This is a genomic window from Bradyrhizobium sp. ISRA436, from assembly GCF_029910015.1.
GTDB lineage: Bacteria > Pseudomonadota > Alphaproteobacteria > Rhizobiales > Xanthobacteraceae > Bradyrhizobium.
This window is the reverse complement of sequence record NZ_CP094519.1, coordinates 3,459,959-3,514,884: the sequence shown is the minus strand read 5'-3', so window position 1 is coordinate 3,514,884 and position 54,926 is coordinate 3,459,959. Positions and strand designations below refer to the sequence as shown.

Below are 54,926 nucleotides of genomic sequence, written 5' to 3'. Positions count from 1 at the left end.
GATCTCCATATCCTCGCCGCGTCCGGTCGCACCCATTTCGGGGGCGCCACAGATCTCGGCGGAGAAGCGGACGCAGCGCGTGCACTGGATGCAGCGGTTCATCGAGGTCTTGACCAGCGCACCGAGATACTTGTCCTCGACCGCGCGCTTGTTCTCGGCGAAACGGCTGGTGTCGACGCCGTAGCCCATCGCCTGATCCTGCAGATCGCATTCGCCGCCCTGGTCGCAGATCGGGCAGTCCAGCGGATGGTTGATCAGCAGGAATTCCATCACGCCTTCACGCGCCTTCTTCACCATCGGCGAACGGGTCGAGATTTCCGGCGGCTCGCCCTTCGGGCCCGGACGGCAGTCGCGCACGGCCCAGGCGCAGCTCGCGACCGGCTTCGGACCACCCTTCACCTCGACGAGGCACATGCGGCAATTGCCGGCGATCGACAGCCGCTCGTGATAGCAGAAGCGCGGAATCTCGGCGCCCGCCGCCTCACACGCCTGCAGCAGCGTGTAGTCCGGGGCGACATCGATCTCTTTGCCATCGATGATGATCTTGGTCATGTCTTCAAGTCTTTCCCAGCTTCGCCGCCATCACTCCGCCGCCACCTGCACGGGATCGCGGACGCCGGCATCGTCGAGATCGGCCCTGTGCGAATACTGGTCGATGCGCTCCTCGATCTCGTGACGGAAATGCGCGATCAGGCCCTGGATCGGCCAGGCCGCGGCATCGCCGAGCGCGCAGATCGTGTGCCCCTCGACCTGCTTGGTCACCTCGAGCAGCATGTCGATCTCGCGCTTGTGGGCGCGGCCCTCGGCCATGCGCGTCAGCACGCGCCACATCCAGCCGGCGCCCTCGCGGCACGGCGTGCACTGGCCGCAGCTCTCGTGCTTGTAGAAATAGGAGATGCGGGCGATCGCCCGGATCAGGTCGGTCGACTTGTCCATCACGATCACGGCCGCGGTGCCGAGACCCGAGCGCAGCTTGCTCAAGGAGTCGAAATCCATCGGCGTGTCGATGATCTGCTCGGCCGGCACCATGCGCACCGACGAACCGCCGGGGATGACCGCCTTCAGGTTGCCCCAGCCGCCGCGAATGCCGCCGCAATGCTTGTCGATCAGCTCGCGGAACGGGATGCCCATCGCCTCTTCGACGTTGCAGGGCCGCTCGACATGGCCGGAGATGCAGAACAGCTTGGTGCCGACATTGTTGGGGCGGCCGATGCTGGCGAACCAGGCGGCGCCGCGGCGCAGGATGTCGGGCGCGACCGCGATCGATTCAACGTTGTTCACCGTGGTCGGGCAGCCATAGAGGCCGACATTGGCCGGGAATGGCGGCTTCAGGCGCGGCTGCCCTTTCTTGCCCTCGAGGCTCTCTAGCAGCGCGGTCTCCTCGCCGCAGATATAGGCGCCGGCGCCGTGGGCCACGTAGAGGTCGAACGGCCAGCCGTTGACGTTGTCCTTGCCGATCAGCTTGGCGTCGTAGGCCTGGTCGATCGCGGCCTGCAGCCGTTCACGCTCGCGGATAAACTCGCCGCGGACATAGATGTAGCAGGCATGCGCGCCCATCGCGTAGCTCGCGAGCAGGCAGCCTTCGACGAGCAGATGCGGATCGTGCCGCATGATCTCGCGGTCCTTGCAGGTGCCCGGCTCGGACTCGTCGGCATTGACCACGAGATAGCTCGGACGGCCGTCCTTGGATTCCTTCGGCATGAACGACCACTTCATGCCGGTCGGGAAGCCCGCTCCGCCGCGGCCGCGCAGGCCGGACGCCTTCATCTCGTTGATGATCCAGTCGCGGCCCTTGTCGATGATCGCCTTGGTGCCGTCCCAGGCGCCGCGACGGCGCGCGCCTTCGAGGCCCCAATCGTGGAGACCGTAGAGGTTCTTGAAGATGCGGTCCTTGTCGTCGAGCATGCTCAAAACTTTCCGAACATCACCGATTGGCTTGGGTATAGGCGAGCCCCGCGGCGCAACCGCCGAACACGAAGGCCCACAACAGGCTGGTCTCCAGCGAGGCGTTCAGCCCGTAGCGCTGCAGCAGGAAGATGAAGCACGCAGCCGCAGCCGTGTGCAGGGCGATGTAGCGCCAGCCCTTCATCGCACCGCCCCTCCCCATCCCGCTCGCTTGCATCAGGAAGCCGCGCATCAGGTGGTTTCCTTCAGCGTGGTCGGGCCGCCTGCCGGCGCCGAGAACTGACGGTCGATCTGCGGACCGGGTTTCGGCGGATTGCCCGCGGCAAAGCCGTCGAGCACCTTGCCGAAGCTCTCCTTGGTCAGGTCCTCGTAGGTGTCCTTCCAGATCTGCACCATCGGCGCGTTCACGCAGGCGCCGAGGCACTCGACCTCCTCCCACGAGAAGTTGCCGTCCTTCGAGAGATGGAACGGCTCGTGATTGATACGATGCTTGCACACCTCGATCAGGTCGCCGGCGCCGCGCAGCTGGCACGGGGTGGTGCCGCAGACCTGCACATGCGCCTTCTTGCCGACCGGCGAGAGCTGGAACATCGTGTAGAAGGTCGCGATCTCCAACATGCGGATATGCGGCATCTCGAGCAGGTCGGCGACGGCGCGGATCGCGGCTTCCGAGACCCAGCCGTCATGCTGCTCCTGCGCGCGCCACAGGATCGCGATCGCGGCCGAGGCCTGACGGCCCGGCGGATATTTCGTGATCTCCTTCTTGGCCCAGGCGAGATTCTCGTCCGTGAACGTGAAGCTCGCGGGCTGCAATTCCTTCGGGGCAAGGCGGCGGACGGACATCGTTCAGTCTCTCATTGCACGCGGCGTGCGGCTTTGGCGTTCAGCGCATCGATCCGGTCTTGCCAGAAGGCGCTTGCGGTGCCGAACACGTTGTAGCCGATGTTGGTGGAAACCTTGATGCGATCGAGAATCGAGAGCTCGTTCACGGTCTCAAGGCGACGGGTGCGGCGGTCGAACACGGTCAGCTTCAGGGGTGTCTGCTCGAGGATGTAGCGGGACACGGTGTGCTTGCGGTCGCTGCCGTGCTCCTCGCAGAGCAGCACGCTGTCGGCTTCCATCAGCCGCCGGCCGCCCTTCATCGCATCGATCTCGACGCCCTCGACGTCGAGCTTCACCAGATACTTGCCCTCGGGCAAGACCTTTTGGTCCCTGATCAGATCATCGAGCGCGATGACCGGCACTTCCTCGCCGTTGGCGCTGTCGCCGGCAATGCTGAAGGCCTCGTGCTTGGTGCCGGACAACCGCGCCGTGCCGCGGCCGGCGCCGATCGCGCACTTCATGGTCTCGAAGCGATTGCCGTTGACGCGCGCATTGTTGGTGAGCTTCGCATAGTTCTGCTCCGACGGCTCGATCGCGATCGCCTTATGGGCGCCGAACGGCCTGCTCGACGCCAGCACCGACCAGTAGCCGTAGTTCGCGCCGCAATCGAGCAACGTATAGTCCACGTCGGCGGAGTCCTCGAACAGCAACTCGAGCTCATCCTCATAGGTGTAGTCGCGGTTGAGCAGCTTGCTCCAGTAGCCGTCGCCATACGGAAACTCGAACACCGCATCCTCGTTGAGCTTTACCGCGATGTCGCGCTCCGGCAGCGTCTTGCGCAGCAGGTTGGCGCACGCGATGTAGCCCATATGCGAGAAATGCGAGGAGATCTTAGCGCCCGTCGCCAGCGCCAGCGCAGCCGTCCGCTCCCAGGCGTTGGCCCCTTCCAGGGCGCCCGAGGCACGGTCAAACTGAATGGGCCGCTGCGCCATCACCGATCGACCTCTCCAAACACGATATCGAGCGAGCCGAGAATCGCCGAGACGTCGGCAAGCAGATGGCCCCGGCAGACGTGATCCATCGCCTGCAGATGGGCGAAGCCCGGCGCGCGGATCTTGCACTTGTAGGGCTTGTTGGTGCCGTCGGCGACCAGATAGACGCCGAACTCGCCCTTCGGCGCTTCGACCGCAGCATAGACCTGGCCGGCCGGCACGTGCACGCCCTCGGTATAGAGCTTGAAGTGATGGATCAGCGCTTCCATCGAACGCTTCATCTCGCCCCGGCGCGGCGGCGCGATCTTGTTGTCCTCGACCACGACCGGCCCCTGCCCGTCGCGGGCTTTGAGCTTCTCGATGCACTGCTTCATGATGCGCACCGACTGGCGCATCTCTTCCATGCGGATCAGGTAGCGGTCATAGCAGTCGCCGTTCTTGCCGATCGGGATGTCGAAATCCATCTCGGCGTAGCACTCATAGGGCTGTGCCTTGCGCAGATCCCAGGCCGCGCCCGAGCCGCGCACCATCACGCCGGAGAAGCCCCACTCCCAGGCTTGCGTCAGCGGCACCACGCCGATGTCGACGTTGCGCTGCTTGAAGATACGGTTGCCGGTAAGCAGCGTATCGAGATCATCGACCACCTTGAGGAACGGATCGCACCACGCCTCGATATCGTCGATCAGCTTCGGCGGCAGGTCCTGGTGCACGCCGCCGACGCGGAAGAACGCCGCGTGCATGCGCGAGCCCGAGGCGCGCTCGTAAAACACCATCAGCTTCTCGCGCTCTTCGAAACCCCACAGCGGCGGGGTCAGCGCGCCGACGTCCATCGCCTGCGTGGTGACGTTGAGCAGATGGGAGAGGATGCGGCCGATCTCGCAATAGAGCACGCGGATCAGCTGGCCGCGGCGCGGCACCGTGATGCCGAGAAGCTTCTCCGCCGCGAGGCAGAACGCATGCTCCTGGTTCATCGGCGCGACGTAGTCGAGCCGGTCGAAATACGGAATCGCCTGCAGATAGGTCTTGTGCTCGATCAGCTTCTCGGTGCCGCGGTGAAGCAGGCCGATATGCGGATCGACGCGCTCGACGACCTCGCCATCCAATTCGAGCACAAGACGGAGCACGCCGTGTGCCGCAGGATGCTGCGGACCAAAGTTAATCGTGAAGTTACGAAGATTTTGCGGTTGCTCGTTCATGATCAGGCCTTCGGCTCCGCCTTCGCCTTCTCATCGCCCGGCAGCGGATAGTCCGCGCCTTCCCACGGCGAGAGGAAATCGAACTTGCGGAATTCCTGGTTGAGCCGGACCGGCTCGTACAGCACCCGCTTCTCCTGGTCGTCGTAGCGGACCTCGACGAAGCCGGTGAGCGGGAAATCCTTGCGCAGCGGATGGCCGTCGAAACCGTAGTCGGTCAGCAACCGGCGCATGTCCGGATGGCCGGCGAAGATCACGCCGTAGAGATCGTAGGTCTCGCGCTCGAACCAGTCGGCGCCCGGGAAGACGCCGATGATCGACGGCACCTGCGTGGTCTCGTCGGCCTCGGCGCGCAGCCGGATGCGGGCGTTCAGCGTCGGCGACAGCAGATGATAGACGACGTCGAAGCGCTTTTCGCGGCCGGGATAGTCGACCGCGGTCACGTCGGTGATGTTGACGAAGCGGCAGTTGGGATCGTCGCGCAAAAAGGTCACGACCTCCACAATCTTGCCCACCTCGACGTCGACAGTGAGTTGGTTGAACGCAACCGAGTGCGCCGTGGCGGCGCCCGGAAGCGCGCTCACGATCGTCTGCCCAAGGGCGTCGAGCTTGCCGTCGTCCATGACGTTAAACCTTAGCGTTCGATAGTGCCGATGCGGCGGATCTTCTTCTGCAGCAGCAGCACGCCGTAGAGCAGCGCCTCCGCCGTGGGCGGGCAGCCCGGCACGTAGATGTCGATCGGCACGATGCGATCGCAGCCACGCACCACCGAATAGGAATAGTGGTAGTAGCCGCCGCCATTGGCGCAGGAGCCCATCGAGATGACGTAGCGCGGCTCCGGCATCTGGTCGTACACCTTGCGCAACGCCGGCGCCATCTTGTTGGTCAAGGTGCCCGCGACGATCATCACGTCGGACTGCCGCGGCGAGGCGCGTGGCGCAAATCCGAAGCGCTCGACGTCGTAGCGCGGCATCGACACCTGCATCATCTCGACCGCGCAGCAAGCGAGACCGAAGGTCATCCACATCAACGAGCCGGTCCGCGCCCAGGTGATCAGGTCGTCGGCGGCAGCCACGAAGAAGCCCTTGTCGGACAGTTCATGATTGACCTCGAGGAAAAACGGGTCGTTGGCGCCGACCGGCTTGCCGGTCGACGGATCAAGAATGCCCTTCGGAGCCGGCGCGATCGCCGGCTGTAGCGCGGTGGGGCTCAATCCCATTCGAGCGCACCTTTCTTCCATTCATATGCAAACCCGACCGTCAGCACGGCCAGAAACACCATCATCGACCAGAAGCCGGTCGCACCCAGCTTTCCGAACGCCACGGCCCAGGGGAACAGGAACGCCACTTCGAGGTCGAAGATGATGAAGAGGATCGCCACCAGGTAGAAGCGGACGTCGAACTTCATGCGAGCGTCGTCGAAAGCGTTGAATCCGCATTCATAGGCGGACAGCTTTTCCGGATCCGGTTGCTGGAACGCGAGCAGGAAGGGCGCGATCAGGAGCGCCAAACCGATCAGGCTCGCTACCCCAACAAAGACCACAAGTGGGAGATAATTCTGCAGGATGCCGCTCATCGGCGAAGCCTTCTTGCTGCGGTTTCGGACGTGCCGCAGATTCGTTGATTGGAATTGTTCTTGAGGCTTTAGCGCAGCGCAACAGGGGGCGCAAGACAAGCAATTTTGACGCTTTTACCGCCCTCCCCGCAGGCTCCGGGCCCGATCCGGCGGTACGCTTGCCTCTTTGGGGTAACGCCGCGGCGGCGCTTTGGTGCCCTGCACTGTTCCCAGATCAGCCCCGCTCTTTCTCGGCAGCGAGCATCTCGGCGGCCGTCGCGGTCAGGCGATCGATATGACCGAGCAGACGCTCCAGATCTTCCGGGTTGAGCTGTTCCAGCAGGCGGCGGTTGCGCTCCTGCGCGCCGGCGACGATGGCGTCATGCGCGGCCAGCCCGGCCTTGGTCAGCGACACCAGCGTCTCGCGATTGTCCCGCGGATTGACCGCCTTGGCCACCAGCTTGCGCGCGACCAGCTCGGCAAGCGCCCGGCTGATCTGGCCCTTGTCCATGCCGACGGCTTCCGCGAGCCTGACCACGCTCATCGGCGGCCGCCGGCCGAGCGAGGCGACCAGGCCGAACTCGACCGAGGACAGCCCGGCGAGGCGCTTGTAGCGCAGCATGGCGCCGCGCTTGAGCAGGTTCGCTAGCACCATCAGCCGCGACGACATCATGGCGGTGATCGGCGCCAGTTCCGCGTCCACGACGATCTCCGGCGGTATCGCCCTTCCGGTCTTCAGTTTCTCGGTCATCGGCCAACCTCTGCCAACAAAGGCGCGCGCTGCCAACCTAACCGATATCGTTGACATTGTCATCGATCTATCGTTGACTTAGTCAACGCATAACGACCGCGGCCACCAGGCTAGCGGCAGGAGGAAACAGCATGACGATCACCCAGCGGGACCGCGACCTCGGCACGGCCTATGCCATGAAGCCGTCCACCACCCGGACCGAGCTCACCTCGGTCGTCCGCGGCACGCCGATGGGCGAACTGCTGCGCCGCTACTGGCACCCGATCGGTCTCTCCAGCGACGCCACCGATATCCCCAGAAAAGTGCGCGCGCTCGGCGAGGACCTCATCCTCTTTCGCGCCAAGCATGGCCGGGTCGGCCTGCTGCATGCCCGCTGCTGCCATCGCGGCACCACGCTCTATTACGGCAAGGTCGAGGAAGACGGCATCCGCTGCTGCTATCACGGCTGGAAATTCGACACCGAGGGCCACTGCCTCGAGCAGCCCTGCGAGCCCGACGGCGGCCGCTTCAAGGACAAGGTGCGCCAGCCCTGGTATCCGGTGCAGGAGCGCTACGGCCTGATCTTCGCCTATATGGGGCCATCCGAGAAAATGCCGGTGCTGCCGCGCTACGAATGTCTCGAGACCATGGACGACGGCGAGTTCGTCGAGGCCGACGATTCCTCGATCGGCGGCGGCGGCCCCGCGGTCATCCCCTGCAACTGGCTGCAGCATTTCGAGAACGTGGTCGATCCCTACCACGTGCCGGTGCTGCACGGCTCGTTCAGCGGGCCGCAGTTCACCACCATGATGGCCTCGATGCCGGAGGTGAAGTTCGAGATGTCGCCGCGCGGCGTCGCGGTGCGCTCGATCCGCAGGCAGGACGACGGCAAGGTGTTCTATCGCGTCACCGAGGCTGCCCTCCCCACGCTGCGCGTGGTGCCCAATCCGCGCGTCGCCCAGTTCGCCCGGGTGGAATCGATCGGCTGGACGCTGCCGATCGACGACACCTCGTTCCGCATTTATGTCGCGGGCCGGGTCAAGAACGCCGGCGACATCGGCCGGATGCGCTCGAAGTTCAACGGCAAGTTCTGGTGGGACATGACGGAAGCCGAGCACCAGCAATTCCCGGGTGATTACGAGGCACAGGTCGGCCAGGGCGCGCAGACGATCCATTCGGAGGAGCATTTCGGCCAGAGCGACCGCGGCATCCTGATGATCCGCCGCATGCTCTCTGACCAGCTCGAAGCGCTGGCGGCCGGCCGCGACCCGATCGGGGTGTCGTTCGACGCCGACGCCAGGCCGGTCGAATTCGAAGCGGGGAACTATATCCGCGAGGCCTAGGGCCCGCGCTCGAGCGAACAAAGCAGAAAAACATGTCGGGGGGAAAGCCATGGTCGAACTCGCACCGCGCGCGGCCGCGCAGGCACAGGAAGGCGCAAGGCCTACGGCCCGGCGCTATTACGTGCTCGGGCTGCTCACGATCATCTACGCCCTCAACTTCCTCGATCGCACGATTTTCAACGTGCTGATCGAGCCGATCAAGAAGGAGTTCACCCTCAGCGACACCACGATGGGCCTGCTCGCGGGCTTCGGCTTCGTGCTGTTCTATTCGCTGCTGGGCATTCCGATCGCGCGGATGGCGGACCGGCTGAACCGCCGCAACATCGTCGCCTGCGCCTTCGCGTTCTGGAGCGCGATGACCTATCTCTGCGGCATGGCCTCCAGCGTCACCACGCTGGCGCTCGCCCGGATCGGTGTCGGCATTGGCGAGTCGGCAGGCACGCCGGCGTCGCAGTCGATGATTGCCGATCTCTTCGACAAGAACGAGCGTCCGCGCGCGCTCGGCATCTATGCGATCGGCACCTATCTCGGCGTCTTCCTCGGCTATTTCATCGGCGGCTACATCAACCAGCACTATGGCTGGCGCACCGCGTTCTTTTCCGCCGGCCTCCCCGGGATCGCGCTCGCCGCGGTGCTGTGGCTGACCATCTCCGAGCCGAAGCGCGGCGCGATGGCCGAGACGTTCAAGGCCGAACCGATCGGCCCGACGCTGCGCTTCCTCGGCGCCCAGCCGAGCTTCGTGATCGTGCTAGTCGGCTTCTGCCTGACGACCTACACGAACTACGCTACGGCGGTATGGATCCCGCCGTTCCTGGCGCGCATCCATCACCTCTCGAGCGCCGAGATCGGCACCTATGCCGGCACCTTCAAGGGCCTCGCGGGGATGGCCGGCACGCTCGTCGGCGGCATCGTGGTCGCGCGCATCAGCTGCCGCGACGACCGCTGGAAACTATGGGCGCCCGCGATCATGTCCGGCCTCGCCGGCCCCGTCGTCGCACTGTGCATGCTGACGCTGAGCTTCCCACTGATGGTCGCGGCGCTGGCGCTGACCTCGTTCCTGGTCGGCTTCCATCTCGGTCCGATCTTTGCGATCGCCCAGACGGTCGCCAAACCCAGCATGCGCGCGCTGGCCTCGGCGATCGTGCTCCTGACCGCGACCTGCTTCGGCCAGAGCGTCGGCCCCCTTGCGGTCGGCATGATCAACGACGCGCTGAAGGGCACCTACGGCGTCGACGCGGTTCGCTACTCGCTGCTGTCGGCGGCGGTCACGACCGCGCTCGGCGCGCTCCTGTTCGTCTGGGCCGCGCGCTGGATCCGATCCGATATCAAGCGGGCGGCCTGACGGCCTCAATCTGCCATGAAGGCGAGCAGGTCGGACACCAGGCGCTCGCCATGCGTCAGCGCGCGATTACGCGTCAGGTAATCACACGCACGATGCATGAGCCCGTACGGCGTTGCGCCGTCAGGTCAGCTTGCCGGTATATTTCTCCAGCATCGCCCAGGCGTCCGCGCCGTAGGTTTTCTGCCACTGCGTGTAGAAGCCTGCTTTCACCAACGCGGCCCTGAACTGCACGTGATCGAGCTTGTTGAACGTCATGCCCTTGTTCGTCAGCTCGGCCTGCAGCGAGCGATCCATCTCGACGAGGTCGGCTCGCTCCTTCACCGCCGCCGCGTCGAAGGCCGCATTGACGATCTCGAGCAGATCGGGCGGCAGGCTCGCCATCGCGCGGCGGTTGCCGAGGATCCAGTAGCCGCTCCAGCAATGGTTCGAGAGAGCGCAATATTTCTGCACCTCGTAGAGCTTGCCGGTCGATACCTGCGCCAGCGGATTCTCCTGCCCTTCGACGATGTGTGTCTGCAGGGCCGAATAGAGCTCGCTGTAGCTGATGCTCGACGGCAGCGCGCCGAGGCCGGAGAACAGCGAGGTCAGCAGCGCGGTCACGGGCACGCGGATCTTGAAGCCCTTGAGATCGTCGACGCTGTAGAGTTGCCGGCTCGACGACGAGGTGATCTGGCGGAAGCCGTTGTCCCAGACTTTCTTCATCGGCGCCACGCCGGTCTTGGTGATCGCCTCGCGCACGAGGTCGCCGACCCCGCCGTCCATCGCCGCCCAGACCCGGTCATAGGACTGGAACGCAAAGCCGACGCTCGGCAGGCCCGACATCGGCACCAGCGTCGACAGCGTCATGCTCGGCGCAGCCAATAGCTCGATACCGCCGGCCCGGACCTGCGACAGCATCTCGGGGTCGCCGCCGAGCTGGCTGTTGGCGAACACCGTGATGTTGACCCGACCGGACGACTGCGCGCCGACCGCCTTCGCGGCTTCGGTCAGGCGGATAGTTAGCGGATGAGTTTCTGGAGTGTTGACGCCGAGCTTGAAATCGAACTCGGTGGCGGCAAGACCGGGTTTACCGAGCATTGCGGCCGCGATCGCCGCCGAGCCGGCTCCCAACAGACCCCTGCGGGTCATATTCATTGTTTTCATTATTGTTTTTCTCCCAAGCGCATCGCAGCGCCTAGGCCAGTTTCGGCTCTCCGGCAACGTCGCGCAAGCGGCGGGGAAACCAATCCACCGGCGCGACGAAACCATTTCGGGGAGGCCACGAAACGATCCGGAAACAGATGGCGCTTACGACTATCGCCAACAGGCGGCGCATAGACGCCCGGAGGCGACCATGAACCACTCGATCCAATCAGCGGACCGCGCGACCCACCTTAAGATTGTGGTCGTTGCCATCGTGGCCGGCATCGCGGTCGCGGCTTTGAGCATTTCGGCCCGGAACAACGCGGACTTCACCCAGACGGCGCAGACCCAAGTCATCAAGGCTGGCAAGCCGGTCGCGATCACCTCGTCGGGGACCTCGACCGTGCGCTGACATCGTCCAGGCTACTGCAGACAAAAAGGGCCGCCTGCTGGCGGCCTTTTTGTTTGCGCCCCCCTCGCCTGCGACGCACTCCGCGGTCACCGCCTCGCCTGCGCGCAGCATTAACGGCGATCTAACGCAGTCATTCGATTGCGATCCGCTCCGCGACCGCGGTCTTAAAAGTTGTCGGCTAAGGTCGGCGTCAATAGGGGCGCAGGCCAAAATGAATTTGCAGCAGCAGATCGCAACCACCGGATTCAAGATCATCTGCACCGATTGCGGCAGCCTGTCGATCAAGCTGACCGACCCGGTGCACGCGTCCGACGACACGCTGATCGAATGCCGTCAATGCAGCGCAATCCGCGGCACGATGGCGGACCTGCACGTCCTGGCGCGGCGCGGCCGCGACCTCTTCGAGTTCTAGCTCGGGAGCCGGTCGACGCTGCCGCAGCGTCACGCGGCATCCCGCCGCCTGGTTCGGACAGCCGAATCACTTGTTCGCCAATGCTGCGCGCAACACCGAGCAGACCGAAGCGCGCCATTCGGCGGAGGCCCGGCACCCCGGATAATTACGGAGCGTGAGCGAGAAATCCCCTCTCCAACCAATGAAAGCTGTGGTCTCGCGAGCGCGCCGTTCAGAAACACAGAAACAAAAGCTCGATTTTGCTTAACTTGCTCCGCCTGCACTTGCTGGCTAACTCTCGCTTGTTCTTTGGGGCGGAACGGGCCGATGAAACTGACGCGCGATGACCTGCTTGTCGGGGTCACAATCCTCGGATTTTGCGTCGTCAGCATCGTTTCGATGATGGCCTGCGGGCATGCCTTTCCGGCGATGCACTTATGGCGGTCCGACAGCATCACCGCGCAAGCCATGCTCGGCACGGCCGTAATGCTTGTCTTCGTCCCGGCGTTCGTCGCCGCGCGCTTCTGCTTCGGCTATATCGTGGCCTTCTTCCTGCTCTCTGCAGTGTTCGGCTTCGCCTGGCTGAGCTTCTTCACCGGGTTCGACTATGCCCACGCCGTGGCGCGTTGGGCCATGATCGCCGCGCTCGCCGCAGCGATGCTGCCTCTCATGTTCGTGGATCTTCAGATCTGGCGGCCCGAATTGTCGGAAGCGGCCATGAACCGGATCGCCGTCATTCTGTTCGGAACGTCTCTCGCTGTGTTGATGATTGACATCTCCTATGGTGCCCGCTTCGGCGATCCGTATGGGCCTGCCCGGAGCGCAATCACGCGACCGGCGCCGTTGAACTATCTCATCGGGATCATCATCGGAGCCATTCTGCCATATCTGTTTGCGCATTGTGCAACGCGCAGCCGATGGATAGTGGCAATCGGCGTGCTGTCGTTTGCGCTTTGCTTCTATCCGGTGGTCAACAACAAGACCGTGCTTCTGTTGCCGATCTGGCTGCCGTTTCTGTTCTGGCTGTTCGGCCACTTCAGCCCGCGGCTCGCCACCGTGCTTGCGCTTCTCGTACCGATGATCATCGGCCTTGCGGCCTTCCTGTTTCTTGCCGTCGACAAGAACTACCTGGTGTTCAGCGTGATCAACCTGCGCTTCGTCGCGATTCCGTCGTTGGCGCTTGATCACTATGCCGGCTTCTTCGCCCACCGCGAGCTGACCCACTTCTGTCAGATATCCATCCTGCGACACCTGGTCGGCTGCGCCTATGGCGAACTCGGACCGGAGTTCGCAGCGGTCTATCGGGACGGCAACTTCAACGCCTCCTTCCTTGCGACGGAAGGTATCGCGTCGGTCGGTCTGGTGTTGGCTCCGGTAGCGGCTTTCGTCTGCGGCCTGATCCTCTCCATCGGATCGGCGGTCTCGCGGCACCTGTCGCCGCGCTTCATCGCCGTTTCATCCGGCGTTGCGGTTCAGACGATCATGAACGTGCCGATGACAACCGGGCTTCTGACCGACGGAATTGCCCTGCTGTTCCTCTCTGGTGGCTGACACCGGAATGGCGCCCGGCGCTCGCCCGTAGCCCCGAGCCGGCCGTTCAGCCGGTCGACGTCGTCATTGCCGCTGCATCCGGATTTTTGCCGCAGCTCAGTACGCGGCCGTTCGAGCAGGCCGATCCGGTGAACGTCGAGTTGGCGAAGGAACCGAGGAGAACAACCGCGCGATCGGCACCGCGCAACGGCGCGCCACCGAGGGGATCGTGCTGCTAAGTCATTGAAAAAACTGGCGCGAGAGACGGGACTCGAACCCGCGGCCTCCGCCGTGACAGGGCGGCGCTCTAACCAACTGAGCTACTCCCGCGGATGCCGATCACAGGACTGATCCGCGCAGGACCGAGGGCATAAAGGCCCTCATCCCGTTAGTCAAGGACGTTGCAAATCTCCACACAAGGGAGCTGTTTTCCGCGTCGTCTGCGCGGATTGCGGCCTGTTTTCAGCCGAACCGGCGTAGTCAGCGAAGCCCCGAATCAAATAAGGCCTGATACATCTTGGTTTCCTGACGCCGATCCGGCTTCGCCCTTATCGGCACCGATGGTTTCAGGACTCTTCCGGACGCGTTTTCCTGGCGCGGACTGCGCGCCATTGGCGCGAAAGCATCATCCAGCAACGAGGAGGGCCACACATGGCGAAAAAAGCAGCGACCCCGGCGACGATCACGCTGAAGCACCTGGCGGCGGCCATCGCCGAGGAGCAGGAACTGTCCAAGAAGCAGGCCGAGGCGATCCTGACCGACATGGTCACCCGGATCACCAAGCACCTCAAGAAGGGCGAGCGGATCCGCATTGTTGGGCTCGGCATCCTCCAAGTCCGCAAGCGCGCCGCCCGCATGGGCCGCAACCCCGCCACCGGCGAGCAGATCCACATCAAGGCCAGCAAGAAGGTCGCCTTCCGCGCCGCCAAGGAGCTCAAGGAAGCCGTCTAGGCCGCAGTTTCAGGGCCTGCCCAAGGCGCCATTCCGGATCGCGACGCGGCCCCGGAATGGCGCTTTTCTGTTACAGACCCTAGCTAGATAGAGAATTCATCTTTCGACGCGTTTTCTTCATGCGAACCGGATCCGCTTCGTTCGAGAAACGCGCCCTTTCCATTCCTTTACTTTGCGCGGTCGTCATGCTGGCACCGGTTCTCGACTTCAAGCACACCGTCACTGAGCGCTTCCTGCGCTATGTCGTGATCGACACCCAGTCCGATCCCGATTCGCCGACCTGCCCCTCCACCGAGAAACAGAAGAATCTCGGCCGTCTCCTGGTCTCCGAGCTGCAGGCGATGGGGATATCGGATGCCCATCTCGACGCGCACGGCTATGTCTACGCGACGATCCCGGCCAACACCGACAAGCAGGTTCCGGTGATCTGCTTCTGCTCGCATATGGACACCTCGCCCGACTGCACCGGCAGGGACGTCAAGCCGCAGATCGTGCAGGACTACCGCGGCGGCGACATCGTGCTGCCGGCCGATCCCTCGCAGGTGATCCGCGCCGCGGAGCATGAGGCGCTGGCCGGCCAGATCGGCAACGACATCATCACCACCGACGGCACCACCCTGCTCGGCGCCGACAACAAGGCTGGTGTCGCCGAGATCATGGATGCCGCACACTTCTTCGTCAGCAATCCAAAGGTGAAGCACGGCACGATCAAGATCCTGTTCACGCCCGACGAGGAGATCGGCCGCGGCGTCGACAAGGTCGATATCAAGAAGCTCGGCGCCGATTTCGGCTACACCATGGACGGCGAGAGCGCGGGCCATATCGAGGACGAGACCTTCTCCGCCGACGGCGCCAGCATCATTATCGAGGGCGTCGCGACCCATCCCGGCTTCGCCAAGGGCAGGATGGAGCACGCAATCAAGATTGCCGCTGCAATCGTCGAGCGCCTGCCGAAGGATACCTGCTCACCCGAGACCACCGAGGGCAAGGAAGGCTTCCTGCATCCGGTCGCGATCTCGGGCGCGCTGGAGAAGGCGCGGATCGACTTCATCGTGCGCGATTTCACCTCGGATGGGCTCAAGCAGAAGGAAGCGCTGCTCGAAGCCATCGTGAAGGATGTCATGAAGGCCTATCCGCGCTCGACCTACCGCATGGAGGTCAGGGAGCAGTACCGCAACATGAAGCAGGTGATCGACCGTCACCCCGAGGTCGTCACCTACGCGATCGAGGCGATCAAGCGCGCTGGCCTGACGCCGGTGAAGGCCTCGATCCGCGGCGGCACCGACGGCTCGCGGCTGTCGTTCATGGGCCTGCCCTGCCCCAACATCTTCGCCGGCGAACACGCCTTCCACTCGCGGCTGGAATGGGTGAGCCGGCAGGACATGGAAAAGGCCGTGCAGACCATCGTGCATCTGGCGATGATCTGGGAAGAGCGGGCCTAACGTCTCAGGCCCGCGCCGTCACGATCCAGATCGCGGCGGGCAGCAGCACGGAGTCGCCCTTCGCGAACGGCGTCAGCGCCTCGCGGATCGAGGTGATGGCGGCGGCCCGCACGTCATCGGGATGTCCTTCCAGCGCGCGGCTGGCCGGGCCGATCTCCAGCGCGCCCTGCACCGCAGCGTCCAGGCCGCGCCCGATCGCGACGTCGAGCTCGAGCCGGCACGGCTCCATCGCGATACCGGAAAACCCGGCTTCGCCGAGGATGCGGTTGACACGCGCCTCGGACGCGAACGAAAACGGACCTGGATCTTCGGGACCAAGCTGCGGCAGCTTCGGCACGTGCTTGTAGACAGCCTGCAGCGACGTCATGAAGAAAGGATTCTCACGCGGCTCCTTCCAGCAGGCGAAGGCGAGCCGTGCCGATCGCTTCAACGCCTTGCGCAAATTGGCAAACGACACTGCGGGCTCGGCAAAGAACATCACGCCGAAGCGCGATGTGAGCAGGTCGAAACTCGCGGGATCGAACGGATAAACCGTGGCATCGGCGAGCGCGTAGTCGACCGGCGCATCCTGCGGCGTGCTCTGCCGCGCCCGCTCCAGCATCGGCCCCGACACATCGACGCCGAACACATGGCCCGACGGCCCCACCTTGTTCGCCAACGCGTTCGTAGACGCGCCGCTGCCGCAGCCGACATCGAGCACGCGCTCGCCGGCAGTCGGCTTCGCGCGATCGACCAGCAGATCGAGCACCGGCTTGAGCACGATGTCCTGCGCGGCCTGCCGTGCAGCCCAGCGCTGGCCGCCCGGCCCGTTCCAATACGCGATCTGATCAGCGTTACGCTCGTGACCTTGCGCGGCGTCCATCAGCAGGTCTCTCTTGTTGCGGCACGCAGCATCGGCATCACCTGATAAATGAAGCCGGCATTGGCCTTCGTGGCTGGATCGTTGGCGATGATCTCATGCGGATCGGCATCGTCAGGCAGTTGCAGCACGCCCAATCCCCAGACGCCGGCGGGATCAGCCACCGGCCCGAAGATCAGCGCCTTGCCGGCGCGCAACAATTCGCCGCAATAGGCGACATGCGCCTGCATGATCTCGGCCTCGCGCGGCGTCATGTCCTGCGGAAAAGTCGGGCGCGGACCGGTCAATTTGCAAACGTAATGCTTCATGGACCTGGCCCCTGTCTCGCGGATCAGTTGGCGGAGGCGCTCGCCGGTTTGGCCTGCTTCGGCGCGGCCGTTTTCGCGGCTGACTTGGCGTGCGCCTTGGGTGCTGCTTTCGGAGCGTTATCGCTGCGGGCGATCCCCCACGGATCGACCGGCTTCTGGTCCGGCACACTGTTGATTGCGCGCTGATAGGCCCGCTGCGCCCGCTGCTCGTTGGCCAGGTCCGCCGGCGACTTGTCGATCTCCTCCCGATATCTCTGAACATGGTCCTGCGCCAACGCGGGTCCGGCGATGAAGGCGGTCAGGAGAATGGCGGCGGCGACTGTGCGCATGGATCGAGTTCCGGTTGGGCGGCGAACGGAAACATATCATCGCGCCAATAGCGGCGGCAATTTGTGCGGCGGGAATCGCGACAGTCAGGTGGATGATGAGCCGGTCCGCCTGCGCTCTTCGAGCTTCGGCGTGACAGCCTTCGCCCTGCGGCAACGAGCACGTGGCAACTTTTGCCGCGAAGGCTGGCCTGCCCAGCCGTAGCCCGTGAGGTGCGAAGGCTGGTAGGCGGCGAGAGATTCGAACTCCCGACCCTCTCGGTGTAAACGAGATGCTCTAACCAGCTGAGCTAGCCGCCCTTACCTGCCGCGCCTCTTTAGCCTCGCCGACCCCCGCGGTGCAAGGTCGATGGCTCTAATCCGTCGGGCGCCCCGGCAATCCCGCGAGATCGTTGATCCAAGGCGCGGCCGAGTGGCACCAGATCTGGCGTTTCGGCGTCAGTCGGTCGCGCTGGCGGATGCTGCCCCAGCGAATGCCCCAGTCGTCGGGCCCGCCGTCCTCGCCGCTCGTGAACAGGGGGGAACCGCAATCGCCGCAAAAGTGCTGGAAACGGGTCCGGCAGTTGTCGCCCTTCTTCCCGTACATTTTCGGCGCCCGCCCGGTCAGCCGCACCTGCTCGGCGGCGCAGATCACGGTGACGCGGTAAGGCGATCCGGTGAGCGTCTGACAGTCCGTACAGTGGCAGATCGACACCCGCTCCGGATCGATCTCAGCCTGATAGGTCACCGCCCCGCAGTGGCTCGCCCGTCGATCTGCATGTCTGCCTCCTGTCGTTGCTGCAACGAAGATAGGGCGCGCACCGTTACTCCACCACGCGCGGCTGGTCCCGCCCACAAGGGGTGACGAACCGCGCGTCGTCCCCCACTCAATCCGACGGCATGCTGTTTCGGTATCCCAAGTATGCCTTGTTTGGGATACCATCCCGGGATATGTTGCTCATCCAAAACCCGCCATCCATCCTCTCGTCTGGACCACCCGCCATGTCGCAGATGCTTCAGATCCACGACCAGCTCCGCGAGATGATCCTCTCGCTCGACCTCGGCCCGGGCGAGCGACTGACGGAACGGTGGCTGGAGAGCCGCTTCGAGGGATCGCGCACGCCGATCCGCGCGGCGCTGGTGCGGCTCGAAGGCGAAGAACTGGTCCGGCGCGACGGCCGCAATTGGATTGTTGCCCCGATCGATCTCGGCGAACTGGAAGCCCTCGCCGAGTTCCGCGTGCCGCTGGAGACGACCGCGGTCCGCCTCGCCTGCGCGCGGGCCAGCGAGGCCGATATCGCCGGGATCGAAGGCATGCTCGACGCCTGCCAGTCGGGTGCGCCTCGCGAGGAGTGGCACCGCGTCGGCACTGATTTCCACGTCGAGATCGCGCGGCTCTCGGGCAATCCCTTCATCGTCAAGGCGATCGCGGGCGCCATGACCCGGCTGTCGCGGGCGCGCTGGCTGGAAGTGTGGACCGAGCCCTCGCGCGAGCAGGCTTGGCGCGAGCACCGCCGCATCCTCGGCTTCATCAAGAACAACGAGCCCGACGCCGCCGCGCGCGAGGCGGCCGACCACATCAGCGACACCCGCGATCGGCTGCTCCGTTCGCTGAACGAGGATCGCCGCGGCCTGCGGGCGCGCGGCTTTGCCGTGATCGGGCTACGCTGACATGGACGCGGAAGTTGATCGCGAGGCAATCCTCGACGCCGGCCCCTGGAAGCGCAACCTGATCGTTTGTCTGTTCGGCTCCTTCACCACGATCGTGGCGATGACGCTGCTGCTGCCGTTCCTGCCGCTCTATGTCGAACAGCTTGGCGTGACCGATCATGCGGCCATCGTGCAGTGGTCGGGCGTCGCCTATGGCGCGACCTTCTTCAGCGCCGCGTTGACCGCGCCGCTGTGGGGGCGGCTCGCCGACCGTTACGGCCGCAAGCTGATGCTGATCCGCGCCAGCCTCGGCATGGCCATCGCGATGTCGCTGATCGGCATGGCGCACAACGTCTATGAACTGGTCGGACTGCGGCTCTTGACCGGCTTGCTCGGCGGCTACGCCTCGGGCTCGACCGTGCTGGTCGCGGCGCAAACGCCGAAAGCACGCTCCGGCTGGGCGATCGGCGTGCTGTCCGCCGGCATCATGGCCGGCAGCCTGGTTGGCCCGCTGGTCGGAGGCATCCTGCCGCCCCTGATCGGCATCCGCTCGACCTTCTTCATCGCCGGCGGCGTCATCTTCTTCACCTTCCTCGGCACGACCTTCCTGATCCGCGAGGGAGTTCGGCCACAGGCGGCGCGCGGGAGCAAATCGCGCGGCGGCTGGGCGCTCCTTCCGGACAAGCGCCCGGTCCTCGCGATGTGGATGACGGGCCTGTTGCTGATGGTTGCCAACATGTCGATCGAGCCGATCATCACGGTCTATGTCGCCCAACTGGTCGAAGCATCGCAGGTGACGTTTATCGCGGGCCTCGTGATGTCGGCGGCGGCGTTCGGCAGCCTGTTGTCCTCGTCTCACCTAGGCAAACTCGCTGATCGCGTCGGCCATTGGCGGATCATCATCGTGTGCCTTGCCGTCTCGGCGCTGCTGCTGGTCCCGCAGGCCTTCGTGGTCAGCGGGTGGCAACTGATCCTGCTGCGCTTCCTGATGGGCCTCGCGCTCGGCGGCCTGCTGCCGTGCATCGCAAGCGTCATCCGGCACAATGTGCCCGACACTGTCACGGGCAGCATGCTGGGCTATTCGGTGTCGGCGCAGTACGCGGGCCAGGTGATCGGCCCCCTCGCCGGCGGCTTCATCGGCGGACATATCGGCATGCGCGCGGTTTTCCTGGGAACGAGCGTGCTGATGGCGTGTGGGGCGATCGGCAATTTCATCGTCGAGAAGCGAAAGTAATCCGGCGCTCGTCGCATTCGACGGATGCGAGACGCCGGACAAAAGAGCCGTCAAAACAAAAACGGCGCCCGAAGGCGCCGTTTGATTGCTTTCTGTCGGAGCTCGCTCAGTGCGCCGTCAGGCCGCCGGCTGCTTCATCCGAAGCGTCGGGCTTGACGTCGACCTTCGTCTCCTCTTCCCAGACGATCGGCGCGGGCACGCGGACCAGCGCCTTGGCGACGACCTCATCCAGCCGCGAGACCGGGATGATGTCCATGCCGCCCTTGATCGCATCGGAGATCTCCGTGAGATCCTTGGCATTGTCCTCGGGGATCAGCACCGTCTTGATGCCGCCGCGCGCGGCAGCCAGCAGCTTCTCCTTCAGACCGCCGATCGGCAGCACCCGGCCGCGCAGCGTGATCTCGCCGGTCATCGCGACATCGTGACGGACCGGGATTCCGGTCATGGTCGAGATGATCGCGGTGGCCATCGCGACGCCGGCGGACGGACCGTCCTTCGGGGTCGCGCCCTCCGGCACGTGAACGTGGATGTCGCGGCGATCGAACATCGGCGGTTCGATTCCGTAGACGATCGCGCGCGAGCGGACGTAGGACGCCGCCGCGGAGATCGACTCCTTCATCACGTCGCGCAGGTTGCCCGTCACCGTCATCTTGCCCTTGCCGGGCATCATGACGCCTTCGATGGTCAACAGCTCGCCGCCGACATCGGTCCAGGCCAGGCCGGTGACGATACCGACCTGATCTTCATCATCGATCTCGCCGAAGCGGTACTTCGGAACGCCGAGGAACTCTTCGATGTTCGCCTCGCTAACCTTGACCGACTTCTTCTTGGAGATCATCAGCTCCTTCACCGCCTTGCGGGCCAGTGTGGACAGCTCACGCTCCAGGTTGCGCACGCCCGCTTCGCGGGTGTAGCGGCGGATCATCAACAGCAAGGCCGCGTCGTCGATCGACCATTCCTTGGAGTCCAGACCGTGCTTGGTGAGCGCGCTCGGGATCAGGTGCTTGCGCGCGATCTCGACCTTCTCGTTCTCGGTGTAGCCGGCGATCCGGATGATCTCCATGCGGTCCATCAGCGGGCCGGGAATATTCAGCGTATTCGCGGTCGTGATGAACATCACGTTGGACAGGTCGTAGTCGACCTCCAGGTAGTGGTCGTTGAAGTTCGAGTTCTGCTCGGGGTCGAGGACCTCAAGCAGCGCCGACGACGGATCGCCGCGGAAATCGGCGCCCATCTTGTCGATCTCGTCCAGCAGGAACAGCGGGTTCGCGGTCTTCGCCTTCCGCATCGACTGGATGATCTTGCCGGGCATCGAGCCGATATAGGTGCGGCGGTGACCGCGGATCTCGGCCTCGTCACGCACGCCGCCGAGCGACACGCGCACGAACTCGCGCCCCGTCGCCTTGGCGATCGACTTGCCGAGCGAGGTCTTGCCGACGCCGGGAGGCCCGACCAGGCACAGGATCGGCCCGGTCAGCTTGTTGGCTCGCGACTGCACCGCGAGATACTCGACGATGCGGTCCTTGACCTTCTCGAGCCCGTAGTGATCGGAGTCCAGCACCGCCTGCGCGGCCTCGAGGTCCTTCTTGACCTTGGACTTCTTGCCCCACGGAATCGAGAGCAGCCAATCCAGATAGTTGCGCACGACGGTCGCTTCCGCGGACATCGGCGACATCTGGCGCAGCTTCTTCAACTCGTGCTGCGCCTTCTCGCGCGCTTCCTTGGAAAGCTTGGTCTTGGAGATCTTCTCCTCCAGATCGGCCAGCTCGTCGCGACCTTCGTCGTCGCCGAGCTCCTTCTGGATCGCCTTCATCTGCTCGTTCAGGTAATACTCGCGCTGGGTCTTCTCCATCTGGCGCTTGACGCGCGAGCGGATGCGCTTCTCGACCTGCAGCACCGAGATCTCGCTCTCCATCAACCCCAGCACCTTCTCCAGGCGCTGCGTGACGGACAACGTCTCCAGAATCGCCTGCCGATCGGCAATCTTCACCGCGAGATGCGAGGCAACGGTATCGCCCAGCTTGGCGAAATCGGTGATCGCCTGAACCACGCCGACGACTTCGGCGGAGATCTTCTTGTTCAGCTTCACATAGCTCTCGAAGTCGGACACGACCGAACGCGCCAGCGCCTCGGCTTCGACCGAGTTGGCGTCAGTGTCGGAGAGCGCGACCGCGGTCGCCTCATAATACTCGCTTCGATCGGTATACTTCTCGACGCGCGCGCGCTCGAGTCCCTCGACCAGCACCTTCACCGTGCCGTCGGGCAGCTTCAGGAGCTGCAGGACGCTGGCGAGCGTACCGGTCTCGTAAATGGCATCGGGTGCAGGATCGTCATCGGACGCGTTCTTCTGCGTCGCGAGCATGATCAGCGCGTCGTTCTTCATCACCTCTTCGAGCGCGCGGATCGATTTCTCGCGGCCGACGAACAGCGGCACAATCATGTGCGGGAAGACGACGATGTCGCGTAGCGGCAGCACCGGATAGGAGTGGCTTTCGCCGTGAACGATCGTTGGCCGGGGTTTGGAAGTCGTCATGGCCTAATCCTTTTGTTTTGCCCCCTTGCACGCAGCCCGCCTGCTTGCGCAACCGCCACAAGGTGCCTTGGTGATCCGGATCAGGTGACCGTCAGCAGCCGCCTTCTCCGTCTCGTGAAGCGACGAATCTCGACACGTCGAGCGTCGTCACCGATAGCATTAGGTGGCAATCGGGCACATGGGTGTCAAGTACGAGAAATGCCCGAAACTTCAGGCCAAACAGACATTTGCCGCCACGCCCAGACGGCTGCCGGATGGGCCGGCAGCCGCGCAATATTGGTCAGCTCGGCGTTGCGCGCTTTAAGCGCTCGCGCTGCTCTCGACGGCGCGGTCGGAACGATCCGCGTAGATGTAGAGCGGACGGGCCGTCCCCTCGACAACCTCGCGCGAGATCACGACTTCCTCGACCCCTTCCAGGCCCGGGAGGTCGAACATCGTCTCGAGCAGGATGCTCTCCAGGATCGACCGCAGGCCGCGTGCGCCGGTCTTGCGCTCGATCGCCTTGCGGGCGACCGCGCCAAGCGCCTCGTCTGCAAAGGTCAGCTCGATGTTCTCCATTTCGAACAAGCGCTGGTATTGTTTCACCAGCGCGTTCTTCGGATCGGTCAGGATCTTCTTCAGCGAGCTCTCGTCGAGGTCTTCCAGCGTTGCAACGACCGGCAGACGGCCGACGAATTCCGGAATCAGGCCGTACTTCAGGAGATCCTCGGGCTCGACGTGGCGGAAGATCTCGCCGGTCCGGCGGTCCTCCGGCGCCAGCACCTGCGCCGCGAAACCGATCGAGGTCGAACGGCCGCGCGCGGAGATGATCTTCTCCAGCCCCGAGAAGGCGCCGCCGCAGATGAACAGGATGTTGGTGGTATCCACCTGCAGGAACTCCTGCTGCGGATGCTTGCGGCCGCCCTGCGGCGGAACCGACGCCACCGTGCCTTCCATGATCTTCAGCAGCGCCTGCTGGACACCCTCGCCCGAGACGTCGCGGGTGATGGAGGGATTGTCCGACTTGCGGCTGATCTTGTCGATTTCGTCGATATAGACGATGCCGCGCTGCGCGCGCTCGACATTGTAGTCGGCCGCCTGCAAGAGCTTCAGGATGATGTTCTCGACGTCCTCACCGACGTAGCCGGCCTCGGTCAGCGTCGTGGCATCGGCCATGGTAAAGGGAACGTCGAGGATGCGGGCCAGCGTCTGGGCGAGCAGGGTCTTGCCCGAACCGGTCGGACCGATCAGCAGGATGTTCGACTTCGCAAGCTCGACGTCGTTGTGCTTGGTCTGATGGTTCAGCCGCTTGTAGTGGTTGTGGACGGCAACCGACAGAACCTTCTTGGCGTGGCTCTGGCCGATCACGTAGTCGTCCAGCACCTTGCAGATTTCCTTCGGCGTCGGGATGCCGTCGCGCGACTTCACCAGCGAGGACTTGTTCTCCTCGCGGATGATGTCCATGCAGAGTTCAACGCATTCGTCGCAGATGAAGACGGTCGGTCCCGCGATCAGCTTGCGGACTTCGTGCTGGCTCTTGCCGCAGAACGAGCAATACAGCGTGTTCTTGGAGTCGCTCGTGCCGACCTTACTCATTCATTATCTCCGTCCGCCGTTCGATCTCTTTTGCCAGATCGACCCAATCCGGCACAAAACCGGAGCTTCAAGGGTAGATAGAGCAAATTCCGTACCAAAAAAGACCCTACGTAGTCTTGACCGTGCGAATCACGGTGTTTTCGAATCTCCCGCGATCATAGCCGATACGTCAGAGCCAACCATGCTGGCACCCGACTATCAAGAATTCGCTAATCGGGCGGCCTGCTCAAGACCGTGACAATACCGTGATTTCCGGCGTTAGCACGTGGAATACGCATCGAAATCCACGGAACGTTGCGGGATTACCACTCCGGCAATGAGCACGAAAGCGGAACCTTTTGCCCGTGCACCCGCACCCGCGGGCGGGTCCGCCATCGTGTTTGCCGCTTATGTGAGGCGTCAATGTGGAAATCACACCGACGCCAGCGGATGCCTGCCCTGACTTACGCGGCCTTCGCGGTGGCCGGGTCGTCCGGACGCTTGTCGATGACCTTGTCGACGAGACCGAACGCCTTCGCATCCTCGGCCGTGAGGAACTTGTCACGCTCGAGCGCTTCCTCGATCGCCTTGTACGCCTGGCCGGTGTGCTTCACATAGATCTCGTTGAGGCGCTTCTTGAGATTCAGGATCTCCTGCGCGTGCAGCATAATGTCGGTGGCCTGGCCCTGGAAACCGCCCGAGGGCTGGTGGACCATGATGCGCGAATTCGGCAGCGTGAAGCGCATGTCCTTCTCGCCGGCCGCAAGCAGCAGCGAGCCCATCGAGGCCGCCTGCCCGGTGCACAGCGTCGACACCGGCGGACGGATGAACTGCATCGTGTCGTAGATCGCAAGACCCGACGTCACCACCCCGCCCGGCGAGTTGATGTACATCGAGATTTCCTTCTTCGGGTTCTCGGCCTCGAGGAACAGCAGCTGCGCCACGATTAGCGTCGACATGCCGTCTTCGACCGGACCAGTGACGAAGATGATGCGCTCCTTCAAGAGGCGCGAGAAGATGTCGTAGGCGCGTTCGCCGCGATTGGTCTGCTCGACGACCATCGGCACAAGGTTCATGTAGGTTTCAACGGGATCGCGCATGGGAAGACCCAGGGGGTTAGGGGTGATGCAGAACTTCAGCTTAACCCAGATATAGGCCAATTTCCGGCCGACAAGACCGACACGATACTAGCCACCTGGGCAGGTCGAAGTTCAAGCTGATTCGAGCGACCGCGCCTAGCGACGGGGACCCGTCGCCAGCGCGCTTTCGCCATTCATCATTAACGCCAGGTGCCGGAGCAGGATCCGGAAAAGTGGAAACCGGTTTTCCATCGCGACAAACGCGGACCGCGTTTGCGCGGAGATCATGCTCAAATTCAAGCAGTCTAAGCGGCAGTCTTCTCGGCGTCCTCGTCCTTGAACAGCTCTTCCTTGGTGACCTTCTTTTCGGTCACGTTGGCGAGCTCCAGGATGAAGTCGACGACCTTGTCCTCGTAGATCGGGGCACGGAGCTGGGCCAGCGCCTGGGCGTTGCTGCGGTAGTAGTCCCAGACTTCCTTCTCGCGGCCGGGCACCTGGCGCGCGCGCTCGATCACGGCGCGCGAGACCTCGTCGTCGGTCACGGTGATCTTGTTCTTCTCGCCGATCTCCGACAGCACGAGGCCGAGGCGGACCCTGCGGTCGGCGATCTTGTGGTACTCCTCCTTGGCCGCCTCCTCGGTGGTGTTCTCGTCGGCGAAGGTCTTGCCGGACGAGTCCATCTCGGCCTTGATCGAGTTCCACATCAGGTTGAACTCTTCCTCGACCAGCGACGGCGGCGCCTCGAACTTGTGGCTCTCGTCGAGGCGGTCGAGCAGCGCGCGCTTGACGCGCTGGCGGGTGGCGCCGGCGAATTCGCCCTTCAGGCGCTCGCGCATCAACTCCTTCAGCTTGTCCAGCGACTCCAGGCCGAGCGTCTTGGCGAAGTCGTCGTCGATCTTGGTCTCGCCGGGCGCCTCGATCAGGGTCGCGGTGGTCTCGAACTCGGCCGGTTGGCCGGCGAGCTTGTCGTTCAGATAGTTCTTCGGGAAGGAGACTTTCAGCGTGCGGGTCTCGTTGGCGCCGATGCCGATCAACTGGTCCTCGAAGCCCGGGATGAACTGGCCGGCGCCGATCACGACCTGGATGCCTTCACCGGTGCCGCCCTCGAAGGCTTCGCCGTTGATGGTGCCCTTGAAGTTGATGGTGATGCGGTCGCCCTTCTCCGCCTTCGCACCCTCGGCCTTGGCGTTGTAGGGACGGCTGCCTTCGGCGATGCGGTTGATGGCGTCGTCGACGTCGGCGTCGGCGACATCGACCACCGGCTTCTCGACCGAGAAGGTCTTGAAGTCGGCGAGCTGGATCGGCGGCACGACTTCGATCGCGACCGTGTAGGTCAGGTCGGTCTTGCCCGTGAGCAGATCGTCGACCTCGTTCTTCTCGGTCGGCATCGTGATCTTCGGCTCGCCCGCGAGGCGGAAGCCGCGATCTTCAAAGATCTTCCGGTTGGTGTCGCTGATGGTCTGGTCGATGGTCTCGGCCATCACCGAGCGGCCATAGATCTTCTTCAGATGCGCGACCGGCACCTTGCCTGGGCGGAAGCCGTTGAGACGGACCTTGTCCTTGAGGTCGACCAGCTTGGCGTCCGCCTTGGCATCGAGATCGGATGCGGGAACGCTGATCTTGAATTCGTGCTTCAGTCCCTCGTTGAGGGTCTCGGTGACCTGCATGGTATCAATCTTCTTCCGCTTTCGGCCACGGACCTCGCGGCCGTGGCTGTGTTCAATCAAGTCGACGCGGCCTCGCAGCCTGACGCCGGTGGTTCGGTGAACCCGCGGCCCTCTGAAGGCTCAAGGTTCTCCAAGGAATCGTCATGCAAACGCTGTAAGCGCTTGGTGCGGGCGGAGGGACTCGAACCCCCACAACTTTCGTCACTGGAACCTAAATCCAGCGCGTCTACCAGTTCCGCCACGCCCGCGTGAAAAGCATCCCATCCGACCGCGATGCCGCGGGCGGCCGGGCTTATACCACGCGCCCGCCGGTTCGCAGCAAAAAAATGGGCGCTTTTGCATCGCCGCGTGCGACCCATTGCGGCTGGACAGACTGAGTTGAAAATGGTCCGCATCGGCCCAATGGCAAGCCCCGAATTCCCTCTCACCCGACGCCGCCTGACGACCCTCCTCGGCGCCGCGGCGCTGTGCCCGATCTTGCCCGCCACCGGCGCGGCGCAAGGCCGCACGGCCGTCGCGCTTCAGGCCCGGGCGGACCGCATCTCGCTGCGTCCCGGAGGGCCGGAGACCACGGTCTGGTCGCTTGGCAATGGAGACCTCCGCTTCAAGCGCGGCGAAGTGCTCGATGTCTCCTTCAGCAACGAGCTACTGGTGCCGGCGGCGCTCGATTGCCGCGGGCTCGACGGCGTGCCGGCGGCCGAGCCGCTGACGTCCCGGGCCTCACTCCCGGCAGGCGCAAAGGATACCTTCCAGCTCGCGCTCCGGCACACTGGAACCTTCCTCTGCGACGCAGGCCTGCTTGGCGACGGTGCCCCCGCGCCGGCGCGGCCACGCGCCCTGATTGTCGACAGCAGCTCGCCGGTCGCTGTCGATCGCGACCACGTCCTGCTGATCGAGGAATGGCGGCTGCGTCAGGATGGGACAGCGATCGCGCCCGGGACGGATCCAAAGGATACGACGTTAATTCATACAGTTAACGGCCAAACCTCATTCGATATCTCCGCCCCCTCCAATGCCCGTCTCAGACTTCGCTTTATTAACGGAAGCCCGCGCAACGTGCTGGCGGTCAAGCTGGAGAACCTCGAGGTCAGGGTGATGGGGATCGACGGCCAGCCGGCCGAACCGTTCCCGGCCCGCAACGGTGCCCTGGTGCTAGCCCCGGGAAATCGCACCGACGTCTTCGTCGATGCAGTCGGGCCCGCCGGAACGAGCTTCCCGATCCTGCTCCACGACGGTCAACAGGCCCATCCGGTCGGCAAGTTGACCATCTCGGCAGAGCCGCCGGTCCGCTCCGCGCCGTTTCCGCCCGCCCCGCCGCTCCCAGGCAACGACCTGCCGGCGCAGATCGATCTCAAGAACGCCCAGCGGGTCGAGCTTGCGCTCGGCACTCCGGCCGATTGGGTCCGGCCGGCCGACTTCAAGCCATCCGCTGCCCCCGCCTTTCAGGCGAAGACCGGCCGGCCCGTCGTGCTGGCGCTGACCAACCGCGCCGCGAGGACCACCGTATTCCACCTGCACGGCCATCATTTCCGGCTGCTGGATCGGCTGGACGACGGCTGGAAACCGTTCTGGCTCGACACGCTCGCGATCGAGCCCGGCCAGACCCAGCGGATCGCCTTCCTCGCCGAATACCCGGGACGCTATCTGATCGAGGCCACCGCCGCCGATTGGGCCGCGCCGCGACTGCTCCGATGGTACAGTGTGCAATAAGATCAAGGGGGGAAACGACCATGAGTCAGACAGTTGCCGCGATTCGCGGAGTCCGTGCGCGAAGCGTCATGGTGCCGCTCAAGCGTCCTGTGAAGAACGCCTTCGGCGTGATCGATTCCGGTCCGCTGGTCCTGATCGATGTCGAGACCGATCAGGACGTTACCGGCCGCGCCTACATCTTCGCCTACAGCAAGCTCACGCTTAAACCTCTCTGCTACCTGATCGAGGAGATCGGCCGCGATCTCATCGGCAAGCCGGTCGCGCCGTTCGAGCTGATGAAGGCGATGGACGCCAAGTTTCGGCTGCTCGGCTGGCAGGGCCTCGTCGGCATGGCGGTGTCTGGCCTCGACATGGCCTATTGGGACGTGCTCGGGCAACTCGCCGGCCGGCCGCTGGTCGAGTTGCTCGGCGGGTCGACCAAGCCGATCAAGGCCTATGACAGCTATGGCGCGGTCGATCCGGTCGCGGATGAGCGCGCGCTGCGCCGCTCGCTCGACCAGGGCTTCAGGGGCATCAAGATCAAGGGTGGCGATGGAGATGCCGCCAATGACGAGCGCGTGGTCAAGGGCGTGCGCGCCCTGCTCGGCCCCGACGTCGCGCTGATGATCGACTTCAACCAGTCGCTCGATCCGGCGGAAGCGACGCGCCGCATCGCGCGGCTCGCGCCCTACGACCTGCACTGGATCGAGGAGCCGGTGCCGCAGGAAAACCTCTCCGGCCACGCCAAGGTCCGCGAGACCTCGCCGACGCCGATCCAGGCCGGCGAGAACTGGTGGTTTCCGCGCGGCTTTGCCGAGGCGATCGCGGCCGGCGCCTCCGACTTCATCATGCCCGACGTGATGAAGGTCGGCGGCGTCACCGGCTGGCTGCAGGTCGCAGGTCAGGCCGACGCCGCCTCGGTCCCGATGTCGAGCCACCTGTTCGCGGAGGTCAGCGCGCATCTGCTCGCGGTGACGCCGACCGCGCATTGGCTCGAATTCCTCGACTTCGCCGGCACGATCCTGGCAAACCCTGCCGAGATCGTCGACGGCGCGGTCACCGCGCGCGGTCCCGGCCTCGGCATAGAATGGAACGAGCCCGCGGTGGCGAAGTACCTGGTGAGCTAAATTAACGTCCCGAGCGCGCGGCCGCGTCCATGTCGGCGAGCGCGAGCGGTCTAATATTCAATCCCGAACTCGTCGTAGATCCGGCGAAACACCGCGGGCAGCACCTCGGTCAGATCCTCCGCGATCAGGCCGGGCCCGGCCTCGCCAGCGCCCTCGCCGTGCATCCACACCCCGATGCTGGCGGCCTCGAACGCCGGCACGCCCTGCGCCAGGAAGCCTGCGATGATGCCGGACAGCACGTCGCCGGCACCGGCGGTGGCGAGCCAGGGTGGCGCATTGGCGGCGATGGTGGCGCGGCCGTCGGGCGATGCAACCACCGTGTCCGCGCCCTTCAGCAGTACCACGGCGCCGGCCCGCTCGGCCGCGGCGCGCACGCGCTCGAGCTTGGAGCGGCCGGGATACTTGTTGGAGATGTCGCTGAACAGCCGCGGGAACTCGCCCTCATGCGGCGTCAGCACAACCTGCTGGCCGTCGGAGGCCTTGATCGCCTCGAACAGCCGGTCCGGCGCATCCGCAAAGCTCGTCAGCGCGTCGGCGTCGAGCACCAGGTGCCGCCGCGCCGACAGCGCGCTGTGGACGAAGTCACGCGTACGCGCATTGACGCCGACGCCGGGGCCGATCACGCAGGCATTGAGCCTCTTGTCGCCGAGCAGTTCGGCGAACTGGATCGGATTGTCGACCGCGCGCACCATCACGGCGGTCAGCGCCGCGGCATTGACGGCCAGCGCGTCGCGCGGGGAGGCCAGCGTCACCAGGCCGGCGCCGGCGCGCAGCGCCCCGCGCGCGGCGAGCCGGGCCGCGCCGGTCGAGGCGATATCGCCCGACACCACCACGGCATGCCCTCGCGCATATTTGTGGCCGTCCATCCGCGGCACCGGAAACGACCGTCGCCAGGCCTGCGGCAGGTTCTCGGCGGTCAGCGGCTTGATCTCGTCCAGTACCTGCGGATCGATGCCGATATCGGCGACGCGCACGCGGCCGCAATGCATCCGTCCCGGCAGCAGCAGATGGCCGGGCTTCTTGCGGAAGAAGGTCACGGTCTCGGTCGCCTGCACCGCGGCGCCCATCACCGCGCCGGTGGTGCCGTTGATGCCGCTCGGCAGGTCGACCGCCAGCACCGGCGCGCCGTTGGCGTTGATCGCCGCGATCATCTCCAGCGGGTCGCCCTTCACCGGCCGGTTGAGGCCGGCGCCGAACAGCGCGTCGATGATCAGCGCCGGCTTGCCGATGCCCAGCGCCTGCGGGTTGAACGGCAGCACCGGATATTTCCAGCCCTTCGCTGCCAGCGCGGCATCGCCCTGCAGGCTGTCGCGCTCGCAGAGCAGGATGACCGAGACCTCGCGGCCACGCGCCGCAAGCTCTGCGGCCGCGACGAACCCGTCGCCGCCATTGTTGCCGCGACCGGCGACCACGACGATCGGCCCCTCCTCGACCAGGTCCATCGCCGCCTCGGCAACCGCCTGGCCCGCGCTCATCATCAAGGCGAAGCCGGGCGTGCCGGCTGCGATGGTCAGCCGGTCGGCGCGCTCCATCTCGGTGGTGGTCAGAACGTCCATGCCGAATCCTCAATCTCTTCGCCTTTTCGAGAGGCATTTCCTGTCGCGTTCGCAGGGTTTTGACCGACCGATTGCACACATATTGGTCAGGTTGCCTATTCGATAGGCTTGGATATCATGCCCATTGTGGTTCGATATCATCCGATTGCCTGTTAAAAGGCTGATAACGTTCCGAAATCGGGGCCCCTGACAAACTGGCATAGACCCTGCTTTTGAGGAAGCCGCTCGCAATGGCACGTTGTGCGACCATTGTGCGTGTTTCCGGCCCGGCGCCGGAAGCCTTAAGACTCGACCAGATTGCGCCCCATGCGCATCGAAGACGACCCTGCAATCTGCAATGCCCGGGAGGCGCTCAGTGAAAAAGATTGAAGCCATCATCAAGCCCTTCAAGCTCGACGAGGTGAAGGAGGCGCTCCAGGAGGTCGGACTGCAAGGCATCACCGTCACCGAGGCCAAGGGTTTCGGGCGGCAGAAGGGTCACGCCGAGCTCTATCGCGGTGCGGAATACATCGTCGACTTCCTGCCCAAGGTGAAGATCGAGATCGTGATCGGCGACGACCTGGTCGAGAAAGCGATCGACGCGATCCGCCGCGCGGCCCAGACCGGTCGCATCGGCGACGGCAAAATCTTCGTCTCCAACATCGAGGAAGCCATCCGCATCCGGACCGGCGAATCCGGGCTGGACGCTATTTGAGCCCGATGCTATCCGGATTCTGCGACCCCAAAAGAGAAAAAAGGCTGCTTCGGCAGCCTGATTTCGTTTGAGTGGTCACAGCAACTCGCCAAAAGCGGGAATAACGTCGCCGATCGCTGGAACCGACCCGCACATCCATAAGGGGTATTCATGAAGACCGCCAAAGACGTCCTGAAGATGATCAAGGACAACGACGTCAAATACGTCGACCTGCGCTTCACCGATCCGCGTGGCAAATGGCAGCATGTGACCTTCGATGTCAGCATGATCGAAGAGGATACCTTTGCCGAAGGTCAGATGTTCGACGGCTCCTCGATCGCCGGCTGGAAGGCGATCAACGAATCCGACATGTGCCTGATGCCAGACCCGGTCACCGCGACGATCGACCCGTTCTTCGCCGAGACCACCATGGTCATCACCTGCGACGTGCTCGAGCCGACCACCGGCGAGCCCTATAACCGCGACCCCCGCGGCATCGCCAAGAAGGCGGAAGCGATGGTGAAGTCGATGGGCGTGGGCGATACTGTGTTCGTCGGTCCCGAGGCCGAGTTCTTCGTGTTCGACGACGTGCGCTATTCGGCCGAGCCCTACAACACCGGCTTCAAGCTCGACTCCTCGGAGCTGCCGATCAACTCGGCCACCGAATATGAGGGCGGCAACCTCGGCCACCGCATCCGCACCAAGGCCGGCTATTTCCCGGTGCCGCCGCAGGACTCGGTGCAGGACATGCGCTCCGAGATGCTCGGCGCCATGGCCAAGATGGGCGTCAAGGTCGAGAAGCACCACCACGAGGTGGCGTCGGCCCAGCACGAGCTCGGCATGAAGTTCGACACGCTGACGCTGATGGCCGACCAGATGCAGATCTACAAGTACTGCATCCATCAGGTCGCGCACATCTACGGCAAGACCGCCACCTTCATGCCGAAGCCGGTCTATGGCGACAACGGCTCGGGCATGCACGTCCACCAGTCGATCTGGAAGGACGGCAAGCCGACCTTCGCCGGCAACAAATATGCCGACCTGTCGGAAACCTGCCTGCACTACATCGGCGGCATCATCAAGCACGCCAAGGCCATCAACGCCTTCACCAACCCGTCGACCAACTCCTACAAGCGCCTGGTCCCGGGCTATGAGGCGCCGGTGCTGCTCGCCTATTCCGCGCGCAACCGTTCGGCGTCCTGCCGCATCCCCTACACGGCGAACCCGAAAGCCAAGCGCGTCGAGGTGCGCTTCCCCGACCCGATGGCCAACCCCTATCTCGGCTTCGCCGCGATGCTGATGGCCGGTCTCGACGGCATCAAGAGCAAGATCGATCCGGGTCCGGCGATGGACAAGGACCTGTACGACCTGCCGAAGGAAGAGCTGAAGCAGATCCCGACGGTCTGCGGCAGCTTGCGCGAGGCGCTGGAGAACCTCGACAAGGACCGCGCGTTCCTCAAGAACGGCGGCGTGTTCGACGACGACTTCATCGACGCCTATATCGAGCTGAAGATGACCGAGGTCGCCCGCTTCGAAATGACCCCGCACCCGGTCGAGTTCGAGATGTATTACTCGCTGTAAGCCGTCACAGCCTCAGAGATGCGAAAGGCGCTTCCGTCGGAAGCGCCTTTTGTTTTGGAGTGGGATGTCGCCATTGCGCGCGATCCGTAGGATGGGTGGAGCGAAGCGATACCCATCCTGTCAGACCTTGCGAGAACGATGGGTTTCGCTGCGCTCTACCCATCCTACGGGTTGAATTACACCCGGAACAGCTTCGCGTAACGCGCCTTGATCTGCTCGCTCTGCGTCTGCACCTCGGCCGGATCGGCCTTGAGCAGCTTCAGCTTGTCGAGCGGCACGTGCCCGGCCTTCTCCTTCACCTGCGCATGGAACGAGCGGTGGGCAAACTCGTCGGCCAGCATCTGCTGGGTCTCGGCGCTGAAGAAGAAGTTCTGGAACAGCTTCGCCGCATTCGGGTTCGGCGCGCTCTTGAAGATGCCGCTCGGCACGATGATCAGCGGAGCGCCCTCGGCCGGATACACCACCTCGACCGGCTTGCCCTGTTCCTTGGCCAGAACGAGGTTGTAGTCGTTGCCGTCGGCCATCACCGCGCGCTCGCCGAGCAGGATCTTCTTCGGCGGATCGGCCGCCGACTGCACCTGCATCACCCGCTGCTGGGCGAGCTTCTCCAGATACGGCCAGCCGAGGTCGCGCGCCAGCACGAAGGTCGCAGTCAGGATCGCGCCAGAGTAGCTGGGGTGGGCCTTGACGAGCTTGCCGCGCCATTTCGGATCGAGCAGATCGGCATAGCTCCTCGGTGCCTCCTCCGGCTTCACCTGCTCGGTGTTGTAGCCGATCACCTCGAACCACGCGCAGGATGTCGCATAGGTCCCGTCAGGATCGATCTGGTCGGCCGGATAATGCTTCGCGACATCCTCGGGCAGATAGGCCGCGAGCCAGCCGTTCTTCTTCCAGTCGAGATAATGCGCGGGATCTGTGGAGTTGGCGACGTCGACCGCGTTGATGCCGCTGCCCTGCTCCTGGGCGATGCGCTGGAAGATGCGCTCGGCGCCGGAGCGCTCGACGCGGACGCTGATGCCCGGATATTTTTGCTCGAATGCCCGCGCGAGGCGTTCGGCCGTGTTCAATTCCAGCGCACTGTAGTACGAGACCTTGCCCTCCTTCTGCGCTGCGGCGATCAGCTCCGGCGTCACCGCCGCTGCCGGCGGCGCGGCCGCCTTCAAGGGCTCCGCGAACACCATGCCGGCCGCCGTTGCCGCCGTCGCCTTGAGCCAGTCGCGTCTCGACCATTTGCGGTCCTGCATTCGACACTCCCTGAATTCGGGCCGTTCATCGGCCGCGCCATTGTTGTGCGGCGATGATAGATCATGATCGATGGCAGTGTGCAGCGATTTCCGCGTGGATCGCCTCAACAGCGCGCCGGACTACGTTTTGTCGGGTGGATTTTCGCGCAGGAAGCGCTCGAGATCGGGTTGCACGGAGTAAGGCAGCGGAACCGGATCGCCTTGCACGTCGACCGCCAGATCGAGGCAGCGCCGCAGCATCCGCGCAAGCTCGGCGCGCCGGTAGGGCTTTGTCAGCAGCGGAATGCCGTGGCCGGGACGCGCCTGCGCAGGCAGCGCACCGTCGCTGTAGCCCGACGTCAACAGCACGCGCAGCGTCGGCCGCCCCGTCATCAGGGTCTCGGCCAACTGCCGCCCGTTCATGCGGCCTGGCATCACGATGTCGGTGAACAGGAGATCGAACGCAGCACCGCGATTGACGATATCGAGCGCGGCGTCCGCATTGGCCGCGACGAGCACCTTGTAGCCCAGGCTCTCGAGCTGCCCCGTGACGTATTCCCGGATCTTGTCGTCGTCCTCGACGCACAGGATGGTCTCGTCGCCGCCGCGGAGCGGCTGATCGGTCTCTTCGACCGGAAGGGGCGCAATTCCGTCGGCCTTGGGCAGGTAGATCCTGAAGGTGGCGCCCTGCCCCTCCTCGCTCAGCGCCTCGATGCCGCCTCCGGTCTGCTTGGCGAAGCCGAACACCATGCTGAGCCCGAGCCCGGTGCCCTGCCCCACCTCCTTGGTGGAGAAGAACGGATCGAAGATCTTCTCCAGATGCGTCGGCGAAATCCCGACACCGGTATCGGTCACCTCGATCACAAGGTGGTCGCCGGCCCGCTCGACGCCGCGCGCCACTGCGTCGGGAATGCCGAGCTGGATGTTGCGGGTGGCAAATGTCAGCGTTCCGCCGTCCGGCATCGCATCGCGCGCGTTGATCGCGAGGTTGACCAGCGCGGCGCTGAGCTGGCCGCGGTCGACGAACGCGAGCCACGCGTCGCGGGCAAGCTCCGTCCTGATCTCGATCCGCGAGCCCAGCGTCTGCGACAACAGCCGCACCACCTCGCCAATCAGGCGGTTGACGTCGGTCTCGGCGGGTTGCAGCGGCTGCTTGCGGGCGAACGCCAGCAGGCTCGCCGTCAGCTGGGCGCCGCGATCGGCGGCGTCGCTGATCAGCTTGGCGATCGAGGCCAGGTGCGGCGCGTCCTTGACGCCATCGGCGAGGATCTCGATCGTACCGGTGATCACCGTCAGCATGTTGTTGAAGTCGTGCGCGATGCCGCCGGTCAACTTCCCGACCGCCTCCATCTTCTGCGCCTGGATCAACTGCTCCTGTGCCGTGCGCCGCTGCGTGACGTCACGCACGAAAGCGTTGATGATGTAGCCATCGCCGCGGTGCAGCGCGCTCAGCGACACCTCGACGAAGAACCGGTGACCGTCCCGGTGCAGCGCCTCAGACTCGTAGCGCATGCCCATGCCGCCGGCTGCGATCTCCTGCAGGAAGCGGGCGATCCGCTGCCGATGCGCGTCCCGCAGCTCTTCCGGAAACACCAGCTCCACGAGCTTGCGGCCGACCGCATCCGATCGCGACCACCCCGTCAGCGCTTCCGCCTGCGAGCTCCAGTCGAGGACGATGCCGTCCTGGTCGGTCTGGACGAACGCGTCGAGCGCAGTCTTGACGATGGCCTGCGCCATCTGCTCGCTCTCGACCAGTGCCTGATGCGCCCGTCGCCGTGCGGTGATGTCGTGGAGCACCGTGACGGCGCCCCGAAGCTTGCCGGCGTCGTCGCGCAACGGCCGGGCATTGGCCAGCAGGCGCACGCCCTGCTCTGATGGCCTGGGCTGCACAACCAGCTCGAGATCGTCGACCTCTTCGCCGCGCAGCGCGCGCGCCAGCGGCATCTCCGCAATCGGCATCGCGGTCTTGCCGTCGGCGCAATAGCACTGGAAGGTCCGGACTCCGGTCAGGATGTTGAAACCTGGATCGACGCCGAGCAACCGCCGCGCAGCAGCGTTGATGATCACGACCGCCCCGCGCTGATCGACAACCACCACGGGATCGCCGATGCTTTCGACGGTCTTCTCCAGCAGGCTCTGCCGGGTGCCCAATTTCGCGGACAGCTCGGCGAGTGCGCCCCTGGCAGTTTCCCGGTCGCCGCGCGACGGCATCGGCACTGTCTCGCCGCGAGACAGTCGCTCGACCGTCCACGCCACCTGGGCGAGCGGCGTCGACAGCGACCTGCCGATCATGACGGCCATCACCAGCGCCAGGGCCACCCCGACCGCGCCTGCCGCCAGCAGGCCCGGTGACGCCACGCCGTGGATGAACCCCACGGCGAGCAGGGTCACGACGACGGGGAGCATCGTCCCGAGCGCCAGTCGGCCCGCCAAATTCATCCCAACCAACTCATCGTGATCCGCCGCACCGGAAAGAGGAAAGGAAGGCAGTATATCGGCAAGGGACCGTCGGCGCCGGGCAATATCCGGTGACCTTCCGTCGTGCTGCTCATCCGAGTTCGGTCGGACGCTCCGCCAATTCCACATCCGTAAAATTACGGAGGGCATATTCCCGGTGTCGATTGGTACGGTCGCAGCGGCATGCAGTCTAGGCCGGAACAGATCGTTATTCAACGCAGCCGGCCCGATCGCCATCGGTAACCCAAAGGAGATTTCCGCCTTGGCCTGCCGATGTGCCGTGCCCACGATCCTGGATCGCCGTAACCGCGAGTTCATCATGTGTGATGCGACTTCTCTCGCGAGCAGTTGAGCAATCTCCCTTCTGCGCAGCCTGCTTCAGCAGATCATCGCATTGTCGCCGTGATCGCAGACATCGCGGGGCGGCGTGGAGAACAATGCGTGCGGGCTCTGGATACGGGCATGGCCGCAAGTCCAGTCACTGCCGGACAAGGACGCCTTGCCTCTCATCACGGTATATCGCTTGGCGCTGGCGCTCTCATGAGCGGCGGCAGGCATTGCGAGCAGGCCGATCGCGATCGATCCGGCCATGGGCCTCTCCCGACGGAATGCAACATGCCAAGGAGGCTTGTCCTCTCCGGCGGTCCGTGGCTTCGCACCCTCACCATGATCGGCGCACTGCGCGCTTCATTCCCGGCGTCCGTCGCGGTACGCCGGTCCGGGCCTGGCGTCGTTTTGCCGCGCCCATGCCACTGATTTGCCCGACGGCGCAAGCCCTTGCGCGCAAAATATTTCTGTTTTCCAGAAGTAAAATTCCGTGTATGAATCGCCCGTCTCACCCGCTTGAGGGGCGCTTCGCGATCGTCACGAGTGTTGGGTCGAGATGCGGTGGACGCCGCTGTCACGGCTGACGAGCGTGGCAGATAGCGGACGGTGAAGTCGTGCAGGCCTGACGCCCTAGTTGTGAGCTTTCAGGAGGTTGTCCATCTGGTCTGAACCGAGGAAGCTGAGGCTGCGACGCTTCAGGGTTCCCCGGAGAGACCAGATGAACATCCACAAGAATGCGCCTTTGACGCCAAAAGGTCGAGCGGCGATGGCGCGGAGCGTGATCGAGAGCGGCCTGACGAAGGCCGCCGCCGCGCGCCAATTCAATGTTACGGCGAAGACAGTCGCCAAATGGGTCAAGCGCTTCCGCGCAGAAGGCGTCGATGGTTTGCAGGATCGGTCCTCACGGCCGCATTCCTTGCCAAGCCAAACCCCGGCCGCCACATGCGCCGCTGTCGAGACGTTCCGCCGGCAGCGCCACACCGGCAAGCAGATCGCGCGCGAGGTCGGGGTCTCAGCAGCAACCGTCAGCCGGATCCTGCGCCGGCTCGGTTTGAACCGGCTGGCTGCGCTGGAGCCGGCTGAGCCGATCCGGCGCTATGAGCGCCAGCATCCTGGTGAGCTGATCCACATCGACATCAAAAAGCTCGGCAAGTTCAATCGGATCGGCCATCGGATCACCGGCGATCGACGTGGGGCGAGCAACCTGCGTTCTCGCCGTCAAGGACCAGGTTGGGAATACGTCCATGTTTGCATCGACGATGCGTCGCGGATCGCCTTCAGCCAGGTCATGAAGAACGCGCGAAAGGGCTGTGCCGTCGCCTTCCTCAAGGCGGCGGTGGCCTACTACGTGAGCCTGGGCGTGAAGGTCGAGCGCGTCATGACCGACAACGGCGCGTGCTACAAATCCGCCGCCTTCCGAAAGGCATGTCAGCGCCTCGGCCTCAAGCACATCCGCACCAAGCCCTATACGCCCAAAACCAATGGCAAGGCCGAACGCTTCATTCAGACCAGCCTGCGAGAATGGGCCTACGCGCAGGCCTACAACACCTCAACAGAAAGAGCCGCGGAGCTGCCACGATGGCTTCACCGCTACAACTGGCATCGTCCTCATGGCAGTATCGGCTCAAAGCCGCCGATCAGCAGGCTCGGATTAACCGGGAACAACCTCTTGAGGCTCCACACCTAGTGGCAGGTGTCTCCTTGCAAAGCGCGAAGCGCTTTTGCAAAGACGGTGACAACAAAGCCCAGTCTCGCCGGGGCGAGCACGTATAAGCCGTAACCCATCGCGCAGGGAAAGCCGGGATTGCTCCGGTTTCACCTGTGGTCCTACCTCCCGCGTTTTTTACTACGCGGGACCCATGGGTGCGATCGGCACCCGGCTTTCCCTGCGCCCTCTGATCGACGAGGGCGGAACGACATGCAAAGCTCGGACGATTTGCGTCGCGAGAACGCGAAGCCATATCTCCACGACTGTCATCGCCCGCGAAAGCGGGCGATCCAGTATTCCAGAGGCAGCAGTGATTGATCCGAGAGGCCGCAGCGTACTGGATACCCCGCATGCGCGGGGTATGACGGCGGAGCGATGGATTGCTTCCGCCTCCGCCGAGGCTTCGGCGGACAAGTCGCTGCTACCGCTCCTCGCAATACGGCGTTTGGTGTTGGAGCGCGTCACAGGCCCGGTGTCGTCCCGCAAAATCAGGGACGACATCAGTGGCTGCTGTGCGGACAGCCGTCGTTACGCCGCCCGGCGCCGCTCGCGCAGCGCGTCGCCAAAGGCCTCGAACAGCGCGCGGTTGATCGGATTGCGCTGCGGATCGTATTCGGCGTGCCATTGCACGCCGAGCGCAAAGCCGGGCGCATCGGCGATGCGGATCGCCTCGATGGTGCCGTCCTCGGCGATGCCCTCGATCACGACGCGCTTGCCGGGCTCCAGGATGCCCTGCCCGTGCAGCGAGTTGACGCGGATGGTCTCGCATCCGAGGATTTTCGCGAAGGCGCCCCCCGGGGTCAGCGTGACGTCGTGACGATCGGCGAACACAACCGTGGGATCGGGGTGGATCTCGCCGTTCTCCAGCCGCGGCATGCGATGGTTCATGCGGCCGGGGATCTCGCGGATCTCCGGATGCAGCGAGCCGCCGAAGGCGACATTCATTTCCTGCAGGCCACGGCAGATGCCGAAGATCGGCACGCCGCGCGCGACGCAGGCCTCGGACAGTGCCAGCGCAACGTCGTCGCGGTGAATGTCGTAAGGTTCGTGGGCCGCGCAAGGTTCGGTATTGAAGCGGGTCGGGTGGACGTTGGCGCGTGCCCCGGTCAGGACCACGCCGTCGACCACATCGAGCAGTGCTGCGACATCGGTGATTTCGGGGGTTCCCGCGAACATCAGGGGTACCGCACCGGACACTTCGGCAACCGCGCGAAGGTTGCGCTCCCCAACCATCTGGACTGTGAAACGATTCTCGATGCGATGGGCGTTTCCGATCACGCCAACCACGGGCCGTCTCATTATCTACGTCTCGCGCAATGATTATTCTAAGTTTGCTACGATTCCGAGGCAATCATGCCTTCCAGTTCCCACCGGATCAACTGCCTATAACTGCACAGGACGGTTGCAGCCCTGCACAAAGCCGGCCGCGGAGGGGCGCCTCCGGCCACGCCGGCCAGCCGAGGACGCGGGCTCCGTCCCCGCCCTGCTCCGGTGCCGGTCGCGGCAGATCAGCGTCAAACCGGCCCAGTCCGGCCGCTTGATCCTGGCGACGATTTCGCCAAAGACTGCTTTGCACATCGGCGCGAGGGGAATCACCCGTGACAAATCCGGCTGACAATCGCCTGCAGGCCCGCAACGACATGGCATGGGCGATTGCCGTCGGCGGCATCGGCGCGGTGCTGTTCGCGGCGCTGTTGACGTTCGCCTGGCATTTCGCCGCGACGCTGTTCCTGCTGTTCGCGGGCATGCTGCTCGGCGTCGGACTGAACGCGATGACCACCCTGCTCGGCCGCCTGACCGGGCTGCCCCACGCGCTGCGGCTCGCGCTCGTGTGTCTTGCGCTGGCGGGCATGCTCTCCGGCATCGTGTTCCTTGGCGGCACCACGATCGCGCAGCAGGCGACGGTGTTGAGCAACACCATCAAGTCACAACTCGGCAGCGTGAAGGAGTTCCTCGAGCAGCACGGCGTCGATACCAGCTATCTCGACTTCACCAATGCGGCAGGCGAAGCCAAGCCCGAGGGCACGGCCGCAGCGACGGCACCGACAACGACGGCGCCCGCGGCGTCCTCGTCGCACGGCCTGCCGGGCGCCGGCACGCTGGCCTCGAGCGGCGGAGCCATCATCAGCCAGACGTTGAAGGTGCTGCTCGGCACCGTCAGCGTCGTCGGCAACTTCTTCATCGTGCTGTTCCTGGGCCTGGCCTTCGCCGCCCAGCCGAGCATCTATCGCGCCGGGCTGTTGTTCATCGCCCCGGCCAAGTACCGCGCGCAGGCGACCGTCATCGTCGACCGGATCGGCGATACGCTCGAGCGTTGGCTGATCGCGCAGATCATCACCATGGCCGCGGTGTTTCTCGTCACCTGGATCGGACTCGCGATCATCGGCATCCCGAGTTCGTTCATCCTCGGCATCCAGGCCGGCCTGCTCGCCTTCATCCCGACGGTCGGCGCGATCCTCGGCGGATTGATCGTGGTGCTGGCAAGCCTTGCCACCGGGTGGATCGCGGCGCTCTCCGCCTTCATCCTGTTCCTCGGCGTGCACGCGCTGGAAAGCTACGTGCTGACGCCGATCATCCAGCGCCAGGCGCTCGATATCCCGCCGGCGACGCTGTTCGCGTTCCAGATCCTGCTCGGCGTCGTGTTCGGCGTCTGGGGGCTGGCGCTGGCGCTGCCGCTGATGGCGATCGCCAAGGTGATGATCGACCATTTCAAGGCGGAGGACAAAGCGCCTGCGCACGCCGCTTAGAGCGTTTTCAAGCGAAGCGGGCACCGGTTCGCGTGAAGAAAACGCGTCAAAACAACAATCGATCGCCTCAGGTGGTCAGCACCGTCTCGGTGTGCTCGACGTCGGGCGGCGCCGCGAAGTACTGACCGACCAGCGCGCGCCAGGCGGTGAAATCCTCCGAGCCGCGGAAATCAACCGTGTGGTTCTCCAGCGTCTCCCACTTCGCCATCAGCCGGTAGCGGGACGGCTTCTCGATCGATTTGTGCAGCTCGAATCCCTTGCCGCCCTTGGCGCGCAGGAACAGCGGGCGCGCCTTGGCGACCGCAGCTTCGAAATCCTTCTCGCTGCCGGGCTTGACGTCGATGAGTGCGATTTCCGTGATCATTGGGCTTTGGCCTCCTAACGAAGGCCCGTCTGTAGCCCAGCCGCCGGAAAAGAAAAAGGCGCCGCCGCGGGCGCCGTGCTTTGCCGGTTCCGCCCTGGGTTCACTTGAACAGCAGCACCGTGCCCACGAGCATCAGCATGATACCGAGCAGCATCGCGGCCGGCCAGCGGCTCTTCGGCTGGCCGTACCGGCCCTGCGCGCGCCGTTCGGCGATCAGCGCGCTCTCATATTCATCCGAGTTCGAGAACATGCAGGCGAAGCCACCACGCGTCGAAGCGGCAGCGGCTTCGAGCGACATCAGGACGGCCTGCGGATTACGTGTGTGAAACGATTCCATGCCCGGAAACATGGGATGGAATGGTTAACCAAAGATTGCCGCAGCTCAACCTTGAACGGTCGCCGGCTTGTGGCGCGCCGGCGCAGGCAGGCCGGCGGTCTTGCGCCGCCAGTTCTCCAGCGAGAGCGGCAACTCCTCCGCCGCCTCGACGCGGTTGCGGCCGCCGCGCTTGGCCTGGTAGAGCGCGGTGTCGGCCGACGCCAGCAGCACCTCGAGCTCGGTGCCGGCAGGGCCACCGGCCACGCCGATGCTGACGGTGGTGTCGACCGGGCCCTCATCGCAAACGATGCCGCTGGCCTCGAAGGCCTCACGCACCCGCTCGGCGACCAGCACGCCCTCCTCCAGCGAACAGGACAAGAGCGCTGCGAACTCCTCGCCGCCGATCCTGCCCGAGAGATCGCTGCTCCTGAGACTGTTGACCACGACGGCGGCGAACAGCTTCAGGATCTCGTCGCCGGCGGGATGCCCGAAGCGGTCATTGATCGACTTGAAATGATCGATGTCGAAGATCATCACCGTGACCGGACGGCCGGCAACGGCCTCGCGCTCGATCACGCGCGCGCAAGCCTCAGAGAAGCCGCGGCGGTTCAGCATGCCACTCAGGGGATCGACCGACGCGGCGGTCTTGTGCACGGCGACCGCGCGGTCCGAGACCATCATGAAGATCACGAACACCGTTCCGATCGCATACAGCACGAGTTCGATCGCGAACAGGGTCACCCAGAAGCTGTTGGCGAAGATCTGGCCTTGCGGCCGCAACAGGTCGCCGATCAGGATCGGCAGCATCAGGACGGAGCCGTGCACAACAGGCACGACGATCGCGGGCCAACGCTTCTGCATCGCGCGGCGACGCTCGCTCCACAGTTCGGAGGCGGTCAGCGCGGCGTAGATCGCGACGATCATCGCGCCGATCGTCACGCGCGTCGCGGAATCCTCCACCGTCGTCACAGCGCCGATCCAGGCGATCGCGCCGAGCACAAGGCCCGGCAGATTGGGCCTGCGTCCGCGAAATACACGCGAGGCGTTCCAAACCATGCCGCAGGCGATAAAGCCGGCCGCGTTCAGCGCCAGCAGGACAGGCTCGCCGAGGAAGGAGCCGCCGATCGTCCAGAGCGCGACCGACACTGCACCGAGGAGATAGGCGGTGCCCCACCATTTCAGCGCGGGAATGTTCTCCTGCCTGCCGAAGAACACCAGCATCGCACCGAGCATGCCCGCGACGATGGTGGCGAACAAATAAAGTGTCGACGGATCGAACGACATAAACTCACCCCAGCCCGGTGTGATGCAACGATCGCAGGCGCAAATAATGGTGATGCCGCGCCACTGCGAGCGCACAGGCTAGAGCGCCCGCGTTCGAAATTCGTTTGCGCGCCTACGCAAGTTTTCGCGAAAATCTGCGCTAATTCGCCTCTAAGCGGGCAGCAAAAAGGGCGCCTTTCGGCGCCCTCTTCAACTCGATGCTCGCGGCGTTTGCCGCAAATTTTAGGCCTCGAATTAGCGCTTCGAGAACTGGAACGACTTGCGGGCCTTGGCTTTGCCGTACTTCTTGCGCTCGACCGAGCGGGAGTCGCGGGTGAGGAAGCCGCCCTTCTTGAGGACGCCGCGCAGTTCGGGTTCGAAGTTGGTCAGCGCCTTCGAGATGCCGTGGCGAACCGCACCGGCCTGGCCGGAGAGACCGCCGCCGGTGACGGTGCAGATCACGTCGTACTGGCCGTTGCGTGCGGCTGCGACCAGCGGCTGCTGGATCATCATGCGCAGCACCGGGCGGGCGAAGTACACTTCGAACTCGCGGGTGTTGACCGAGATCTTGCCCGAGCCGGGCTTGACCCAGACGCGGGCGACCGCGTCCTTGCGCTTGCCGGTGGCATAGGCGCGGCCGTACTTGTCGACCTTCTTGACATACTTCGGCGCCTCGGGAGCCGCCGGCTTGACCTGCGCGAGCTGGTCGAGGGACTGCAACGTGTCGGACATTTATGCGGCCCTCGTGTTCTTGCGATTCAGGGAAGCGATATCGACCTTCTCGGGGTTCTGGGCTTCATGCGGATGATCGGCACCCGCATAGACGCGCAGATTGCCCATCTGCCTGCGGCCGAGCGGACCGCGCGGAATCATGCGCTCAACGGCCTTCTCGACGACGCGCTCGGGGAAGCGCCCCTCGAGGATCTGCTTCGCGGTGCGCTCCTTGATGCCGCCGATATAGCCGGTGTGCTTGTAGTAGGTCTTCTGGTCGCGCTTGCGACCGGTCAGCACCACATGCGCGGCGTTGATGATGATGACGTTGTCGCCGCAATCGACATGCGGGGTGTAGGTGGGCAGGTGTTTGCCGCGCAGACGCATGGCGACGAGGGTGGCGAGACGACCGACGACGAGACCCTTGGCGTCGATCAGCACCCACTTCTTCGTCACTTCGGCGGGCTTGGCCGAGAACGTGCTCATGTGTGGAATCCGTGAAAAAAGAAATCGGCGCCGTGTGCGCCGAACTGCGTGGGTTTCTAGAGAAGCCGCGCGCGCACGTCAACACTCAGGCGAACGAATTACATCAATCAAACCAATGGCTTATAATTATGGTATTTTAATACCAGGGAAAAGCTCATTTGTTTGGAATGGAATAGGTCGCCGTGACGTGGGCAATCGGGTCCGGCGAGCTGCCGGACAGCAGGTTGACCTCGCCGACCGCGAGGCGCTTGCCGAGCTTGAACAGCTTCGCGACCGCGAGCACGTCCTGCCCCGGCTGGCCCCTGCGCAGGAAGTTGATGTTGAGATTGGTGGTCACGGCAAGACCGACCGGTCCGATCGCCGACAGCAGCACCACGTACATCGCGAAATCGGCCAGCCCCATCAGGGTCGGTCCGGAGACGGTACCACCCGGCCGCAGCATGCGTTCGCTGAAGCGCTGGCGCAGCAGGGCGCTTTCGCCGTCGGCGCTCTCGATCCTGATGTCGTCGAAGGCGAACGCCTGCGGGAATTCCCGGCGCAGGAACTCCTCCACGTCAGCCACGCTCATTTTCGCAATTGCCATGCCGTCCCCGCCCTCGCGCCAGCCCGCCTGTTACATTAAATTGTCATCGAGACCATAATGGAATTTCGCCATGTCCGCCCAAGCCGCCCGCGCAGAAGCGCCGCAAGCCTCGATCCTGCTGCGAGAGACCATCGGCAGTATCGCGGTACTGACGTTGAACCGCCCGACGGCGCGCAACAGCCTGTCCGAAGGACTGATCGGGGAATTGCATGCCGCGCTCAACGACATCGGTGGCGACAATGCGATCCGCGGCGTCGTGATCGCCGCGAACGGCCTGGCCTTCTCGGCCGGCCACGATTTGAAGGAACTCACCGCGCGCCGCAGCGATGCCGATCGCGGCCGCGCCTATTTCGCGCAACTCATGAACGCATGCAGCGCGATGATGCAGGCCATCGTGCACCTGCCCAAGCCCGTTGTCGCGGCGGTCCAGGGCATCGCCACCGCGGCCGGCTGCCAGCTCGTCGCAAGCTGCGACCTTGCGGTGGCCTCCGAGGCTGCGACCTTCGCGACACCGGGCGTCGATATCGGCCTGTTCTGCTCGACGCCGATGGTGGCGCTGTCACGCAACGTGCCGCGCAAGCAGGCGATGGAGATGCTGCTCACCGGCGAGCCGATCTCCGCCGCGACTGCGAAAGATATCGGCCTGATCAACCGCGTGGTGCCTGTCGGCACCGAGCGCGACGCCGCGATCGCGCTGGCGCAGAAGGTCGCGCTGAAATCGGCCCACACGGTCAAGCTCGGCAAGGAGGCGTTCTATCGCCAGGCCGAGATGAGCCTCGCCGACGCCTATCGCTTCGCTGCCGAGGTGATGACCGAGAACATGATGGCGCGCGACGCCGAGGAAGGCATCGGCGCCTTCATCGAGAAGCGCCAGCCGAAATGGCAGGACAGGTAACCGCCGTCATTGCGAGCGGAGCGAAGCAATCCATTTCTCCACGCGACGATAGAATGGATTGCTGCGTCGCTTCGCTCCTTGCAATGACGTAATTGGACAGCTTTAAGCAGATGAACCACGACGCCTACGACGACAATTACATCCGCAGCATCCTCAACGGTGTGAAATCGATCGCGATGGTCGGCGCCTCGCCGGTCAATGTGCGGCCGAGCTATTTCGCCTTCAAATATCTGGCGCAGCGCGGCTACGACATGATCCCGGTCAATCCCGGCCATGTCGGCAAGTCTCTGATGGGCAAACCGTTCGTGGCATCGCTCGCGGATATCGGCCGCCCGATCGATATGGTCGATATCTTCCGCAATTCGAGCCACATCATGCCCGTGGTGGACGAGGCGCTGAAGCTGTCGCCGCCGCCGAAGGTGATCTGGATGCAGCTCGGCGCGCGCGATGATGCCGCCGCCGAGAAGGCTGAAGCCGCCGGCCTCAAGGTGGTGATGAACCGCTGCCCGAAGATCGAGTACGGCCGGCTGTCGTCGGAGATCTCCTGGATGGGCGTCAACTCGCGCACGCTGAGTTCCAAGCGCGCGCCTGTACCGACACAAGGCATGCGGCTGTCGCTCAACCGCACCAGCTTCGGCGGCGGTCAGACCGCGGCATCCGATCGCGCCGCGAAAAACAAGAGCGAGACGACCTGACGCATCGGCGGAATATTCGTTACGGTCACGCCGCATGGCAAGGCATGGTCGTTTCAAACGCGCGCTCACCCGCCAACTCGGCTTGACGGCAGGCGGCCCCCCCATCAGCATGCCGCGCATCTTCGATCACGCCACGACAGGACGCAGATAATGACCGATCGCCTTCCGGGATTTTCCACCCTCGCCGTGCATGCCGGTGCACAGCCCGATCCCACCACCGGCGCGCGGGCGACGCCGATCTACCAGACCACGTCATTCGTGTTCAACGACGCCGACCACGCCGCCTCGTTGTTCGGCCTACAGGCGTTCGGCAACATCTATACCCGCATCGGCAACCCGACCAATGCGGTGCTGGAAGAGCGTGTCGCCGCGCTCGAGGGCGGCACCGCGGCGCTCGCGGTGGCCTCCGGCCATGCGGCGCAGGTGGTCGTGCTGCAGCAGCTCATGAAGCCGGGTGACGAGGTCATCGCGGCGCGCAAGCTTTATGGCGGCTCGATCAACCAGTTCAACCATGCGTTCAAGGCGTTCGGCTGGAATGTGGCCTGGGCTGATCCCGACGACGTCGCAAGCTTCGAGCGCGCGGTGACGCCGCACACCAAGGCGATCTTCATCGAGTCGATCGCCAATCCTGCCGGCAGCATCACCGACATCGAGGCGATCGCGGCCATCGCGCGCAACGCGGGCGTGCCGCTGATCGTCGATAACACACTGGCCTCGCCCTACCTGATCAAGCCGATCGATCACGGCGCCGACATCGTCGTGCATTCGGCGACGAAATTCCTCGGCGGCCACGGCAATTCGCTCGGCGGCATCATTGTCGATGCCGGCACCTTCGACTGGTCGAAGGACAACAAATATCCGATGCTGAGCGAGCCGCGCCCGGAATATCACGGCATCAGGATCCAGGAGACCTTCGGCAATTTCGCCTTCGCGATCGCCTGCCGCGTGCTCGGCCTGCGCGACCTCGGGCCGGCGTTATCACCGTTCAACGCCTTCATGATCCTGACCGGCATCGAGACGCTGCCGCTGCGCATGCAGAAGCACTGCGACAATGCCAAGGCGGTGGCGGAGTTCCTCTCCGGCCATCCGGCGGTTTCGGCGGTGAACTACGCCGGCCTGCCCGGCGACAGATACAACCAGCTGCAGCGCAAGTATGCACCGAAGGGCGCGGGTGCGGTGTTCACCTTCAGCCTCAAGGGCGGCTACGACGCGGGCGTCAATCTGGTCTCGAACCTGAAGCTGTTCTCGCATCTCGCCAATGTCGGCGACACCCGCTCGCTGGTGATCCACCCGGCCTCCACCACGCACAGCCAGCTCGACGACGCTGCCAAGGTGAGGTCGGGTGCCGCGCCCGAGGTGGTGCGGCTGTCGATCGGCATCGAGGACAAGGAAGACCTGATCGCAGACCTCGACCAGGCTCTGAGCGCCTGATCGGCCGTCAGTCCGGGGCGGTGCGCCGCACCGCTCCGCCTCTTGCCTAAAACGACAACTCTCTCGTTAACGCTCATTCCGGCATAAGATGGCAGTGATAGGCTCCGGATGATTCGGGAGACGATTGATGCTGCGCTGGATATTGCCACTCGCGGTCGCGCTGTCTGCGATTCCGCCCGCTAACGCCGCCGACAGCCTCGTCGTCACCAAGCACGCGACCGTGCGTGCCGCGCGCCAGCTTCCGCCGGGCCTGCCCCGCCGGCACTACGCCTACCGCACGACCATCGCGCCACCGACCTATGTGCGGCGCGGACGCCAGCTCGTCGTGGTCGAGCCCACAGTGATCCCGCTCAACGCAGAGCCGTACATCCCGTTCGTGCCGGGTGAACCGCTGCTGCCCGGATCGTCCTCGCTGCCCGGCTATTACGGCAACGCCCACTCCTACAGTGACCTCGGCCCCTATTACGGCGGCGCCTATGTGGATTACTGGGACCGCCTGCCCTATGCCTGCGGCATCTACGGCTACTGTTAGCGCGGGACGAGCGCGTGGCTAGATCGACGCAGAAATCCAGCGCACCGGCTTCGGGGAACGCGATCACCGCTGATCTCGTCGCGGTGCTGGTGGCCGTCACCGAGGGTACGCCCAGGATCATGACCATCGCGGGTGGCTCCGCGCTGCCGAGCGGCCCGTTCGAGTTCAGCCACCGCTCGCTGCAGACCGCTCTGCGGGCATGGGTCGAGGCCCAGACCGGGCACCCGCTCGGCTATGTCGAGCAACTCTATACCTTTGCCGATCCCGGCCGCTCCGGCGACGTCAAGGGGCCGCACAGCGTTTCCATCAGCTATCTCGGCCTGACCCGCGAGGACAGGGTCGGCGAAGGCTTCAAGGCGCATTGGTCCGGCTGGTACGACTATTTCCCCTGGGAAGATCACCGCGCCGGAGCGCCGGCCTTCCTTGCCAAAATGGTGGCGCCAAAGCTGAAGGCGTGGGCGAAGTCCGCACCATCCCCGACGCTGCAGCGCGAGCGCTGGCAGCGCTGCGCCATCACCTTCGGGCTCGACGAGCGCGACTGGAACGAGGAGCTGGTGCTGCAGCGCTACGAGCTGCTCTACGAAGCATCGCTGATCCCGGAGGCCGGACGCGAGAACGGCCGCGACGCATCAGTGGTGCCGGGCAAGCCGATGACCGCGGATCATCGCCGTATCCTCGCCACCGGGATCGCGCGGCTGCGTGCCAAGATCAAATACCGTCCCGTGGTATTCGAGCTGATGCCGGCCGAATTCACCCTGCTCCAACTGCAACGCAGCGTTGAGGCACTCGCAGGCCGGCTGGTGCACAAGCAGAATTTCCGCCGGCTGATCGAGCAGCAGGAACTTGTTGAAGAGACTGGCGCAATCGCCACTGAGGCCGTCGGGCGGCCGGCCAAGCTGTTCCGCTTCCGTCACGCCGTGCTGGCCGAGCGGGCTGTCGCCGGCACCAAGCTCCCGCTCTCGCGCACTTGACAGCCCTTATGCTCAGGATAAGTATAAGCCATCTTATGCTCAAGGAGAGTATAAATGGCGTCCCTCGATACCGCACTCCTCGCCCGCACAGCCCCGCTCTATGAGCGCGTCAAACGCGTCATCCCACCCTTCGAATGGGCCACCTTCGCCGAGGACGTCGACGCGATCCTCAACCTGAAGCGCCGCCGCAACGCGGTCGTGCTGGCGCACAACTACCAGACACCCGAGATCTTCCACGGCGTCGCCGATATTGTCGGCGACAGCCTCCTGCTCGCGCGCGAAGCCACCAAGGTCGATGCCGACGTCATCGTGCTGGCCGGCGTGCACTTCATGGCCGAGACGGCGAAGCTGCTGAATCCCGAAAAAACTGTGCTGATCCCCGATCTCGCGGCCGGCTGCTCGCTCGCGGATTCCATCACGGCTGAGGATGTGCGGCTGATGCGCGCGCGCTATCCGGGCGCGCCGGTCGTCGCCTATGTCAACACGTCGACCGCGGTGAAGGCAGAGTCCGACATCTGCTGCACCTCGGGCAACGCGCTGAAGGTCGTGGAATCGCTTGGTCCCGAGCGCGTCATCATGCTGCCGGATGAATATCTGGCGCAGAACATCGCCAAGCAAACCACGAAGAAGATCATCGCCTGGAAGGGCCATTGCGAGGTGCATGAGCTCTTCACCGCCGATGACGTGCACCAGCTCCGCGAAGATCATCCCGACATCACCATCCTGGCACATCCGGAATGCCCGCCTGAGGTCGTCGCCGCAGCAGACTATTCCGGCTCGACGGCCGCAATGTCATCGTTCGTCGAAACCAAACGCCCGCCACGCGTCGTGCTGCTGACGGAATGCTCGATGAGCGACAACATCGCGGCCCAGCACCCGGATGTCGAATTCGTCCGCCCCTGCAATCTCTGTCCACACATGAAGCGGATCACGCTGAAGAACATCCGTCACGCGCTGGAAGCCAATCAGCACGAGGTCACGATCGCCCCCGAGATCGCCAACCGCGCGCGGCTGAGCGTCGAAAGGATGCTGGCGCTATGAGCACGGACATCTCCGATCTGACTGGCCGCCCCGTTATCATCGGTGGCGGCGCCGCCGGGCTGATGACCGCACTTGAACTCGCACCCGAGCCGGTGGTGCTGCTGTCGAAATCGCCGCTTGGCGCGGAAGCCTCCAGCATGTGGGCGCAGGGCGGGCTTGCCGCGGCCGTCGGCGAGGACGACACCCCTGCCCTTCATCTCGCCGACACCATCGCGGCCGGTGCCGGGCTGTGCGACGAAACCGCCGCAGCCCGGATCGTCGAGGCCGCGCCGGCAGCCGTGGAGCGGCTCACAGGACTCGGCGTCGCCTTCGATCGTCGGCCCGACGGAGGCTGGCGGCTGGGGCTGGAAGCCGCGCATGGCTGCAACCGAATCGTGCACGCCACCGGCGATGGCACCGGTCGCGAGATCATGCGCGGCTTGATCGCGGCGGTCCGCCGCACGCCATCGATCACGCTGCTGGAAGGCGTGGAGGCGCGCCGGCTCCTTGTCGAGGACAATGCGGTCAGGGGCGTGCTCGCGTCGCGCGACCGCGGCTGGTTCATCCTCTCCACCAATCGCGTCGTGATCGCGACCGGCGGCATCGGCGGTTTGTTCGCCGACAGCACCAATCCGAGCGGATGTTTCGGCCAGGGGCTTGCGCTCGCTGCGCACGCCGGCGCGACACTCTCCGACCTTGAATTCGTCCAGTTTCATCCCACCGCCTTCGACGGGCCGTCCCGCCCGATGCCGCTGTTGACCGAAGCCATCCGCGGCGACGGTGCGGTGCTGATCGACGAGAACGGACAGCGCTTCATGGCCGGCCAGCCCGGCGCCGAGCTTGCGCCGCGCGATATCGTCGCCCGCGCGGTGTGGCGCCACCGCGCCAACGGACATCGCACCTTCCTCGACGCGCGCAACAATCCGGGCGCGGATTTCGCGCGGCGCTATCCCGTGATCAGCGCATTCTGCAAGATGGCCGGCATCAATCCGGCCGAGGATCCGATTCCGATCCGTCCGGCGGTTCACTATCACATGGGCGGCATCGCCGTTGACGGCGAAGGACGCAGCACGGTGCAGGGTCTGTGGGCCTGCGGCGAGGCAGCCCGCTCCGGATTGCACGGCGCAAACCGGCTGGCGAGCAACTCGCTGATGGAAGCGATCGTCTGCGCACGATGGGTCGCCGAAAGTGTCGACGGCACGAGTGCAGGTCCGCGGGCCATACTGAACGCCGAGGCCGCGCCGCCGCCCGCCGATTCTTCGGCCGTGCGTCCGATCCTGACGCAAGGGCTCGGCGTGTTGCGCGACGGCGACGGGATCGAACGTGCGATCCGCAGCCTCTATCCGCTGGCGCGCAGCCAGGGTGCGGCGTCCGACGCGGCCTTGGTCGGATTGATGATCGCGGTTGCAGCCCTCAACCGCGAGGAAAGTCGTGGCGGCCATTTCCGCACCGATTTTCCCGACAGCGCTGCCTCGGCCATACCATCATCCCTCACCCGCACCGAAGCGCTCGCCGCGGCGCGCGAGATCGTCGAATCCATCCCAACCGTCAGGAGCGCCCAATCATGACCCTCGATCCTCTCTTGCCACTGATGTACGAGCCGATCGTGCGGACCGCCCTGCTGGAAGATCTCGGACGCGCCGGCGACATCACCGCCAATGCGATCGTGCCGATCAGCCAGCAGGCCCGGCTGGTGATGCGCGCACGGCAGACCGGCGTGGTCGCCGGGCTCGACGTCGCCCGTTGTGCCTTTCAGAGGGTGTCGCCCGCAATCGAGCTTCGAGCCGAGCGCCCGGACGGCAGCGCGGTCGAGCCCGACCAGGTGATCGCGATCATCGACGGCCCGGCGCGCAGCCTGCTGACCGCGGAGCGAACCGCGCTGAATTTTCTCTGCCATCTGAGCGGCGTTGCGAGCGCAACCGCGACCCTCGTCAAGGCTGTCAAGGGCACGCGCGCGCAGATCGTCTGCACCCGAAAGACCATGCCGGGGCTGCGCACGCTGGAGAAATACGCCGTCCGCGCCGGCGGCGGCGGCAACCATCGCTTCGGGCTCGACGATGCGGTGCTGATCAAGGACAACCACGTCGCGCTCGCCGGCGGCATCCGCCCCGCGGTCGAACGGGCGAAGGCGAATGTCGGCCATCTCGTCAAGATCGAGGTCGAGGTCGATACGCTGTCGCAACTCGAAGAGGCGCTGGAGCTTGGCGTCGACGCTGTGCTGCTCGACAACATGACGACCGAGCAGCTCCGCCAAGCGGCGGAGATGGCGCGCGGCAAGGCGATCACCGAAGCCTCCGGCCGCATCACCGCGGCGACCGCATCTGATATCGCTGCAACCGGCGTCGACCTGATTTCGGTCGGCTGGGTGACCCATAGCTCGCCCGCACTCGATATCGGGCTCGACTATCTGTCGTGAAGAATCAGCCAGGCTGGCCCACGTGGCCGGCGGGAACGAGCTTCGCCTGATCCCGCTCGGTCCGCCGCGCGGCGAGCCGCTCGGCCTGCAGCACGGCGAGCGTCAGCACCACGATCGCCACCGCCTGGTGCGTCAGCGCCAGATCGATCGGCACCTGATGCAGCAGCGTCAGGATGCCAAGCGTGGCCTGCACAGTGATGGCCGCCACCAGCCACCAGGCGCCCGCGATCACCGGACGTCCGGCACGCGAGCGCACGGTATCAATCGCGTGGGCAATCGCCAGTGCGAACAACAGATAGGCCGTCATGCGGTGCTCGAACTGCACCGTCAGCGTGTTGTCGAACAGATTGCGCCACCACGGCGTCTCGAACCACAACCGATTAGCCGACGGGATGAAGCCTCCGTCGATGTCGGGCCAGGTGTTGTAGACCCTGCCCGCGCGCAGGCCAGCGACCAGCGCGCCGAAATAGAGCTGCACGAAGGTCAGCACGAGCAGCACCGCGCTCGTGATCTTCAACCTGACGGCTGCAGCGATCACGGGCGGACGTTCCGTCAATCGCCGCAACGTCCAGACGATCGCAGCGAAGATCAGGAGCGCCAGCACCAAATGCGTCGCCAGCCGATACTGCGACACCTCGACGCGCTGCGACAGGCCGGAGGCCACCATCCACCAGCCGACCGCGCCCTGCAGCCCGCCGAGGCCAAAGATCAGCCACAGCCGCCGCCCCAGCTCGCCGCTCACCGCACCGCGCCACAGGAAGTACAGGAACGGCAGCAGATAGGCGGCGCCGATCACGCGGCCGAGCAGCCGGTGACTCCACTCCCACCAGAAGATCGTCTTGAATTCCTCGAGCGTCATTCCGGCGTTGAGTTCGCGATATTGCGGAATGGTCTTGTAGCCCTCGAAGGCCTGCGTCCACTGCGCATCGGTCAGCGGCGGCAGTGCGCCGGTGACCGGCTTCCATTCCACGATCGACAGGCCGGACTCGGTCAGCCGCGTGGCGCCACCGACCAGAACCATCAGCGCGATCAGCGCGGCGACTGAAAACAGCCACACCCTGACGGCCCGAAGCTGCGCCTTGTTTGCGGAAATACCGGCCATTTCGCCCTGACTTGATTGGATTTTCGCGCCCCTTATAGTCCGCCGCACCCGCGGTGCAAGCGCCGCCGAGATCACGAGTTGCACATATCCGCCATGGCCATACGTACCCGCAAACTGCTCGGAACCATCGCCCTG

Annotated in this window: 54 protein-coding genes, 3 tRNA genes and 1 pseudogene (2 of these 58 running past the window's edge); 24 read left to right on the top strand and 34 right to left on the bottom strand. The window is 64.6% G+C overall.

What is annotated here, in order from left to right:
- The 10 genes from nuoG to MTX23_RS16635 all read right to left on the bottom strand — a co-directional run.
- On the bottom strand, nt 1-552 hold the beginning of the coding sequence (nuoG, locus tag MTX23_RS16680) for an NADH-quinone oxidoreductase subunit NuoG (RefSeq protein ID WP_280977758.1). Its footprint begins 1,524 nt before the window's first position; 552 of the gene's 2,076 nt are visible here — the first part of the coding sequence; it begins with the start codon at nt 550-552; its stop codon lies beyond the left edge, outside the window.
- Nucleotides 553-582: 30 nt separating this feature from the next.
- Complete coding sequence (gene nuoF, locus MTX23_RS16675; protein WP_280977757.1) at nt 583-1,905, bottom strand: NADH-quinone oxidoreductase subunit NuoF; 1,323 nt, start codon at nt 1,903-1,905, stop codon at nt 583-585.
- A gap of 19 nt (nt 1,906-1,924) precedes the next feature.
- On the bottom strand, nt 1,925-2,137 hold the full coding sequence (locus MTX23_RS16670; RefSeq protein WP_280977756.1) for a hypothetical protein: 213 nt from the start codon (nt 2,135-2,137) through the stop codon (nt 1,925-1,927).
- Nucleotides 2,137-2,748, bottom strand: coding sequence for an NADH-quinone oxidoreductase subunit NuoE (nuoE, locus tag MTX23_RS16665; protein ID WP_280977755.1), 612 nt, complete (start codon nt 2,746-2,748; stop codon nt 2,137-2,139). Before nuoE ends, MTX23_RS16670 begins: the two co-directional genes overlap by 1 nt.
- An 11-nt stretch (nt 2,749-2,759) precedes the next feature.
- A complete protein-coding gene (locus tag MTX23_RS16660) occupies nt 2,760-3,719 on the bottom strand; it encodes an FkbM family methyltransferase (RefSeq protein WP_280977754.1) in 960 nt (319 codons plus the stop codon).
- A complete protein-coding gene (locus MTX23_RS16655; RefSeq protein WP_280977753.1) occupies nt 3,719-4,915 on the bottom strand; it encodes an NADH-quinone oxidoreductase subunit D in 1,197 nt (398 codons plus the stop codon). Before MTX23_RS16655 ends, MTX23_RS16660 begins: the two co-directional genes overlap by 1 nt.
- 2 nt (nt 4,916-4,917) lie before the next feature.
- Complete coding sequence (locus MTX23_RS16650) at nt 4,918-5,535, bottom strand: NADH-quinone oxidoreductase subunit C (RefSeq protein WP_280977752.1); 618 nt, start codon at nt 5,533-5,535, stop codon at nt 4,918-4,920.
- An 11-nt stretch (nt 5,536-5,546) separates the two neighbouring features.
- Nucleotides 5,547-6,131 (bottom strand): NADH-quinone oxidoreductase subunit B, encoded by a 585-nt coding sequence (locus tag MTX23_RS16645; protein ID WP_280977751.1) that lies wholly within the window; start codon nt 6,129-6,131, stop codon nt 5,547-5,549.
- Entirely contained in the window at nt 6,122-6,487 is a 366-nt protein-coding gene (locus MTX23_RS16640; protein ID WP_280977750.1) for an NADH-quinone oxidoreductase subunit A, read from the bottom strand. Before MTX23_RS16640 ends, MTX23_RS16645 begins: the two co-directional genes overlap by 10 nt.
- A 214-nt stretch (nt 6,488-6,701) precedes the next feature.
- Nucleotides 6,702-7,217 carry a MarR family transcriptional regulator gene (locus MTX23_RS16635; protein ID WP_280977749.1) on the bottom strand — a complete coding sequence of 172 codons (516 nt, stop codon included), beginning with the start codon at nt 7,215-7,217 and terminating at the stop codon, nt 6,702-6,704.
- Between the two features lie 131 nt (nt 7,218-7,348).
- Here MTX23_RS16635 and MTX23_RS16630 point away from each other — a divergent pair, with 131 nt between their 5' ends.
- Entirely contained in the window at nt 7,349-8,539 is a 1,191-nt protein-coding gene (locus MTX23_RS16630) for an aromatic ring-hydroxylating dioxygenase subunit alpha (RefSeq protein ID WP_280977748.1), read from the top strand.
- 49 nt (nt 8,540-8,588) lie between these two features.
- A complete protein-coding gene (locus tag MTX23_RS16625) occupies nt 8,589-9,881 on the top strand; it encodes an MFS transporter (RefSeq protein WP_280977747.1) in 1,293 nt (430 codons plus the stop codon).
- A 120-nt stretch (nt 9,882-10,001) separates the two neighbouring features.
- Here the strand turns inward: MTX23_RS16625 and MTX23_RS16620 are convergent, their stop codons facing one another.
- Nucleotides 10,002-11,015, bottom strand: a complete 1,014-nt coding sequence (locus MTX23_RS16620; RefSeq protein ID WP_280978096.1) for a TRAP transporter substrate-binding protein — start codon at nt 11,013-11,015, stop codon at nt 10,002-10,004.
- Nucleotides 11,016-11,214: 199 nt separating this feature from the next.
- Here MTX23_RS16620 and MTX23_RS16615 point away from each other — a divergent pair, with 199 nt between their 5' ends.
- The 3 genes from MTX23_RS16615 (at nt 11,215) to MTX23_RS16605 (ending at nt 13,357) form a co-directional block, all read left to right on the top strand.
- Nucleotides 11,215-11,415, top strand: a complete 201-nt coding sequence (locus tag MTX23_RS16615) for a hypothetical protein (RefSeq protein WP_280977746.1) — start codon at nt 11,215-11,217, stop codon at nt 11,413-11,415.
- A gap of 211 nt (nt 11,416-11,626) precedes the next feature.
- A complete protein-coding gene (locus MTX23_RS16610) occupies nt 11,627-11,827 on the top strand; it encodes a hypothetical protein (protein ID WP_280977745.1) in 201 nt (66 codons plus the stop codon).
- Between the two features lie 306 nt (nt 11,828-12,133).
- Nucleotides 12,134-13,357: a hypothetical protein gene (locus MTX23_RS16605; RefSeq protein ID WP_280977744.1), complete on the top strand. Its 1,224-nt coding sequence runs from the start codon at nt 12,134-12,136 to the stop codon at nt 13,355-13,357.
- Between the two features lie 232 nt (nt 13,358-13,589).
- On the opposite strand, the gene MTX23_RS16600 is transcribed toward MTX23_RS16605, so the two are convergent.
- Nucleotides 13,590-13,666 (bottom strand) — tRNA-Asp (locus MTX23_RS16600).
- 321 nt (nt 13,667-13,987) lie between these two features.
- On the opposite strand from MTX23_RS16600, the gene MTX23_RS16595 reads away from it, so the two are divergent.
- On the top strand, nt 13,988-14,287 hold the full coding sequence (locus MTX23_RS16595) for an HU family DNA-binding protein (protein WP_016847738.1): 300 nt from the start codon (nt 13,988-13,990) through the stop codon (nt 14,285-14,287).
- A 185-nt stretch (nt 14,288-14,472) separates the two neighbouring features.
- Nucleotides 14,473-15,729 carry a peptidase T gene (gene pepT / locus MTX23_RS16590; protein WP_280977743.1) on the top strand — a complete coding sequence of 419 codons (1,257 nt, stop codon included), beginning with the start codon at nt 14,473-14,475 and terminating at the stop codon, nt 15,727-15,729.
- Nucleotides 15,730-15,733: 4 nt separating this feature from the next.
- On the opposite strand, the gene MTX23_RS16585 is transcribed toward pepT, so the two are convergent.
- From MTX23_RS16585 to MTX23_RS16565, 5 genes and pseudogenes are all read right to left on the bottom strand, one after another.
- Nucleotides 15,734-16,591 carry a class I SAM-dependent methyltransferase gene (locus MTX23_RS16585; protein WP_280977742.1) on the bottom strand — a complete coding sequence of 286 codons (858 nt, stop codon included), beginning with the start codon at nt 16,589-16,591 and terminating at the stop codon, nt 15,734-15,736.
- Nucleotides 16,591-16,896 carry a YciI family protein gene (locus MTX23_RS16580; protein WP_280977741.1) on the bottom strand — a complete coding sequence of 102 codons (306 nt, stop codon included), beginning with the start codon at nt 16,894-16,896 and terminating at the stop codon, nt 16,591-16,593. Before MTX23_RS16580 ends, MTX23_RS16585 begins: the two co-directional genes overlap by 1 nt.
- Before the next feature lie 23 nt (nt 16,897-16,919).
- Nucleotides 16,920-17,225: a hypothetical protein gene (locus tag MTX23_RS16575; protein ID WP_280977740.1), complete on the bottom strand. Its 306-nt coding sequence runs from the start codon at nt 17,223-17,225 to the stop codon at nt 16,920-16,922.
- Nucleotides 17,226-17,445: 220 nt separating this feature from the next.
- Nucleotides 17,446-17,522 (bottom strand) — tRNA-Val (locus tag MTX23_RS16570).
- Between the two features lie 55 nt (nt 17,523-17,577).
- Nucleotides 17,578-17,981, bottom strand: a pseudogene (locus MTX23_RS16565) (GFA family protein).
- Nucleotides 17,982-18,203: 222 nt separating this feature from the next.
- Here MTX23_RS16565 and MTX23_RS16560 point away from each other — a divergent pair.
- Nucleotides 18,204-18,872 carry a GntR family transcriptional regulator gene (locus MTX23_RS16560; RefSeq protein ID WP_280977739.1) on the top strand — a complete coding sequence of 223 codons (669 nt, stop codon included), beginning with the start codon at nt 18,204-18,206 and terminating at the stop codon, nt 18,870-18,872.
- Between the two features lies 1 nt (nt 18,873).
- The gene (locus MTX23_RS16555) at nt 18,874-20,085 is read left to right on the top strand and encodes an MFS transporter (RefSeq protein ID WP_280977738.1); all 1,212 of its coding nucleotides are present in this window, start codon (nt 18,874-18,876) and stop codon (nt 20,083-20,085) included.
- A gap of 106 nt (nt 20,086-20,191) precedes the next feature.
- Here the strand turns inward: MTX23_RS16555 and lon are convergent, their stop codons facing one another.
- The 5 genes from lon to MTX23_RS16530 form a co-directional block, all read right to left on the bottom strand.
- Nucleotides 20,192-22,618 (bottom strand): endopeptidase La, encoded by a 2,427-nt coding sequence (gene lon / locus MTX23_RS16550; RefSeq protein WP_280977737.1) that lies wholly within the window; start codon nt 22,616-22,618, stop codon nt 20,192-20,194.
- 300 nt (nt 22,619-22,918) lie between these two features.
- The gene (clpX, locus tag MTX23_RS16545; protein WP_280977736.1) at nt 22,919-24,193 is read right to left on the bottom strand and encodes an ATP-dependent Clp protease ATP-binding subunit ClpX; all 1,275 of its coding nucleotides are present in this window, start codon (nt 24,191-24,193) and stop codon (nt 22,919-22,921) included.
- A gap of 443 nt (nt 24,194-24,636) precedes the next feature.
- Nucleotides 24,637-25,272 (bottom strand): ATP-dependent Clp protease proteolytic subunit, encoded by a 636-nt coding sequence (locus MTX23_RS16540; protein ID WP_280977735.1) that lies wholly within the window; start codon nt 25,270-25,272, stop codon nt 24,637-24,639.
- Nucleotides 25,273-25,556: 284 nt separating this feature from the next.
- Entirely contained in the window at nt 25,557-26,918 is a 1,362-nt protein-coding gene (gene tig, locus MTX23_RS16535) for a trigger factor (RefSeq protein WP_280977734.1), read from the bottom strand.
- A 163-nt stretch (nt 26,919-27,081) separates the two neighbouring features.
- Nucleotides 27,082-27,166: transfer RNA gene (locus tag MTX23_RS16530), tRNA-Leu, on the bottom strand.
- A gap of 136 nt (nt 27,167-27,302) precedes the next feature.
- Between MTX23_RS16530 and MTX23_RS16525 the strand changes: the two genes are divergently transcribed.
- Entirely contained in the window at nt 27,303-28,628 is a 1,326-nt protein-coding gene (locus tag MTX23_RS16525; protein ID WP_280977733.1) for a multicopper oxidase domain-containing protein, read from the top strand.
- A gap of 20 nt (nt 28,629-28,648) precedes the next feature.
- The gene (locus MTX23_RS16520) at nt 28,649-29,734 is read left to right on the top strand and encodes an enolase C-terminal domain-like protein (RefSeq protein WP_280977732.1); all 1,086 of its coding nucleotides are present in this window, start codon (nt 28,649-28,651) and stop codon (nt 29,732-29,734) included.
- Nucleotides 29,735-29,784: 50 nt separating this feature from the next.
- On the opposite strand, the gene MTX23_RS16515 is transcribed toward MTX23_RS16520, so the two are convergent.
- A complete protein-coding gene (locus tag MTX23_RS16515) occupies nt 29,785-31,290 on the bottom strand; it encodes an NAD(P)H-hydrate dehydratase (RefSeq protein ID WP_280977731.1) in 1,506 nt (501 codons plus the stop codon).
- Nucleotides 31,291-31,645: 355 nt separating this feature from the next.
- On the opposite strand from MTX23_RS16515, the gene MTX23_RS16510 reads away from it, so the two are divergent.
- Both MTX23_RS16510 and glnA read left to right on the top strand, forming a co-directional pair.
- A complete protein-coding gene (locus MTX23_RS16510) occupies nt 31,646-31,984 on the top strand; it encodes a P-II family nitrogen regulator (RefSeq protein WP_011441447.1) in 339 nt (112 codons plus the stop codon).
- Nucleotides 31,985-32,134: 150 nt separating this feature from the next.
- On the top strand, nt 32,135-33,544 hold the full coding sequence (gene glnA / locus MTX23_RS16505) for a type I glutamate--ammonia ligase (protein WP_280977730.1): 1,410 nt from the start codon (nt 32,135-32,137) through the stop codon (nt 33,542-33,544).
- Nucleotides 33,545-33,720: 176 nt separating this feature from the next.
- Here glnA and MTX23_RS16500 read toward each other — a convergent pair whose 3' ends face one another.
- From MTX23_RS16500 to MTX23_RS16490, 3 genes are all read right to left on the bottom strand, one after another.
- Nucleotides 33,721-34,788, bottom strand: a complete 1,068-nt coding sequence (locus MTX23_RS16500) for an extracellular solute-binding protein (RefSeq protein ID WP_280977729.1) — start codon at nt 34,786-34,788, stop codon at nt 33,721-33,723.
- 120 nt (nt 34,789-34,908) lie between these two features.
- Nucleotides 34,909-37,206 carry a PAS domain-containing sensor histidine kinase gene (locus MTX23_RS16495; protein WP_280977728.1) on the bottom strand — a complete coding sequence of 766 codons (2,298 nt, stop codon included), beginning with the start codon at nt 37,204-37,206 and terminating at the stop codon, nt 34,909-34,911.
- Nucleotides 37,207-37,602: 396 nt separating this feature from the next.
- A complete protein-coding gene (locus MTX23_RS16490) occupies nt 37,603-37,815 on the bottom strand; it encodes a hypothetical protein (protein ID WP_280977727.1) in 213 nt (70 codons plus the stop codon).
- A 454-nt stretch (nt 37,816-38,269) separates the two neighbouring features.
- Between MTX23_RS16490 and MTX23_RS16485 the strand changes: the two genes are divergently transcribed.
- Nucleotides 38,270-39,238, top strand: coding sequence for an IS481 family transposase (locus MTX23_RS16485; protein ID WP_280972113.1), 969 nt, complete (start codon nt 38,270-38,272; stop codon nt 39,236-39,238).
- A 549-nt stretch (nt 39,239-39,787) separates the two neighbouring features.
- Here MTX23_RS16485 and MTX23_RS16480 read toward each other — a convergent pair.
- Complete coding sequence (locus MTX23_RS16480; RefSeq protein ID WP_280977726.1) at nt 39,788-40,558, bottom strand: gamma-glutamyl-gamma-aminobutyrate hydrolase family protein; 771 nt, start codon at nt 40,556-40,558, stop codon at nt 39,788-39,790.
- 299 nt (nt 40,559-40,857) lie between these two features.
- On the opposite strand from MTX23_RS16480, the gene MTX23_RS16475 reads away from it, so the two are divergent.
- On the top strand, nt 40,858-42,006 hold the full coding sequence (locus MTX23_RS16475; protein ID WP_280977725.1) for an AI-2E family transporter: 1,149 nt from the start codon (nt 40,858-40,860) through the stop codon (nt 42,004-42,006).
- A 67-nt stretch (nt 42,007-42,073) separates the two neighbouring features.
- On the opposite strand, the gene MTX23_RS16470 is transcribed toward MTX23_RS16475, so the two are convergent.
- From MTX23_RS16470 to MTX23_RS16445, 6 genes are all read right to left on the bottom strand, one after another.
- Nucleotides 42,074-42,370 (bottom strand): antibiotic biosynthesis monooxygenase family protein, encoded by a 297-nt coding sequence (locus MTX23_RS16470; RefSeq protein ID WP_280977724.1) that lies wholly within the window; start codon nt 42,368-42,370, stop codon nt 42,074-42,076.
- Between the two features lie 100 nt (nt 42,371-42,470).
- Nucleotides 42,471-42,707 (bottom strand): hypothetical protein, encoded by a 237-nt coding sequence (locus MTX23_RS16465; protein WP_280977723.1) that lies wholly within the window; start codon nt 42,705-42,707, stop codon nt 42,471-42,473.
- Nucleotides 42,708-42,752: 45 nt separating this feature from the next.
- Nucleotides 42,753-43,970: a GGDEF domain-containing protein gene (locus MTX23_RS16460; protein ID WP_280977722.1), complete on the bottom strand. Its 1,218-nt coding sequence runs from the start codon at nt 43,968-43,970 to the stop codon at nt 42,753-42,755.
- Nucleotides 43,971-44,204: 234 nt separating this feature from the next.
- The gene (gene rpsI, locus MTX23_RS16455; RefSeq protein ID WP_280977721.1) at nt 44,205-44,681 is read right to left on the bottom strand and encodes a 30S ribosomal protein S9; all 477 of its coding nucleotides are present in this window, start codon (nt 44,679-44,681) and stop codon (nt 44,205-44,207) included.
- Entirely contained in the window at nt 44,682-45,146 is a 465-nt protein-coding gene (gene rplM, locus MTX23_RS16450; RefSeq protein WP_280977720.1) for a 50S ribosomal protein L13, read from the bottom strand.
- Nucleotides 45,147-45,300: 154 nt separating this feature from the next.
- Nucleotides 45,301-45,729 carry a PaaI family thioesterase gene (locus MTX23_RS16445; protein WP_280977719.1) on the bottom strand — a complete coding sequence of 143 codons (429 nt, stop codon included), beginning with the start codon at nt 45,727-45,729 and terminating at the stop codon, nt 45,301-45,303.
- A 70-nt stretch (nt 45,730-45,799) separates the two neighbouring features.
- Between MTX23_RS16445 and MTX23_RS16440 the strand changes: the two genes are divergently transcribed.
- The 8 genes from MTX23_RS16440 to nadC all read left to right on the top strand — a co-directional run bounded on the left by MTX23_RS16440 (nt 45,800) and on the right by nadC (nt 53,689).
- Nucleotides 45,800-46,624 (top strand): enoyl-CoA hydratase, encoded by an 825-nt coding sequence (locus MTX23_RS16440; RefSeq protein WP_280977718.1) that lies wholly within the window; start codon nt 45,800-45,802, stop codon nt 46,622-46,624.
- A 110-nt stretch (nt 46,625-46,734) separates the two neighbouring features.
- Nucleotides 46,735-47,319 (top strand): CoA-binding protein, encoded by a 585-nt coding sequence (locus tag MTX23_RS16435; RefSeq protein ID WP_280977717.1) that lies wholly within the window; start codon nt 46,735-46,737, stop codon nt 47,317-47,319.
- A 150-nt stretch (nt 47,320-47,469) separates the two neighbouring features.
- Nucleotides 47,470-48,750, top strand: coding sequence for an O-acetylhomoserine aminocarboxypropyltransferase (locus tag MTX23_RS16430; RefSeq protein WP_280977716.1), 1,281 nt, complete (start codon nt 47,470-47,472; stop codon nt 48,748-48,750).
- Nucleotides 48,751-48,877: 127 nt separating this feature from the next.
- A complete protein-coding gene (locus MTX23_RS16425; protein WP_280977714.1) occupies nt 48,878-49,282 on the top strand; it encodes a hypothetical protein in 405 nt (134 codons plus the stop codon).
- 14 nt (nt 49,283-49,296) lie between these two features.
- On the top strand, nt 49,297-50,253 hold the full coding sequence (locus MTX23_RS16420; protein ID WP_280977713.1) for a hypothetical protein: 957 nt from the start codon (nt 49,297-49,299) through the stop codon (nt 50,251-50,253).
- 54 nt (nt 50,254-50,307) lie between these two features.
- Entirely contained in the window at nt 50,308-51,294 is a 987-nt protein-coding gene (gene nadA / locus MTX23_RS16415; RefSeq protein ID WP_280977712.1) for a quinolinate synthase NadA, read from the top strand.
- Nucleotides 51,291-52,841, top strand: coding sequence for an L-aspartate oxidase (locus MTX23_RS16410; RefSeq protein WP_280977711.1), 1,551 nt, complete (start codon nt 51,291-51,293; stop codon nt 52,839-52,841). The genes nadA and MTX23_RS16410 overlap by 4 nt, the downstream gene beginning before the upstream one ends.
- Nucleotides 52,838-53,689, top strand: coding sequence for a carboxylating nicotinate-nucleotide diphosphorylase (gene nadC / locus MTX23_RS16405; protein ID WP_280977710.1), 852 nt, complete (start codon nt 52,838-52,840; stop codon nt 53,687-53,689). Before MTX23_RS16410 ends, nadC begins: the two co-directional genes overlap by 4 nt.
- Nucleotides 53,690-53,693: 4 nt before the next feature.
- Here the strand turns inward: nadC and MTX23_RS16400 are convergent, their stop codons facing one another.
- Nucleotides 53,694-54,791 (bottom strand): COX15/CtaA family protein, encoded by a 1,098-nt coding sequence (locus MTX23_RS16400; protein ID WP_280977709.1) that lies wholly within the window; start codon nt 54,789-54,791, stop codon nt 53,694-53,696.
- A gap of 93 nt (nt 54,792-54,884) precedes the next feature.
- Here MTX23_RS16400 and MTX23_RS16395 point away from each other — a divergent pair, with 93 nt between their 5' ends.
- Nucleotides 54,885-54,926: the 5' portion of a DUF2842 domain-containing protein gene (locus MTX23_RS16395; RefSeq protein ID WP_280977708.1), read on the top strand. It continues 174 nt past the right edge of the window; only the first 42 of its 216 coding nucleotides appear in the window; its start codon is at nt 54,885-54,887; its stop codon lies beyond the right edge, outside the window.

What these genes read in the sequence shown, in the direction of transcription:
- MTX23_RS16615 (WP_280977746.1), top strand. Translation starts at nt 11,215, where the DNA reads ATGAACCACTCGATCCAATCAGCGGACCGCGCGACCCACCTTAAGATT.
- MTX23_RS16520 (WP_280977732.1), top strand. Translation starts at nt 28,649, where the DNA reads ATGAGTCAGACAGTTGCCGCGATTCGCGGAGTCCGTGCGCGAAGCGTC.
- MTX23_RS16460 (WP_280977722.1), bottom strand. Translation starts at nt 43,970, where the DNA reads ATGTCGTTCGATCCGTCGACACTTTATTTGTTCGCCACCATCGTCGCG.
- lon (WP_280977737.1), bottom strand. Translation starts at nt 22,618, where the DNA reads ATGACGACTTCCAAACCCCGGCCAACGATCGTTCACGGCGAAAGCCAC.
- MTX23_RS16500 (WP_280977729.1), bottom strand. Translation starts at nt 34,788, where the DNA reads ATGCAGGACCGCAAATGGTCGAGACGCGACTGGCTCAAGGCGACGGCG.
- MTX23_RS16650 (WP_280977752.1), bottom strand. Translation starts at nt 5,535, where the DNA reads ATGGACGACGGCAAGCTCGACGCCCTTGGGCAGACGATCGTGAGCGCG.
- MTX23_RS16555 (WP_280977738.1), top strand. Translation starts at nt 18,874, where the DNA reads ATGGACGCGGAAGTTGATCGCGAGGCAATCCTCGACGCCGGCCCCTGG.
- MTX23_RS16645 (WP_280977751.1), bottom strand. Translation starts at nt 6,131, where the DNA reads ATGGGATTGAGCCCCACCGCGCTACAGCCGGCGATCGCGCCGGCTCCG.
- MTX23_RS16670 (WP_280977756.1), bottom strand. Translation starts at nt 2,137, where the DNA reads ATGCGCGGCTTCCTGATGCAAGCGAGCGGGATGGGGAGGGGCGGTGCG.
- glnA (WP_280977730.1), top strand. Translation starts at nt 32,135, where the DNA reads ATGAAGACCGCCAAAGACGTCCTGAAGATGATCAAGGACAACGACGTC.
- MTX23_RS16410 (WP_280977711.1), top strand. Translation starts at nt 51,291, where the DNA reads ATGAGCACGGACATCTCCGATCTGACTGGCCGCCCCGTTATCATCGGT.
- MTX23_RS16605 (WP_280977744.1), top strand. Translation starts at nt 12,134, where the DNA reads ATGAAACTGACGCGCGATGACCTGCTTGTCGGGGTCACAATCCTCGGA.
- MTX23_RS16400 (WP_280977709.1), bottom strand. Translation starts at nt 54,791, where the DNA reads ATGGCCGGTATTTCCGCAAACAAGGCGCAGCTTCGGGCCGTCAGGGTG.
- MTX23_RS16435 (WP_280977717.1), top strand. Translation starts at nt 46,735, where the DNA reads ATGAACCACGACGCCTACGACGACAATTACATCCGCAGCATCCTCAAC.
- MTX23_RS16485 (WP_280972113.1), top strand. Translation starts at nt 38,270, where the DNA reads ATGAACATCCACAAGAATGCGCCTTTGACGCCAAAAGGTCGAGCGGCG.
- MTX23_RS16655 (WP_280977753.1), bottom strand. Translation starts at nt 4,915, where the DNA reads ATGAACGAGCAACCGCAAAATCTTCGTAACTTCACGATTAACTTTGGT.
- nadC (WP_280977710.1), top strand. Translation starts at nt 52,838, where the DNA reads ATGACCCTCGATCCTCTCTTGCCACTGATGTACGAGCCGATCGTGCGG.
- rplM (WP_280977720.1), bottom strand. Translation starts at nt 45,146, where the DNA reads ATGAGCACGTTCTCGGCCAAGCCCGCCGAAGTGACGAAGAAGTGGGTG.
- MTX23_RS16575 (WP_280977740.1), bottom strand. Translation starts at nt 17,225, where the DNA reads ATGCGCACAGTCGCCGCCGCCATTCTCCTGACCGCCTTCATCGCCGGA.
- MTX23_RS16430 (WP_280977716.1), top strand. Translation starts at nt 47,470, where the DNA reads ATGACCGATCGCCTTCCGGGATTTTCCACCCTCGCCGTGCATGCCGGT.
- MTX23_RS16480 (WP_280977726.1), bottom strand. Translation starts at nt 40,558, where the DNA reads ATGAGACGGCCCGTGGTTGGCGTGATCGGAAACGCCCATCGCATCGAG.
- pepT (WP_280977743.1), top strand. Translation starts at nt 14,473, where the DNA reads ATGCTGGCACCGGTTCTCGACTTCAAGCACACCGTCACTGAGCGCTTC.
- MTX23_RS16580 (WP_280977741.1), bottom strand. Translation starts at nt 16,896, where the DNA reads ATGAAGCATTACGTTTGCAAATTGACCGGTCCGCGCCCGACTTTTCCG.
- nuoF (WP_280977757.1), bottom strand. Translation starts at nt 1,905, where the DNA reads ATGCTCGACGACAAGGACCGCATCTTCAAGAACCTCTACGGTCTCCAC.
- clpX (WP_280977736.1), bottom strand. Translation starts at nt 24,193, where the DNA reads ATGAGTAAGGTCGGCACGAGCGACTCCAAGAACACGCTGTATTGCTCG.
- MTX23_RS16465 (WP_280977723.1), bottom strand. Translation starts at nt 42,707, where the DNA reads ATGGAATCGTTTCACACACGTAATCCGCAGGCCGTCCTGATGTCGCTC.
- MTX23_RS16640 (WP_280977750.1), bottom strand. Translation starts at nt 6,487, where the DNA reads ATGAGCGGCATCCTGCAGAATTATCTCCCACTTGTGGTCTTTGTTGGG.
- MTX23_RS16540 (WP_280977735.1), bottom strand. Translation starts at nt 25,272, where the DNA reads ATGCGCGATCCCGTTGAAACCTACATGAACCTTGTGCCGATGGTCGTC.
- MTX23_RS16470 (WP_280977724.1), bottom strand. Translation starts at nt 42,370, where the DNA reads ATGATCACGGAAATCGCACTCATCGACGTCAAGCCCGGCAGCGAGAAG.
- MTX23_RS16660 (WP_280977754.1), bottom strand. Translation starts at nt 3,719, where the DNA reads ATGGCGCAGCGGCCCATTCAGTTTGACCGTGCCTCGGGCGCCCTGGAA.
- MTX23_RS16635 (WP_280977749.1), bottom strand. Translation starts at nt 7,217, where the DNA reads ATGACCGAGAAACTGAAGACCGGAAGGGCGATACCGCCGGAGATCGTC.
- MTX23_RS16525 (WP_280977733.1), top strand. Translation starts at nt 27,303, where the DNA reads ATGGTCCGCATCGGCCCAATGGCAAGCCCCGAATTCCCTCTCACCCGA.
- MTX23_RS16585 (WP_280977742.1), bottom strand. Translation starts at nt 16,591, where the DNA reads ATGGACGCCGCGCAAGGTCACGAGCGTAACGCTGATCAGATCGCGTAT.
- MTX23_RS16625 (WP_280977747.1), top strand. Translation starts at nt 8,589, where the DNA reads ATGGTCGAACTCGCACCGCGCGCGGCCGCGCAGGCACAGGAAGGCGCA.
- MTX23_RS16630 (WP_280977748.1), top strand. Translation starts at nt 7,349, where the DNA reads ATGACGATCACCCAGCGGGACCGCGACCTCGGCACGGCCTATGCCATG.
- MTX23_RS16620 (WP_280978096.1), bottom strand. Translation starts at nt 11,015, where the DNA reads ATGAATATGACCCGCAGGGGTCTGTTGGGAGCCGGCTCGGCGGCGATC.
- rpsI (WP_280977721.1), bottom strand. Translation starts at nt 44,681, where the DNA reads ATGTCCGACACGTTGCAGTCCCTCGACCAGCTCGCGCAGGTCAAGCCG.
- tig (WP_280977734.1), bottom strand. Translation starts at nt 26,918, where the DNA reads ATGCAGGTCACCGAGACCCTCAACGAGGGACTGAAGCACGAATTCAAG.
- MTX23_RS16595 (WP_016847738.1), top strand. Translation starts at nt 13,988, where the DNA reads ATGGCGAAAAAAGCAGCGACCCCGGCGACGATCACGCTGAAGCACCTG.
- MTX23_RS16425 (WP_280977714.1), top strand. Translation starts at nt 48,878, where the DNA reads ATGCTGCGCTGGATATTGCCACTCGCGGTCGCGCTGTCTGCGATTCCG.
- MTX23_RS16495 (WP_280977728.1), bottom strand. Translation starts at nt 37,206, where the DNA reads ATGAATTTGGCGGGCCGACTGGCGCTCGGGACGATGCTCCCCGTCGTC.
- nadA (WP_280977712.1), top strand. Translation starts at nt 50,308, where the DNA reads ATGGCGTCCCTCGATACCGCACTCCTCGCCCGCACAGCCCCGCTCTAT.
- MTX23_RS16440 (WP_280977718.1), top strand. Translation starts at nt 45,800, where the DNA reads ATGTCCGCCCAAGCCGCCCGCGCAGAAGCGCCGCAAGCCTCGATCCTG.
- MTX23_RS16560 (WP_280977739.1), top strand. Translation starts at nt 18,204, where the DNA reads ATGTCGCAGATGCTTCAGATCCACGACCAGCTCCGCGAGATGATCCTC.
- MTX23_RS16610 (WP_280977745.1), top strand. Translation starts at nt 11,627, where the DNA reads ATGAATTTGCAGCAGCAGATCGCAACCACCGGATTCAAGATCATCTGC.
- nuoE (WP_280977755.1), bottom strand. Translation starts at nt 2,748, where the DNA reads ATGTCCGTCCGCCGCCTTGCCCCGAAGGAATTGCAGCCCGCGAGCTTC.
- MTX23_RS16490 (WP_280977727.1), bottom strand. Translation starts at nt 37,815, where the DNA reads ATGGCCGGATCGATCGCGATCGGCCTGCTCGCAATGCCTGCCGCCGCT.
- MTX23_RS16445 (WP_280977719.1), bottom strand. Translation starts at nt 45,729, where the DNA reads ATGGCAATTGCGAAAATGAGCGTGGCTGACGTGGAGGAGTTCCTGCGC.
- MTX23_RS16515 (WP_280977731.1), bottom strand. Translation starts at nt 31,290, where the DNA reads ATGGACGTTCTGACCACCACCGAGATGGAGCGCGCCGACCGGCTGACC.